The sequence below is a fragment of the Streptomyces sp. 4N509B genome (genome assembly GCF_052245655.1).
Lineage (GTDB): Bacteria > Actinomycetota > Actinomycetes > Streptomycetales > Streptomycetaceae > Streptomyces.
The window spans coordinates 1-56353 of the sequence record NZ_JBQQBZ010000021.1 but is presented as its reverse complement, the minus strand read 5'-3'; the positions used below and the strand labels follow the sequence as shown (position 1 = coordinate 56353).

Here is a 56353-nt window from a genome sequence, read left to right as displayed (position 1 = left end):
TCGCGCTTCGTCGCCATCCGATCCCTTCTGACCTGGGAGAACATCGAGAAAAAGCCAGGGAATTTCCTCACTCCCGACTATCGGGAGTAGTAATCGAGACCTTTGCGCGGCGAATTCCGTGCCTGTTAACAAGGTGCATCGAATTCGCCCCCGAGCACGAGGTCTCACCCTTCATGCCCATTCCCCCCGCGCTTGCCCGCGTTCGCACGCCGCGCTCGCGACGTCACGCGACCGCCGCGCTCGCCGCCGCGGGCGTCGCGGCCATCGCGCTGAGTGCCGCGCCCATCCAGGCGGACGCCCAGTCCTCCGCCGCCGCCACCGTCGGCGAGCCCACCAGCTTCCACGTGAAGGCCGCCGACCTTCCCGGCCAGCGGCAGCCCAACGGCGCCGTTCCCGGCCAGGGCTCCGGCGAGGAGCGGCCCGGTCTCGGCCCGGAGACCGGCGTCCCGGCGCCGGGCGACGGCACCGGCCGCGCGGGCGAGGACGGAGCAGGCGCTACCCGTGACGGCGCGCCGAAGCGCGAGAAGGCGGAGGAGCCGGGCGAGAAGGCCGCCCCCGAGGCCACGGCCGAGGAGCCCCCCGAGGAGCCGGCCGAGGAGTCCGCCCCCGCCGAGGAGCCGGAGCAGCCCGTCAGCCGGAGCGTCGCCGAGCAGCCGCGCGGGACGGCCGAGCAGCCCGCCGAGGCCGCCTACCCCGACACCCTCGACGGCTGGATCCGCGAGTCGCTGGACATCATGGCGGCGAACGGGATACCGGGCACCTACGACGGCCTGTACCGGAACATCATCCGCGAGTCCAGCGGCGACCCCAACGCGATCAACCTCTGGGACATCAACGCCCAGAACGGCACCCCGTCGATCGGCCTGCTCCAGGTCATCCAGCCGACGTTCGACGCCTACCACGTCGAGGGCACGCCGTACGACATCTACGACCCGGTGGCCAACATCGTCGCCGCCGCCAACTACGCGGCGGACCGCTACGGTTCGATCGACAACGTCGACGGCCCGTACTGATCTCCCTCTCGCCGCCCTGGCACCCTGGGACGGTGACCACCGCAGCACACGACCGTCCCCGCCCGCGCAATCCCATCGGCGGCCACGTCCCCGTCTCCGGGGGCCTGGCCGCCCGTGGCGTTCCGTACGCCAGGGAGCTGGGCGCGGAGGTGGTCCAGGTCTTCGTGGGCAATCCCCGCGGCTGGGCCGCGACGCCGGGTGACCCCCGTCAGGACGAGGCGTTCCGCGCCGCCTGCGCGACGGTGCCGCTCCCCGCCTACGTCCACGCCCCCTACCTGGTCAACCTCGCCTCGCACGACGCGGCCACGGCCGCGCGGTCGGTGGCGACGCTGCGGCACACGGTGCGCAGGGCCGGCGAGATCGGCGCGCTCGGCGTCGTCGTGCACACCGGCTCCGCCACCGGGGGACGGGACCGGCGGACCGCGCTGGACCAGGTCCGGCGGCTGCTGCTGCCACTGCTGGAGGAGCTTTCCGGCGCGGCGCCCCGCCTGCTGCTGGAGCCGACGGCCGGCCAGGGCGCCTCGCTCTGCTCCCGCGTCGAGGATCTCGGCCCCTACCTCGCGGCCCTCGACCACCACCCGAGGCTCGGCGTGTGCCTGGACACCTGCCACGTCTTCGCCGCCGGCCACGACCTCTCGGCACCCGGGGGGACCTGGTCCCTGCTCGACCAGCTGGAGCGGGTGGCGGGCCCGGGCCGGCTGGGGCTGGTCCACGTCAACGACTCGAAGGACGGCTGCGGGTCCCGACGGGACCGGCACGCCACCCTCGGCGAGGGCGCCATCGGCCTCGCCGGCTTCGCCGACCTCTTCGCCCACCCGGCGACGGCGGGGGTGCCGCTGGTGCTGGAGACGCCGGAGCGGGGCATGCGGTCGGACGTGGAGCGGCTGAGGAAGCTGCGGGAGGAGTGCGGCCTGCGGGAGGAGTGCGGCGCGGCGTCCCGCGACGACGCGGTGCGGGGGGCGTAGGGCTGCGGGCTCACAGCTCGGGGCCGTCGCCCGGCTCCTCCTGGTAGGAGTACCGCTGCTCGCGCCAGGGGTCGCCGATGTTGTGGTATCCGCGCTCCTCCCAGAAGCCGCGGCGGTCGGCGGTCATGTACTCCACGCCGCGCACCCACTTCGGGCCCTTCCAGGCGTACAGGTGGGGCACGACCAGCCGCAGCGGGAAGCCGTGTTCCGCGGTGAGCAGCTCGCCGTCGCGGTGGGTGGCGAACATCGCGCGGGCGTCGGCGAAGTCGGCGAGGCGGATGTTGGCGCTGTACCCGTACTCGGCCCAGACCATCACGTGGCTGACCTCGGGCGCGGGCGGCGCCAGGGCGAGGACGGTGCTGGTGCTCACGCCGCCCCACTCGGCGCCCAGGATGCTGAACTTGGTGACGCAGTGCAGGTCGGCCACGACCGTGGTGTATGGCAGCGCGACGAACTCCTCGTGGGTCCAGCGGTGCTTGTCGCCGTCGGCGGTCGCCCCGAAGACACGGAACTCCCAACGGTCGGCCCGGAACCTCGGCACGGGACCGTAGTGCGTGACGGGCCAGCCACGCTGGAGCCGCTGGCCCGGGGGGAGCCGGCCGGAGGGATCCTCCTGCACCTGACCCGTGCGGCTGTCCGGCTGACCCATGCCTCCATGGTGGCAGATGTCCTCGGCCGGCCCACACCGCCACCCTGACCCGCTCGGGACCAGAAATCTGGCTATATACCGTCGCAAGACTCACATTCCCTCCCTCTTTTGGTAAGCCTTCTCTTACTGGACGGGTCTGCGCGGCGGTGCCAGGATGCGCGGACAAGGCGAACCGGAAGGAGGGCGCCGCATGCAGGGCGATCCCGAGGTCATCGAGTTCCTGAACGAGCAGCTCACGGCGGAGCTGACCGCCATCAACCAGTACTTCCTGCACGCGAAGATGCAGGAGAACAACGGCTGGGCGAAGCTCGCGGCATACACCCGCGCCGAGTCCTTCGACGAGATGCGGCACGCGGAGGTCCTCACGGACCGGATCATCTTCCTCGAGGGCCTGCCCAACTACCAGCGGCTCTTCCACGTCCGCGTCGGACAGACCGTCACCGAGATGTTCCAGGCGGACCGGCAGATCGAGGTGGAGGCGATCGACCGGCTGCGGCGCGGGATCGAGGTGATGCGCGCGAAGGGGGACATCACCTCGGCCCGGATCTTCGAGTCGATCCTCGCGGACGAGGAGCACCACATCGACTACCTCGACACCCAGTTGGACCTGATCGACAAGCTGGGCGAGGCGCTCTACCTGGCCCAGCAGATCGAGCAGCCGAAGGAGGCGTGAGCCGCCCGGCCGCGGGGCGCTCCCGGGCGGGGCCCGCGGGCTAGGCCGTGCCCGCGAGCTAGGCGGGGCTCGCGGCCAGGGGTGAGAGCGCCGGCACCGCCGCCGGCCGGGCATCGGGCAGGACCGGCACCGGCGTCACCGCCGGGGCCTCGGGGCGGGCCACCGCCTCCGACGCGCCCGAGGCGGCCGGCGCACCCGAGACGGCCGACACGGCCGGCACGACCGCGCCCGCGGCGGCGGCCCGCCGTCGCGGGCAGGCCACCTCGCGGCCCAGCAGTCCCTGGATGCGGCGGACGCACGAGCCGCAGTCGGTGCCCGCGCCGCTCGCGCTGGCGAGCTGCCGCGGCGTGCACGCACCGGCGGCAGCGTGCTCACGCACCTGCTCCTCGGTGATGCCGAAGCACGAGCAGACGTACACCAGAACCCTCCGCCGGTAAGTAAGGTAAAGCTAACCTTACCTTGCCGGCGGAGGTGGCGACACCCCTGCCCCGCCCGTTCCCGCCCGCGGGTCAGGCCCGGTACATCTCGGCCACGAGGAAGGCCAGGTCCAGGGACTGGCTGCGGTTGAGGCGCGGGTCGCAGGCCGTCTCGTACCGCTGGTGCAGGTCGTCGACGAGAATCTCGTCCCCGCCGCCCACGCACTCGGTCACGTCGTCCCCCGTCAGCTCCACGTGGATGCCGCCGGGGTGGGTGCCCAGGCCCTTGTGGACCTCGAAGAAGCCCCTGACCTCGTCCAGCACGTCGTCGAAGCGCCGCGTCTTGTGTCCGGAGGCCGCCTCGAAGGTGTTGCCGTGCATCGGGTCGCTGACCCAGGCCACCTGGGCGCCCTCGGCCGTGACCCGCTCCACCAGCAGCGGCAGCCGGTCGCGGATCTTGTCCGCGCCCATCCGCGTGATGAACGTCAGCCGGCCCGGCTCCCGCTCGGGGTCGAGCCGGTCGATCAGCGCCAGCGCCTCGTCGGGCGTGGTGTTCGGGCCCAGCTTGACGCCGATGGGGTTGCGGATGGAGGAGGCGAACGCCACATGCGCGCCGTCCAGCTGCCGCGTCCGCTCGCCGATCCACACGAAGTGGCCCGAGACGTCGTACAGCGACCCGGTGCGGGAGTCGGTGCGGGTCAGCGCCCCCTCGTACTCCAGCAGCAGCGCCTCGTGGGAGGCGTAGAACTCCACGCTGTGGAACTCGGCCGGGTCCGCGCCGCACGCCTTCATGAAGTTCAGCGCGTTGTCGATCTCACGGGCCAGCGCCTCGTACCGCTGGCCGGCGGCGGAGGTGCGCACGAAGTCCTGGTTCCAGGCGTGCACCTGGTGCAGGTCGGCGTACCCGCCGGTGGTGAAGCCGCGCACCAGGTTCAACGTGGCGGCCGAGGAGTGGTACATCCGCCGCAGCCGGTCGGGGTCGGGAACCCGCGCCTCGGCGGTGAACTCGGCGCCGTTGACCGAGTCGCCCCGGTACGACGGCAGCGTCACGCCCTCCCGGGTCTCGGTCGGCTTCGAACGCGGCTTGGAGTACTGTCCCGCGATCCGGCCGATCTTCACCACGGGCACGGCCGCGGCGTACGTCAGGACCGCGCTCATCTGGAGCAGCGTCTTGAGCTTCGCCCGGATGTTCTCCGCGCTGACCTGGTCGAACGCCTCGGCGCAGTCCCCGCCCTGCAACAGGAAGGCCTCGCCCCGCGCGACGGCGGCCATCCGGTCGCGCAGCTGGTCGCACTCGCCGGCGAAGACCAGCGGGGGGTACGTCGCCAGCTCGGCGGTCACCGCCCGCAGCGCGGCCGCGTCCGGATAGTCCGGCTGCTGCGCCGCCGGCAGGTCCCGCCAGTCGGCGTGACCAGCGCGTCCGGCGCCCACGACGGGCGCGACGGGTGAGGGGGCGGTGGCTGCGGTGCTCTCAGCGTTGACGGTCACGCGCTCCAGATTACGGGGTCGCGTCCAGCCGGTTTCCGGGGTGGCCGAAACGTGAGACGCCTCCCGTCGTGTCCCGGGGGCGGCGGGGCCGGGGAAGGGTATAGTGCGCCGCGTGATCGCGCAGCAGTGCCGCATCCGGCACACCCGCCGCTGGTGGTGGACCGTCCTCGGGCGGCCCGCCGACTGCGCGTGACTCACTGACCACCGCGAAGGCCGCCCCGGACGAGGGGCGGCCCTGCCGTGTGTGCCGGGTCTCCCCTCCCCACGACTCCTCGAGGGAGACCGCGTTGCGCCACCACCCACAGTCCCAGGACGCCGTCCACCGGCTGTTCCACCGCCTCACCACGGGCGACACCCCGTTCGCCCTGATCCAGCGCCGCACCCCGGGTCACGACCCGGAGCTGGTGGAGGTGCTCGTCGGCCCGGTCACGACGCTCGACCGGCTCGCCGACATCCCGCTGGGCCCCGAGCCCGGCGGCCGGGCGCTCGCCCTCGTCCCCTTCCGCCAGCTCGCCGAGCGGGGCTTCGAGGTGACGGAGGACGGCACGCCGCTGACGGTGCTGCTGCCGGAGGAGGTCCACGAACTGCCGCTCGCGGACGTCCTGGCGGCCCTGCCCCGGCACGAGGTCTCCGTCTCCGACGGCCGCTTCGACATCGACGACGCGCGCTACGAGCAGATCGTCCGCGCCGTCGTCGAGGACGAGATCGGCGGCGGTCAGGGCGCCAACTTCGTGATCAAGCGGACCTTCACCGGCCGTGTGACGGGCCTCGGCGCCGGACACGGCACCGAGGGCGCCGACGTCCCTGCCGGCCCCGACAGCCCCGACAGCCCCGACAGCACGGGCACCGGCTTCGGCGCCGCCGACGCGCTCGCCCTCTACCGGCGGCTGCTGGCCGGGGAGCGCGGCGCGTACTGGACCTTCGTCGTCCACACCGGCACGCGCGCCCTCGTCGGCGCCAGCCCCGAGGTCCACGTGCGGATGAGCGGCGGCACCGTCGTCATGAACCCGATCAGCGGCACCTACCGCTACCCGCCGGAGGGGCCGAGCGTGGCGGGGCTGTTGGCCTTCCTCGACGACCGCAAGGAGACCGAGGAGCTGTCGATGGTCGTCGACGAGGAGCTGAAGATGATGTGCGCGGTCGGCGACCGGGGTGGCGTCGTCGTCGGTCCGCGTCTGCTGGAGATGGCGCACCTGGCCCACACCGAGTACGAGCTGCGGGGACGCAGCACGCTGGACGTGCGCGAGGTGCTGCGGCAGACGCTGTTCGCCGCCACCGTGACGGGCAGCCCGCTGGAGAACGCCTGCCGGGTCATCGCCCGGCACGAGCGCGGCGGCCGGGGGTACTACGCGGGGGCGCTCGCGCTGCTGGGCCGCGACGCGGGCGGGGCGCAGGTGATGGACTCGCCGATCCTCATCCGCACCGCCGACATCGACGTGCCGACCGGCCGGCTGCGGGTTCCCGTGGGGGCGACGCTGGTGCGCGGCTCCGAAGCGGGAGGCGAGGTCGCCGAGACGCACGCCAAGGCGGCGGCGGTGCTCACCGCGCTGGGCGTGCGGCCGGGGCGCGCCCCGGCTGCGCCCGCCGGGGGCGGGCAGACGGCGGCGCGGCTGGTCGACGACCCCCGCGTGCCGGCGGCGCTGGCCGCGCGCCGCGCCGACCTGGCCCCGTTCTGGCTGCGCCTCCAGGACGGGCCCGGCCTCGACGCGGCGCGGGACGCGGCCGGTGGCCCTCCGGTGCTGGTGATCGACGGCGAGGACACCTTCACCGCGATGCTCGCCCACCTGCTGCGCGCCTCGACCGGACGCGAGGTCGTGGTGGTGCGCTACGACGCGCCGGGCCTGCGCGAGCGGGCGCTGGGGCACGCCGGCCCGGTCGTGCTCGGCCCCGGCCCCGGCGACCCGGGCGACGCTGCCGACCCGAAGATGCGGACGTTGCGCGCCCTCGCCGCCGACCTGCTGGCGGGGGTGACGGGGCCGAGCGGACCGGACGGCGGCCCGGCCGGGCGGGCGACGGTCCAGCGGCGCGGCGGCCTGCTGGGGGTCTGTCTGGGACACGAGTTGCTCGCCGCCGAACTGGGGCTGCCGCTGGTCCGCAAGGAGGAGCCGTACCAGGGAGCCCAGGAGCGGGTCGACTTCTTCGGCCGCACCGAGACGGTCGGCTTCTACAGCTCCTACGTCGCCCACTGCGACGACGCGGCGGCCGCACGGCTGGCCCGGCGCGGCGTCGAGGTCAGCCGCGACGCGACGACCGGCGCCGTCCACGCGCTGCGCGGCCCCGGCTTCGCGGGCGTGCAGTTCCACCCCGAGTCGGTGCTCACCCTGGACGGCCCGCGCATCGTCGCCGAGCTGCTGATCCCCGACCCGACGCCCACCCCGTCGGCCTGAGGTCCTGACGGCGTGACGGCGTGACGGCCTGACGGACGGGACCGACGGGACCGGCCCGACCGGCGGGACCGGCCCGACCCGCGGGAACGAACGGCGGGTCGGGCCGGTCAGAGCTCGGCGTCGAGGCCGCTCTCGATGGCGTACCGCACCAGCTCCGCCCGGTTGTGGAGCTGGAGCTTGCCCAGGGTGTTCTGGACGTGGTTCTGGACGGTGCGGTGGGAGATGACCAGGCGCTCGGCGATCTGGCGGTACGTCAGGCCCTTGGCCACCAGGCGCAGCACCTCCGTCTCCCGCTCGGTGAGGCGCGGCACCGCGGGCCGACGCGGGTCGCGGGGCTCGGCGACCGCGGCCAGGCGGCGGTACTCCCCGAGGACCAGGCCCGCGAGCCCCGGGGTGAAGACGGGGTCGCCTGCGGCCGTGCGGCGCACGGCCTCGACGAGCTCCGCGGCGCTGGCGGACTTCACCAGATACCCGGTGGCGCCCGCCTTGACCGCCTCCAGCACGTCCTCCTGCTCGCCGCTCGCGGACAGGACGAGCACCCGGGGCCCGTCGCCTCCGCCGGCGAGCTGGCGGCAGACCTCCGCGCCCGGCAGCCCCGGCAGGTTGAGGTCGAGCACCAGCACGTCCGGCCGCACCGCCCTGGCGCGGGCGACGGCCCGCGGACCGTCCCCCGCGGTCGCGACGACCTCCAGGCCGGCCTCGCCGAGGTCACGGGCGACCGCGTCGCACCACATCGGGTGGTCGTCGACCACCATCACCGTCAGGCGTTCCTCACTCACCCGCGTCCTCCCTCCTTCGGCAGCCGCAGCTCGACCTCGGTGCCCTGGCCCGGCACGGAGACCCACGCGGCGCTGCCGCCCAGGGCCGCCAGTCTGCCCCGGATCGACTGGGCGACGCCGAGCCTCCCCTCGGCCTCCGCCTCGGCGAGCCGGCCCTCGGCGATGCCGGGACCGTCGTCGCGCACCGTGACGAGAACCTGCTCCGGCTCGTCCTCCAGCAGAATCCACGCCTGGGCGTCGGGGGCGTGGCGGCGGACGTTGTCCAGGGCGGCGGCGACGGCCGCGGCGAGTTCGCGTGCGGCGTGGTGGGGCAGCGGCACCGGGCCCGGTGGCCCGGCGTACGTCACCCGCTGCCGTCGCGTGAGCTCTCCGACGCCGGACGCGGTGGGCGCGCCGGCCCCGCTGGCCGTGCCGGGCGCCGTGGCCGTCCCGGCCGGCGCCGCCGCGACGACCGAGCCGCCGCGAGCCGCGAGCGCCAGCAACGCGCCCACGTCCCGCGCCCCGTCGGCCCCCGTCGGGGCCTCCCCCGGCGGTCCCTCGCCGGCCGCGCCCAGCCGCGACGGCGGCCCGCCGGCGACCAGGGCGCGCAGCGCGCGCTCCTGCTCCCCCGCCAGCCGTCCGAGCTCCGCGGCCTCGCCGCCGACGGCCGCGCCCCGGCGCTGCACCATGGCGAGCACCTGGAGCACGCTGTCGTGGATGTCGCGGGCGAGCCGCTCCCGCTCCCGGGTCGCGGCCTCGATGCGCAACGCCCGCGCCAGGGTGCGCTCGCTGGCCCGCGCGAGCTCGATGACGTAGCCGACGGCGATGCTGGCCACGCAGACGAGCAGCACGTTGTGGAGCGTGCTGCGCGAGAGGTGCCCGGCCTGCACCAGGTTGGCGGCGCCGACCACGCAGGAGGCGCAGGCCGCCCAGCGCCAGCCGCCCCTGAGCGCGACGGCCAGCACGGACCCGGCCATCCAGATCGACGGCAGGGTCGGGCTGATGGCGTCCCCGGGGTCGGTGAGCGGGCTGAGCAGGATCCCGACGACGCCGACCGCGAGGTCCACCGCGAGGAAGCGCGGCGTGCACCGCTCGGCGGAGGAGACGGCCCGCAGCGTCGCGAGGGTCCAGGCGACGAGGGCCGTGAGGTAGGCGACGGCAACCGGCCGGTGGTCGTAGGCGTGGTAGTTGACGACGAAGAGCGCGACGGCGTAGCCGGCGGTCAGTACGCGGTAGCCCCTGAGCGCGCGCCACATCGGCGCCTCCACGGAGGAGGACATCCGCGCCGGCTCCGCGCGCTCCCGGCGCGTGGCCGGCACCAGCCCGCCGCTCGTCCCCCCTGACATCCCCCTGCCCCCTCGGTCCTCGCTCCCTCACACCGCCGACGGCGGCTTCTCCCGCCCGCCCCGCCCGCCGGACCCGCCCGGGCGACGCGACCCGCCGCCGCCCTCCCGCGCGGCCTTCGCCTTCGCCTCAGCCTTCGCCTCGGCCTTCGCCGCGGCCGCCTGCTCGGCCATCGTCTGCTTGGCCGTGGAGGCGTAGACGTCCACGTACTCCTGGCCGGAGAGCTTCATGATGGCGTACATCACCTCGTCGGTGATCGAGCGCAGGACGAACCGGTCCCCCTCCATGCCCTGGTAGCGGGTGAAGTCCAGCGGTTCGCCGATCCTGATCCCCGGCCGCATCAGCTTCGGCACGACCTTGCCGGGCGGCTGGATCTTCTCCGTGTCGATCATGGCGACGGGCAGCACCGGCGCCCCGGTGGCCAGCGCGATCCTGGCGAGGCCCCCCGGCCGGCCGCGGTAGAGCCGCCCGTCGGGCGAGCGGGTGCCCTCCGGGTAGATGCCGAAGAGCTCGCCGCGCTCCAGCACGGCTATGCCGCTCCTGACGGCGGCCTCGCCCGCGCCCCTGCCGCCGGAGCGGTCCACGGGCAGCTGCCCGACGCCGCGGAAGAACGCCGCGGTCAGCCGCCCCTTGATCCCGGGTGAGGTGAAGTACTCGGCCTTCGCGATGAACGTGACGCGGCGGTCGAGCACCGCCGGCAGGAAGAACGAGTCGGAGAAGGACAGGTGGTTGCTCGCGAGGATCGCCGGCCCGGTGGCGGGCACGTGCTCCCGGCCCTCCACCCAGGGGCGGAAGGCCAGCTTCAGCCCCGCTCCCACGGAGACCTTCATCGCCGCGTACAGCAAACCGACCTCCCGCGTAGACCGTCCGTGCCCGACCCTAACCGGGAACCCGCTTCCCCGCGCCCCCCGGGCGCGCCCGACACACACCCCGGCTCGGAACGGAACCGGTGCCGCCGCTTCCGACCCGTCGCGCGGCCCCCGACCGGCGCGTCGCCGACCCGGGCGCGCGGGCTACCGGCCGGCGTCGCGGCCCACGTAGGGTGGTCACACCCGGGCATGTCATGCCCGCCGCGCCCGTCGAAGGGAGCCCGCCGTGCCTCCTGTCCCCGGCTCTCTCCCCGGTCCGCCGCCCGGCGCCGAGGCCGGCCTCACGGCCGGCTCCACGGTCGGCTCCGAGGCCGGGATCCACCCTGGACTGTTCCCCGGCGCCGAGCCGTTCCGCCACCGTGGCTCGACGACCGGCGTCCTGCTCTGCCACGGCTTCACCGGCTGCCCCCAGTCGCTGCGCCCCTGGGCCGAACACCTGGCGGGCCGGGGCCTGACGGTCTCGCTGCCGCTGCTGCCCGGCCACGGCACCCGGTGGCAGGACATGCGGCACACCGGCTGGCAGGACTGGTACGCCACGGCCGAGCGGGAGCTGCGGGAGCTGACCCGGGAGTGCGAGCGCGTCTTCGTCTGCGGCCTGTCCATGGGCGGCGCCCTCGCGCTGCGCCTGGCGGCCCGTCACGGCGACGACGTGACGGGCGTGGTGGTGGTCAACCCGGCGCTGACCTTCCCGCGCTGGCAGGGGCACGCCCTGCGCGTGCTGCGCCACGTCGTCCCCAGCACCAGGGGGCTGATCTCCGACATCGCGAAGCCCGGGCCACGCGAGGCCGGGTACTCGCGGGTCTCGCTCCACGGCGCCTGGGCCCTGCGCGAGCTGCTGGCCCGGGTCCGCGCCGAGCTGCCGCGCGTCACGCAGCCGTTGCTGGTGGCGCACAGCCGGGTGGACCACGTGGTGCCGCCGTCGGACTCGGCGCTGCTGCTGGGCTCGGTATCGTCGGAGGACGTGACCGAACGGCTGCTTGAGGAGAGCTACCACGTGGCGACCCTCGACCACGACGCCGAGCGTATCTTTCAGGAGACGGACGCCTTCATCACCCGGCTCACGGCCGGGACGACCTCCCCACCGGTGAGCCACCCGGCGACAAGGAAGACAGCTCGTGACGGAACGTGACGCGGACCGCGGCGAGGGCCGTGACCCGATCGACGAGGAGGCCGCGTGGGCCGAGATCGTCGCCGGATACGGTGAGGAGCCCGCCGATCCGCCGGGCGTCTGGCCGCGGGCCGACGAGACCGACCTCACCGACACCGTCGACCGGGGCGCGCCCGTCCAGCCCGCGCAGCCCGCACACGAGGCCGGCCACGCCGGCACGCGCGGCGGCGAGCCGGCCGCCGCGGCGGGCGACGGCGAGGAGACACGGCACGAGGCCCCCGCGCCGGAGGGCGGCCCCCGGGACTGGGAGGCCGCGGAGGACGAGGAGGACGACCACTTCGTCCCGCCGGAGCCGCCACCGCTGCCCGAGACCGACCTGACCACCAAGCTCGCCTGGGTGGCGGTGATCGGCGGGCCGCTGCTGCTGATCGGCGTCGTGCTGCTCCAGCGCGACATGACGTGGTGGCTGGCGACGCTGGGCATCGGCGGCTTCCTCGGCGGCTTCGCCACGCTCTTCTCCCGCATGCGGGACGAGGACGACGACGAGTGGCCCGACCCGGGCAGCGGCGCCGTCGTCTGACACGACGTCCTCTGGCGGAAGCACCGTGCCCGGCTGCGGCCCCCGCCCCGGCCCGACCACCACCTCGGCCTCGGGCACGGGGCCCGCTCACCGCGCGAGGCACCGGCGGGTGGATCCCCGTCGGATCACCCCACGCCGCCCGAGGCCGGGGGAAGCACCGCGAGGCGGCCGAGCGCCTCCCGCACCGCTCGGCAGCGGGACGGGGCTCCCGGACGAGCCCGCCACCGTGCGGCGAAGGGCTGCCCGACGGCGGGAGCCCGGTGCGTGACGAGCCGCGATCGGGGCGCCGCGCGGCCGCACACGCCGCGGCCACCTCCCGGACCTCTGGACGACGTCCGGTGAGCGGCGGGGGCCGCCCGGGACACGGAAGACACGCCCGGGCGCCGTCCAGAAGGCTGTCCCGCGGCCCCTGGCGGGTCAGGGAGTGGCGTCCCGGGGCTTCTCCCCCACGCCGCTCCGCGGCCGCGGGGGTGTGCCCCCAGCAAGGCGGAGGAGGGAGTCAGCCTTGCGGGCTGGCGACCGACGACAACGCACCATGCGGAGTCGCAGGGCGTCGCGAGCCCGCCAGGCATTGCGGGACCGCCTTCAGATCCGGAGCGTGGCGAGGACCGGCAGGTGGTCCGTGGCGCGGCCCAGGTCGGCGCGCCACCCGGCGGCGTCGACGCCCGGCGGGCCCGTGGGGACGCCGCAGCCGAGCACCTCGACCTCCGACGTGCACAGCACCACGTCGATGCGACGGTCGGCTGCGTGGGAGGGGAAGGTGAACCTCCCGCCCTCGGGCGCCGCCCGCCACGCGTCGGTGAGTCCCCCGGTCAACAGCCGCGCGGTGCGGCCCGAGGGGCGTTCGTTGAGGTCCCCGGCGACCACGGCCGCGGGGGCGCCGAGCGCGGCCAGGTGCCGCAGCAGCAGCCGGCCCTGGGCCTGACGCTCGTCGCTCCGCAGGCTCAGGTGGCAGCTGACCACGCCCAGCCGCGCCTCGCGCCGCCCGCCCACGCGGAGCACCGCCGTGGCCAGCCCCCGGCGGTGCAGGCCGGGGGTGAGCGGGAAGGTGACGTCCTCGGCCCGCTCCACCGTGAGGCGCGGGCTGGACATGATCATGGTGCCGCAGGACGGGGCGCCCCCCGTGACGTACGTCAGCCCCGTGGCGCGCCCCAGGCGGGCGGCGTGGGCGCGCCACCCGAAGAACCGCGGGGCCTCCTGGACGCACAGCACGTCGGGGGCGCAGGCGCGGATCACCCGGGCCAACGCCGCCCTGTCGTCGCGCAGCGACCGGACGTTGTAGCTCAGCAGTCGCAGCTCCGCCACGCCCCGCACCGTCCCGACCTAGAAGGCTGTCCCGCAGTCCCTGGCGGGCTCACGACGTCCTGCGACGTCCTCCCCCAGACCCCTTTCGGGGTCCGGGAGGTGCCCCCAGCCGCGCTGGCGTCGGTCGCCGGCCCCACAGGCCGGCTCCCTCCGCCTCGCGGTCGACGCCACAGGACACCACTCCCCGTGACGCCTCTCAGCCCTGGCGGGCGAGGTCGGCCGCGCCCACCAGGCCGGCGCGCCCGCCGAGCTGGGCGGCGACGACCTGGGCGTGCGGACGGTACCGGCTGCCGACCAGCCAGCGGCGGAACGACTTGCGGATCGGCTCCAGCACGAGGTCTCCCTCGTCGGAGACGCCGCCGCCGACTATGAACGCGGAGGGGTCGAAGAGCGAGGCGAGGTCGGCCAGGCCCGCCCCGGCCCAGCGGGCGAGCTCGCGGAAGGAGTCGATGGCGACCGGGTCGCCCTCGCGGGCGGCCTGGCTGACGTGGCGTCCCTCGATGCCCTCGGGCGTGCCGTCCCCGAGGCCGAGCAGCACGGCGGCCGCGTCGGGCGTGGCCGTGGCGCGCTGCCGGGCGTACCGGACCAGGGCGCGCCCCGAGGCGTACTGCTCCCAGCAGCCCTGGCTGCCGCAGCCGCACAGCAGGCCGTCGGGCACGACCCTGAGGTGGCCGAACTCGCCCGCCACGCCGAACCGGCCCCGGTGGAGGCGGCCGCCGATGATGATGCCGCCGCCGAGGCCGGTGCCGAGCGTGATGCAGACGACGTCGTCGTGGCCCGCGCCCGCGCCGAAGCGGTACTCGCCCCAGGCGGCGGCGTTGGCGTCGTTCTCGACGACGACGGAGAGGCTGACCCGCTGCTCGATCTTGTCCTTCAGGGCCTCGTGCCGCCAGTTGATGTTGGGGGCGAACAGGACGGTGGCCCGCTTGTCGTCCACGTACCCGGCGGCGCCGATGCCGACGGCCTCCGCGGAGGTGCCGCTGCCCACGGTGCGGATCGCGTCGGCTATGGCGTCCACGACGCCCTCGGGGTTCGACGGGGTCGGCACCTGGCAGGTGTCGAGGATCGCGCCTTCCTCATCGACCACCCCGGCTGCGATCTTGGTGCCGCCGATGTCGACGCCGATGGTCAGTCCCATGCTTCCCTCGTGTGTGTCCGTTGAGCCCCGCCGGCGACCACGTTACCCCGCGACGGGGTGCCGAGAGGTGTCAGTCCAGGTCGATGCGGTGTGGTCCCGCCGCGTCGGGCGGGCCGTCGTCCCCGTCCGCCGCGGGCGGCGGTCCGTCCGGCCCGTCCGGTGACGACGCGGTGGGCGTCTCGCGGCGGGGCTCGGGGGGCCTGGTCCAGTCCCTCTCGTGGCCCTCGACGGCCGAGCGGTAGGCGGCCAGGAGCTCCTGGCCGGCCCTGGCCAGATGGTTCAGGACGTCGGCGTTGCGCTCGATCACCGGCTCCAGCGCGGCCCTGGCCTGGTGGGCGAGCGGCGCGGCGCCGAGGCCGAGTCCCCCGCCGAGCCGTCCGAGGTGCTCGGTGACGGTGTCGGCGAGGCGGCGCAGCTCGCGGGCGGGGTCGAGCGGCTCGGGACCGTAACGCTCCCGGCGGCGGGCCTCCTCGGCCGCCAGGTCCTCCCCGCAGGCGGTGGCCCAGGCGTCGGGGTCGGCGGGCGACGGGTCGACGGCCTCGTCGGCGACGGAGGGGTCGCGAGGCTCCTGTGGGTGCTTCGCGGAATGCTCCTCGGCGGTCATCAGCCGGCCCTCCGTACGACGTGACGGTCCTCCTTGACGGTACCCGAAGGCCGCCGTCACCAGCAGACCCCCTGTCATCCCCCGTCGGGTGCCCGCTCTCCGGCACCGCCCCGGCGCCCGCCGTCGGCGGGCCACTGGGCGGGGTCGGGACGAAAGCGGACGGCCAGGGTGCCGTCCTCCTCCAGCGCCGCGCCCGCGACGGTGCACCGGCGCAGCGCCGAGGGCAGCGGCAGGACGCGACGGAACGGGCCCGTGGTGACGACGAGTTCGTCGCCGCGCCGGACGAGGCCGAGCTCGTCGCGGACCGAACCGGGCAGCGGCAGCCGCCAGACCAGCAGGCCGTCCTCGGTGAGCCGGTCGAGGAGGGCGGGCTCCTCGCGGTGCGCCGCGGCGGCCGGCGGCTCCGTCATGCCGGCGAGGTGGCGCAGCTGGGCGGGGCCGGCCTCTCGGCCGAGATGCGGCAGGCTGTGGACACGGTCGCGCGGCACACCCACGGCGTCGACGAACTCCCGCAGCGCCGTCCACTGCCGCTCCGCGAGCGTGCTGAGCCACGGGTCCAGGCCGGGCGTGGCGGGGATCATGCGGTTCGCGGTGACGGCCTCCAGCGGCAGGCCGTGCAGGGCCAGGCCGGCGCGCGCGGCGCGGGTGGTGGCCAGGGAGCGCCCGCTGCCGGGGTCGATCACCAGGCGGACCGCGGTGCCGGGCCCGGTCACGATCGCCCGCGCGGCGGCGAGTTCGGCGTCGAGGCGGCCGGCCGCGTCGAGGAGCCCGGCGCCGGGCAGCGGCACGCCGGCCAGCTGGGCGAGGATCGGGCGCAGCGCACGGGCGGCGAGCCGTTCCGGGGGCAGCAGGCGGCGCAGGTAGCGCCCGAGCTGCTCGGGCAGGGCGAGGATCCGCAGTGCCTCGGCCACGGGGGCCACGTCGACGACGAGCAGTTCCCAGCGGCCGGCGGCGTGCGCGGCACGCAGCGTCTGGTGGAGCGCGAGGGCGTGGGAGCCGGGCAGCTCGGTCAGCTCGTCGTCGTCGAGGGGTGCCGCGCCGAGGGCGTCGAGGGCGGGGGTCACGTGGCTCTGGAGGCCGAGGAGCCGCTCGCGGAAGACCCGGCCCGCGTCGATCCGGGCGACGTCGACCGGTCCCCACCGCGCGGGCTCCTCGGGCCACGCGGGTGGCGGCTCGCCGAGCAGTGTCGCGAGCCGGGCCGGCGGCTCCGCGCTGAGCAGCAGCGTCGTCTGTCCCTGCCGGGCCGCGGCGAGCGCGGTCGCGGCGGCGACGGTGGTGGCGCCGTCCCCGCCCGGTCCCGTCACGAGGAGGACGCGGGGGCCGGGCGCGGGGGCGCGTCCCTCCTCGGGTGCCGCCTCCGCCGCGGCGGCCACCGCCGCCCCGCCCGCGGGGTCCACGCCCCCGGGGCCCGCCTCGTCTCCCGTCACGTCGGCCGTCGTCACGCCGTCCGCGGTCGCGCCGTCCGTGGCCCTGCCGTCCGCTGTCACGTCACCTGCCGTCCGGTCGCCGGTCGCCGTCTCGCTCGCCGTCACGTCGCTCCCCTCACGTCGCCGGGCGTCAGCTCACGGGTGGCCGTTCTCCACGCGCTTCTTCAGCCCGTCCAGGGCCCGTTCGATGATGACCTTCTCTGCCTTGCGCTTGATGGTGCCGAGCATGGGGATCTTCACGTCGACGGTGAGCTGGTAGGTCACCTCGGTGTGCCTGCCGTCGGCCACCGGGTCCAGACGGTAGGTCCCGTCGAGGGCGCGCAGCATCTTCGACCTCACCAGGGACCAGCTGACCTCGCGGTCGCCCGACCACGCGTAGGCCAGGACGTGCTCGTCCCTGATGGCGCCGGCGTCGAGGAGCAGCCGCACCTGCTCGGCGCGGCCGGCGTCGTCGGCGGAGAGCACCTCGGCCTCCTTGACCTCCCCCGTCCACTCCGGGTAGCGGCCGAAGTCGGCGATCACCGCCATCACCTCGGCCGGCGGGGCTTCGATCGTGATGCTCGACCTGGTGTGTTCGGCCATGGCGGTGGCTCCTTGGAATGTCGTACGAGGCGTGGACACCGGTCCGTCCGCGGGAAGGCTACCGCGCCGCGGCCCACCGGGGTCAGGACTACAGCAGCTCGCGCAGCCGGTCTGCCAGATGGTCCCAGCGCCAGCGTTCCTCCACCCAGGCCCGGCCGCGCTCCCCCATCCTGCGGCGCAGTTCGGCGTCGGCCAGCAGGGCGACGAGCCGCTCGGCGGTCTCGGCCGGCGCGCTCGCCGCGCCGGCGCCCACCACCCAGCCGGTCTCCCCCTCCAGCACGGCGTCGGGCGCCCCGCCGGAGTCGCCGCCGATGACGGGCAGCCCCGTGGCGGACGCCTCCAGGTACACGATGCCCAGGCCCTCCACGTCGAGACCGCCGCGCCGGGTGCGGCAGGGCATGGCGAAGACGTCGCCGGCGCCGTAGTGGGCCGGCAGCTCCTCCCAGGGCACCTCGCCGGTGAACCGGACCGCCGCCGCCACGCCCGTGGTGACGGCCAGCTTCTCCAGGTCCGCGCGGTACGGGCCGCCACCGACGATCAGCAGCACGGCGTCGGGGTGGGCGGCCAGCACCCGCGGCATGGCGCGGATCAGGGTGTCCTGTCCCTTGCGCGGCACCAGGCGGGAGACGCACACCACGACCGGGCGCTCGGCCAGTCCGAGCGCCGCCCGCACGGCCGCGCCGCCGGAGTCGGGGTGGAAGGTCTTCTCGTCGACGCCGGGGGTCAGCTGCGTCATGCGCGCGGCGGCGGCCGGGGTGAGCGCCCGCGCGATCCGCTCGCGGTGGTACTCGCCGAGGTAGGTCAGGGTGTCGGTGTGCTCGCCGATGCGCCGCAGCAGCTGACGGCTCGCGGGCAGCCGGGCCCAGCCCGACTCGTGGCCGTGGGTGGTGGCCACCAGCCGCTCGGCGCCGGCGGCCCGCAGCGCGGGGGCGAGCAGCCCGAGGGGGGCCGCGGCGCCGAACCAGACGGCGGTGCAGCCGTGTTCCCGCAGCAGCGCGGTGGCGCGCCGGCTGACCCGGGGGGTGGGCAGCAGCATGGTGGCGCGGTCGCGGACCACGGGGAAGGGCTGCTCGGCGTCGAACCGCGCGGTGGCCTCCCGCCCCTCGGCGTCCCGCTTCCACGTCGAGGCGTACACCACGACCCGTCGCGGGTCGAGCCGCAGCGCCATGCTGTGGAGGAACGCCTGGATGCCTCCCGGCCGCGGCGGGAAGTCGTTGGTCACGATCAACGTCTTACGCATCGCCACGACCTTACCCAGCCGCCGGACCCCCGCCTCACGCCGGCCACCGGACGGGCCCGGCCGGTGCGCCGGGACGCCGCTCCCCGACTCACCAGGGAACCGGGGAACGAGCGGGACGGACGTCAGGAACGGACGTCAGGGACGGACGACGGAGGAGACCGGCATGATGCCGACGGGGTCGTAGCGCACCGAGGCGCCCGGGTGCGGGGAGTGGATCATCTGGCCGTCGCCGACGTAGATGCCGACGTGGCTGGCGTCGGAGCGGAAGGCGACGATGTCGCCCGGCAGGGCCTGGGAGAGCGGGACGGGCCGGCCCGCGGTGGCCTGCCCCTGGGAGGTGCGGGGCAGGGCGACGCCGGCCTGGGCGTAGGCCCACTGCACGAGGCCGGAGCAGTCGAACGCGTCGGGCCCCGCCTGTCCCCAGGCGTAGGGTCGGCCGACGGCCGAGGTCGCGGCGGCCACGGCCGTGGCGGCGCGCGAGGAGGGCGCGCCGGCCGCTCCGCCGCCGAGCGACACGGTGGCGGCGCCCGTGGCGCGGGCCGCCGCGCGTTCGCGTTCCTCGCGTTCCTGGGCGGAGAGCGTGGCGAAGTGGCTCCTGGCCGCCTCCAGCCGGCGCTGGGCGGTGGTCTTGGCCCGGGTGAGCCGCTGCCGTTCCTCCGTCAGCTCCCGCAGCGCCCGCCGCGCCTCCTGGCGGCGCTGTTCCAGGCCGCGTTGGACGGCGCGCAGCTCGCGGAGGGCGCCCGTCTGCCGGTCGCCGACGCGGTCGAGGGTCGCCGCCCGGTCGAGGTAGCCGTCGGGGTCGGCGGTCAGCAGCAGGGCCAGGGAGGGGTCGATGCCGCCGCTGCGGTACTGGGCGGCGGCCGCGGAACCGAGGGCGCGGCGCTGCTCGTTGAGGGCCTGCTGGCCACGGGCGACGCGGTCCTGCCGGCGTTCGAGCTCCTCCTCGAGGCCCTCCACCCGCTCGGAGGCGCCGTTGTACGCCTCCACGGCCCGCTCGGCCTCGACGAGCAGCCGCTCCACCTCGGCCGCCGCCTCGGCGCTGGTGCCGGGGGTGGCGTCGGCGGCCTGCGAGGACGCCTCGGCGGGCCCGCCCGGCTCGGCGAGCACCGGCACGGCCGTGGCCGCGACGGCGGCCGTGGCGACGGTGACGGACAGGGCCGTGACCCGGACGGCCCGCGCGCGGTCCGCGCGGGCTTCGGGTGAACGCGGACGTCGGTGACAGGCCACGCTGCGGGCACGCTCCCTTCGGTGGGTCCGTGACGGAACCGGGAGCAGAATCTAGCCGCGTGGTGGCGCGACGCCCGGGAGGCTGGGCGCGGCTCACAGGGTGACAGCGGGACGCCCTCGCAGGTCACACGGGACGCGCGGCCAGTGCGCGACTCCCCGGAATCACCCGGATGGCCGAACGTCGGACACCGCCGGGTGGCGCGTGCCCGCGGGATCCGCGAGGGCTCGGCGGAGGGCCGGAGGAATCCGAGGAGTCCGAGGAGACCGGACGGGTCGGGAAGGTTCCGGACGGATCCGGAGGGGTCCGCGGGGTCTCAGCCGACGCGGACGCCCCACGCGAAGGGCATCACGTCGAGGGAGCTGTACTCGACCACGCCGCCGGGCCGCGGGGCGTGGATCATCTGCCCGTTGCCCACGTAGATGCCGACGTGGCTCAGCTCGCTGTAGAAGAAGACCAGGTCGCCGGGGGCGAGGTCGTTGATGCCCACCTGGGTGCCGGCGTAGGCCTGGGACTGGGAGGTGCGCGGCAGCGAGACGCCGGCCTGGGCGTAGGCCCAGGAGGTCAGGCCGGAACAGTCGAATCCGCCGGGGCTGGAGCCGCCCCAGACGTACGGGGTGCCGAGCGCGGTCTCCGCGGCGGCCACCGCCGCGGCGCCGTAGGAGGAGGCGCCCTCCAGGGAGGCGCCCGCCGCGGCCTCGGCCGCGTCGGAGGCCTCCTCGGCGGCGGCGGCGTCGAGCGCGGCCTGCTCCTCCTCGGTGAGCTGGTTGAGCAGCTCCTGCGCCTCGGCGAGCCGGCCCTGGATCTCGTCCTTGCGCTCGCGCAGCTCCTCGCGCAGCTCCTCCAGGTCCTCCAGCTTCTCGGCGGCCTCCTCACGCTGCTGCTCGAGGGTGCGCTGCTGGCTCTCTATCTGGCGCAGCGTCTCGGCCTGCACGCCGCTGACCTGGTCGAGGGTGGAGGCGCGGTCCAGGTACCCCTCGGGGTCGGAGGAGAGGAAGAGCTGAACGGACGGGTCGAGGCCACCGTTGCGGTACTGGGCGGAGGCGATGGAGCCGAGGCTGCCGACGAGGTCGTTGAGCTCGCCCTGGCCGCGGGCGGCGGCGTCCTGGAGGTCGGCGATCTCCTCCTCCAGCTCCTCCTCCTGCTCCTTCGCGCCGTTGTACTCCTCGGTGGCTTCCTCCGCCTCGTGGTGGAGCTCGTCGACCCGCTCCTGGACCTCTTCCATCGTTGGGTTCGGGTCCGCCTGGGCACCCTGGGAGGTGACGGCCACGGTGGCGGCGGCGGTGGCGCCGAAGAGGGTGAGACGGGCGCGGCTTGGCTGCTTGGGACGACGGTGGGACGCCACGGGGGCGAGCTCCTTCTTCCTCAGCCGCCTGCCGGGTGTGGGGCGCTTCGCGTCCCGGCTCCGCGTCTCGGCCGCGGATTCGGCGGTCCTCCACGGCCACCCCCGGTGGGTGATCGACCGCGTGAAGGTTCGAGCCCAGACCCTAGCGACACGCCGTCCATGGGATCAAACCCCAGCGGGCATTTTTTACCACAACAGCAATCACGACGTCCCGAGTACGGGGCTATGTCGCTTTTCTGAGCGAGGACTTCGGGCGCCTCCGGACACCGGCCCGCGCCTCTTCGCGGCCGTCGCACGGCGCTCCGTCGGGTCCCGGCTCCGGGAGACGGTCGACCGTCAGGTGCGGGAGAGCCGCCGCAGCAGGAGCGTGGAGGAGACGGGGCGGGCACCGGCCCTGGCCACGCCGTCGGCGACCTCGCGGTCGGCGGAGACCACCACGACCGGCCGGCCCGGCGGCTCGGCCCGCACCAGGCGGCGGATCAGCTCGTCGGCGGTCTGGCCCGGCCGGCTGAAGAGCACCCGCACGCCGCGGGGCGGGGTGAGCAGCACCGGCGCGGCCAGCTCCGCGCCGTCGAACACGCAGGTCATCTCGGCGCCGGTCTGGGCGGCGAGCACCGCGAGCCCTCCCAGCAGCCGCAGCCGCTGCTTCTCCAGCGGCATCGTGGGATACCCGGTCTTCGTCACGTTGTACCCGTCGACGACCAAGTGGGACTGGGGCAACGCGAGGAGCTGGTCGAGGAGGGCGGGGTCGTCCTCGGCGAGCGCGCGCCGCGCCACGTCCTGCGGGCTCATCCCGCCGGGCTCGACGGCCTCGACCGTCTCGGCGGGTCTGAGCTCCACGGGCGGCAGGGCCAGCTCGCGCCGCAGGCCCTGCGCCGCCTCGTGCACCGTGTCCAGCAGCAGCCGCACGCGCATGTCCGCGATGCCGCGCCCCTCCCGCACCGACTTCCGGCTCGCCTCCAGCGCGGCCTCCGCCTCCGCCAGGCGGCCGCGCAGCCGCCGCGCCTCGCTCTCCAACTGCGTGCGCGCGGTGGCCGACTCCGACCGCAGCTCGTCGAGCTCCGCGCGGAGCCTGCGCAGCGCGGCCTCGCCGCGCCGCACGTCGCTCTGGGCGGCGCGCAGCTTGCGGCGCACGGCGTCGGACTCCTTGCGCGCCGCCTCCAACTCCGTGCGCAGCCGGTCGCCCTCCACGCGCACCTGGGTGCGCAGCTCGGTCAGCTCCTCCCGCATCCGGGAGAGTTCGCGTTCGCGCTCCTGCTCCTCGTGCTCGGCCTGGGCCCGTTGCGCCTCCTCGCCGGCCGCGGCGACGAGCTTGGACCAGCCGACGGGCCGCAGCACGAACGCGACGGCGGCCACGTCCACCGGATCGGCGGCGGGCGGCGGGCTGCCCTGCGACACGGCGTCGGCGAGCTCGGACTCGGCCTCGCGCAGTCTGGCCGCGACCCGCTGGCGGAAGACCCGGTCGTTCTCCAGCAGGGCGGCCATGGTGCTGCCGCCGTACCGCACGCGGTGGGCCGGGGTGAAGCGCGCGTACTGCCGCAACGGGGCGGGCAGCTCGGTGATCTTCAGGCCGGCGAAGGCGTCGCTGGCCAGCGCGATGACCCGGTGTCTGACCCGCTCGGGCAGCGGGCGGTCGAGGATCTCCTCCTCGGGCTCCGGCTGCCCGGCCGTCGCGCCGTCATCCCTGGCATCCGTCACCGCGGCACACCGTCCGTCAGCCCGGCAGACCGGGCGGGCCCCCCAGCCCGGCCGGTCCGGCCTGTTCCAGTGCGGGAAAACCCATGGTCTCGCACTCCGTTTCCGTTCACGTTGCGTGCTCGTGCTCCGCGAAAGCGGTGAACACGCCTCCAGTGTCACCCTACGGCCTGGTGGCCGTCTCGTGTGCTGCGGCGCAGGTCCCGCGAGGATCCGGGGACCCGAGGCCCTAGGGTGGCCTTGCGTACCACCAGGCGAGACGCGGGAAGAGGCTCAGAGTGATCACGTCGATCGTGCTGATCAGGACCAGTGTGGACCGTGTTCCGGAGGTAGCGGAGCAGATCGCGTCCCTGGAGGGCGTCAGCGAGGTGTACTCCGTGACCGGGCCGCACGACCTCATCGCCGTGGTCCGGGTGCGGCGGCACGAGGAGTTGGCGGAGGTGATCCCCGGGCGCATCAGCAAGGTGCCCGGGGTCGCCTCCACCGAGACCCACGTCGCGTTCCGGGCCTACTCGCAACACGACCTGGAGGCCGCGTTCGCCCTCGGGCTCGACGAGTAGGCCGGGCCTTCCGCGGTCACGCGTGGGTCACGCGTGGGTGGCCGCGACCCACCGTTCGAGGGTGGCGGCCGCCGCGCCGGAGTCGATCGACTCGGCGGCCCTGACGATGCCGGCCGCGATCTGCTCGGTCAGCGGCACGTCGCGCGGCTCCAGCGCCGCGAGGGCCGCGGCCGCGTTGAGGAGGACCGCGTCCCGCACGGGGCCGGGCTCACCCTCCAGCACGCGGCGGGCGACGTCGGCGTTGTGGGCGGCGTCGGCGCCGCGCAGCGCCGACACCTCGGCCAGCGGCAGGCCGACGGAGCGCGGGTCGAAGGCGTGCTCGACCACCTCGCCCCCGCGGACCACCCACACCGTGGAGGTGGCGGTGGTGGTGAGCTCGTCGAGCCCGTCGTCGCCGCGGAAGACCAGCGCCGAGGTGCCGCGCTCGGCGAGCACGCCGGCCATGATCGGCGCCATCCTCCGGTCCGCGACCCCCGTGGCCTGGGCCTGCACGCGGGCCGGGTTGGTCAGCGGGCCCAGGAAGTTGAAGGGGGTCGGGACGCCGAGCTCCTTGCGGGCGACGGCCACGTGCCGCATGGAGGGGTGGAACTTCACGGCGAAGCAGAAGCTGATGCCGGCCTCCACCGCGACCTCGGCGACGCGCTCGGGCGTGAGGTCGAGGTTGACGCCGAGCTTCTCCAGCACGTCGGAGGCGCCGGAGGCGCTCGACGCCGCGCGGTTGCCGTGCTTGACGACCCGGGCGCCGGTGCCGGCCACGACGATCGACGCCATCGTGGAGATGTTGACCGTCCTGGCCCGGTCGCCGCCGGTGCCGACGATGTCGACGGTGGGCCCCGGCACCTCGATCAGGTTGGCGTGCTGGTACATGGCGCGCACCAGGCCGGTGATCTCCTCGACGGTCTCGCCCTTGGCGCGCAGCGCGACGGCGAAGCCGGCGATCTGCACGTCCGTGGCCTCGCCGGCCATGATCTGGTCCATCGCCCAGGTGGCCTCGTCGGCGGTGAGGTTCTCTCCGGCGAGCAGCGTGCTCAGCACGTCGGGCCACGTGTGGGGACTCATCGTGATCACTCCTGGCGTGGTCATGCGGCATACGGATGGTCGAGCCGTCGCCCCGAAGCATAGGGCAGTCAACGACGGACGCCGGCGCCCGCTGTGCGGGGGCCGGCGTCCGTCGTCGTTCGGTGAGGCTAGTGGTGTCCGTCGCCGCTGGTGACGGCGCGGTACTCCTCGACGGTCGCCTTCGGGATCTGGGCCTGGTCGCCGAAGTACCCACGGCTGACCCTGGCACGGGCCCGCTCCACCGGGTTGATCCGCCGCCGCACGCCGTTGCCGTCGGTCTCCGGACCGATCTCCGCCGGCGCCGGCTGGTCGTGGGCGACCAGGGTGTAGAGCTGGTCGCGCGACAGGGGCTCGTGCACCTCGACGAACTCGCCGTGCGGCAGCCGCTTGATGATGCCGGTCTCCCGCCCGTGCAGCACCTTCTCCCGGTCCCTGCGCTGGAGGCCGAGGCAGACGCGCCGGGCGACGACGAACACCAGCGGCGGCAGCACGAAGAAGGCGATGCGGCAGAACCAGGTGATCGCGTTGATCGAGAGGTTGAAGTGGGTGGCCCACAGGTCGTTGCCACCGGCCATCATCGCGACGCCGAAGGCGGAGATCCAGGCGGCGCCGAAGGCCGTGCGGGTGGGCACGTTCCGCGGGCGCTGCGCGATGTTGTGCTCGCGGTTGTCCTTGGTCACCCACGCCTCGAAGAAGGGGTAGAGACCGATGGCCAACAGCAGCGCCGGGAAGACGCCCAGCGGCACCAGCAGACCGAAGTTCAGCGTGTACCCGCCGGGGATCACCCACTCCCAGCCGGGCATCATCCGCACCAGACCCTCGGAGAAGCCGAGATACCAGTCCGGTTGGACGTTGGTGGAGATGTGGTCGGGGCGGTACGGGCCGAGCACCCAGACCGGGTTGATCGTCACCGTCGCGGCGATCAGTGTGATCACGCCGAAGACCACGAAGAAGAAGCCACCGGCCTTGGCGATGTACACCGGGAGGAACGGCATGCCCACCACGTTGGTGTTGTCCCGCCCGGGGCCCGCGTAGTGGGTGTGCTTGTGGTAGACGATCAGGACCAGGTGGGCGACCACCAGGCCGAGCATGATCCCCGGCAACACCAGCACGTGGATGATGAAGAACCTCGGGATGATGTCGTTGCCCGGGAACTCCCCGCCGAAGAGGAACATCTGGATGTAGCTGCCGATGACCGGGGTGGCGAGGATGGCGCCCTCGGCGAAGCGGATGCCGATGCCGGAGAGCAGGTCGTCGGGCAGCGAGTACCCGGTCAGACCGGTGAAGATCGCCAGCACCAGCAGCAGGAAGCCGAAGAGCCAGTTGATCTCGCGCGGCTTGCGGAACGCCCCGGTGAAGAACACCCGGAACATGTGGACGAACAGGCCGACGACGAAGATCAGCGCCGCCCAGTGGTGGATCTGCCGCACGAGCAGACCACCGCGCACGTCGAAGCTGATGTCGAGGGTCGAGGCGTACGCCTCGGACATCAGCACGCCCTGCATCGGCGCGTAGGAGCCGTGGTACTCGATCTCGGCCATGCTCGGCACGAAGAAGAGCGTCAGGTACACGCCGGTGAGGATCAGGATGATGAAGCTGTAGAGCGCGATCTCCCCGAGCAGGAACGACCAGTGGTCGGGGAAGATCTTGCGCATGTTGGCCTTGGCGAGGCTGTAGAGACCGACCCTGCCGTCGGCCCAGTCGGCGATGCGCTCGCCGGCCGGCGCCTTCCCCCGGCTGCGCCGGGGGGCTTCGTCCCGTGTGGTGCTCATCCGCGCTCCCAGAAACTCGGGCCGGGGGGAACATCGAAGTCGCCGAGTGCTTCGAGGTACCCCTCATCGTTGACCGTGATACGCAGCTGCGGCAAGGGGTGGCCGGCAGGTCCGAAGAGGACCCGCGCCCCGTCGGCGAGGTCGAACGTCGACTGGTGGCAGGGGCAGAGCGCGTGGTGGGTCTGCTGCTCGTAGAGCGTGGCCGGACAGCCGATGTGGGTGCAGATCTTCGAGAAGCACAGGATGCCCTCGTACCCCCACTCGGCGGAGCGCTGGTCCCTGATGTCCTCCGGCTCCAGCCGGACCAGCATCACGGCGGCCTTGGCGATCTCCTCGGGGAAGTCGTGGTCGTGCTCGTCCAGCCCCTCGGGCCGGGCCTGCGTGAGGGAGCCGACCGTGATGTCCTCCGGCCGCAGCGGCTGCCCGGTGGCGTCGTTGACGATCAGCGTGCCCGCCCGCCACATGGTGTGGCGCAGCTTGTCCTCCGGCAGCGGCCCGAGGTCACGCAGCAGCACCAGGCCCGACAGGGGAACGAGGCCGAGCGCGCCGTAGAGGCTGCGGCGCACCAGGGAGCGGCGGCCGAACTGCGACTCGCGCGCGCCCTGCTTGAACTCCTCGATGACCCTCGCCTTGACCGGCTCGGGCGCGGAGATCGGGTGCCGCTCCTCGGAGACCTCCTCGTCGGACATCAGCGTCCGCGCCCAGTGGATGGCGCCGATGCCGATGCACAGCAGCGCGACGGCCAGCGTCAGGCCGAGCGCGAAGTGCAGCCCGCTGACGTGGCCGACGGGCCAGACGTAGACGATCTCCTCGATCGGGATCGCGACGTAGGAGGCGATGAAGCCGACCGTGGCCAGCATCGAGGTGGTGAACAGCAGCGCCACGGTGCGCTCGGAGCGCCTGGCCGCCCGCTCGTCGATGTCCTGGCGGCGGGGCTGGTGCGGCGGCAGGCCCGGGTCGGCGAACGGGTCGTCGTCCGGTACGGCCACCGCGCCGTGCGAGCCGTTCCGCTCGGCCGGCGCGTGCGCGGACGCGGCGCCACCGTGCTCGGGGGTGTCAGCCTTCGCTGGCTGCTTGTGCTCTTCGTGGTCTTCGTGGCTACTCATGACTTCTTGGCCTTCGCGGTCCGGGCGCCGATCCACACGGCCGCGGCGATGAGGAATCCGATACCGATGGTCCAGGCGAAGAGGCCTTCGCTGACAGGACCGATGCCACCGAGGGCGAACCCACCGGGGCTCGGCGCCTCGGAGGTGTTGACCGACTCGAGCCAGGCGATGATGTCCCGCTTCTCCTGGTCGCCCAGCGTGGCCTGGGGGAAGGAGGGCATGTTCGACGGGCCGGTCGCCATGGCCTCGTAGATGTACCGGGGGTCGACGTCGCGCAGGTTCGGCGCTTCCTTGCCGTGGGTCAGCGCGCCGCCCTGCCCGGTGAAGTTGTGGCACTGCGAGCAGTTGCTGCGGAAGAGCACGCCGCCGCGGGCCGCGTCACCCTCGGACGGGTCGTAGGCCGACTCGTCCGGCACCGCGGGGCCGGGGCCGAGGGAGGCGACGTACGCGGCGAGCTGGTCGATCTCCGCCTGGCTGTAGATGTTCGGCTTCTTCTCCGCCTGCGGACCGGGCTGCTGCAACGGCATGCGGCCGGTGCCGACCTGGAAGTCCACGGCCGCGGCGCCGACGCCCACCAGGCTGGGCCCGTCGCTGGAGCCCTGGCCACCAGTGCCGTGGCAGCTGGCGCAGCCGAGGTCATAGAGCTTCTTGCCCTCCTCGATGGCGAGGGACTGGGCCGAGGTGTCGGCCTGCGCCTCTTCCGCGGGGGCGAGCGTGGCGTACAGCCACCCGGTGGCCGCCAACGCGAGGAGGAGAACGACGAACGCCGCCAGTGGATGGCGTCGTCGTGCGGAGAGCTTTTTCACGGTTACCCCGGTGAGGTCTGCTGCGTGGTGGGCGGGTACGGACGATGCGGCTACGGTCGACTGTGCTCGGGGGTGGGCCTACTGGATCAGGTAGATCGTGATGAACAGCCCGATCCAGACGACGTCGACGAAGTGCCAGTAGTACGACACGACGATCGCCGACGTGGCCTGCTCGTGGGTGAAGCGACGGGCGGCGTAGGTCCTGCCCAGCACGAGCAGGAAGGCGATCAGCCCGCCGAGCACGTGCAAGCCGTGGAAGCCGGTGGTCAGGTAGAACGCCGAGCCGTACGGGCCGGAGGAGAGCGTGATCCCCTCGTGGGCGACGAGCTCGACGTACTCCGTGACCTGTCCGCCGATGAAGATCGCGCCCATGACGAAGGTGACCACGAACCAGCCGCGCAGCCGCTTCACGTCACCGCGCTCGGCCGCGAACACGCCGAGCTGGCAGGTGAGTGAGGAGAGCACCAGGATCGTGGTGTTGGTGGCCGAGAACGGCAGGTTCAGCGAGTCCGCGTTCTCCTGCCAGTACTCGGTGCCCATCACCGAGCGGAGCGTGAAGTACATCGCGAAGAGGGCCGCGAAGAACATCAGCTCGGAACTGAGCCAGATAACCGTCCCGACGCTGGTGACGTTCGGCCGGTTCACGGAGGGAACCGGTGGGGGAGCGTGCCCGGTGTCTACTGCTGTTGCTGTCGCCACGCCCGTCATTATGTCGTTCCCCTCCCGGGCGCCTGCCCCGGGGGGTGCCGTTCGGTGTGTTCGGCACCCGAGGAGTAGCATCCGGCGTGTCCGCCCCGGCTCCAGGGAGGTAACGATGCAGCGCACCGCGACGGTGCTGGTCTACAGCGACGACGTCAACACCCGCGAGCAGGTGCGGCTCGCGGCCGGGCGGCGCCCGGCCCCCGACGCCCCCCTGGTGGAGTACGTGGAGTGCGCGACGCTGCCCGCCGTGCTCTCCGAGCTGGAGGCCGGCGGCATCGACGTCTGCGTGCTGGACGGCGAGGCCGTGCCGGCCGGCGGCATGGGGGTCTGCCGCCAGATCAAGGACGAGATCTTCGACTGCCCGCCGGTGCTGCTGCTGATCGGCCGGCCGCAGGACGCCTGGCTGGCGACCTGGAGCCGGGCCGAGGCGGCGATCCCGCACCCGGTGGACCCCTCCGCCCTGGCCGCCGCGCTCGCCTCGCTGCTGCGCGAGCGGCTGCCCTCGGTGGCGTAGCGCCGGCGGGCGTGGGGCGTGTCCCGCGCCCGCCGGGGCGCCGCCCGTTCGGGTGCCGGCCGGTCGGGCGACCGGGGTGGGAAGGGCCCGTCCCGCCGTCAGATGCGGGGCTTGAGGCGGCTGGTCAGGGGCGTGGTGAGCTGTTCGCCGCTGGCGTCGGCGCCGCCGGCGTCAGGGGCGTCCCCGTCGTTCTCGCGGTCGGTGCCACGGTCGTTCTGCTGGCGCTGCGTGCCGTCGCCGGTGTCGTCCGTGGCGCCGGCGAGCGCGCTGCCCGCGAGCCACTCCTCCCAGCTCAGGTTCCAGTCGCCGAAGCCGTTGCCGAACGGCGCCATGTCCTCGCCGAAGCCGTTGACGTGCTCGACGATGTCGCCGGGCTTGACGAGGTTGAAGAACCACTCGGCGTTCTCGGTGCTGAGGCCGGTGCAGCCGTGGCTGACGTTGTCCACGCCCTGCGAGCCGACCGACCACGGGGCGCCGTGGACGTACTCGCCGCTCCAGGTGAGCCGGGCCGCCCAGTAGACGTCGAGGTCGTAGGACTCGGCACTGCCGGCGGGGATGCCGATGCTGGTGCCGTTCATCCGCACGTACTCCTCGCGGGCGAGGATGACCTTCTTGCCGTTGCGCGTGGCGAAGCCCTCCTTGCCCGTGGTGATGGGCACGGTGCGCAGCTCCTCGCCGTTCTGGTAGACGGTCATGTGGTGGGTGCTGATGTCGGCGACGGCCTCGATGCGGTCGCCGGTGGCGAGCTCCAGTGGCCCGGCGTCGGAGCCGCGCAGCCCGTCGCCGAGGGCGACGCCGGCGAGCTCCGCGTGGACGGTGATGCTGGCGCCGGCGGGCCAGTACTCGCGGGGCCGGTAGTGGAGGGTGCGGTCGTCGACCCAGTGCCAGGCGCCCTCGACGGCCGGCGTGGAGCGGACGACGAGGGAGCCCTCGACCAGGGCCCTCTCCCGCTGTCCGCTGACGGGCTTGCTGAGCTCGGCGGTGATCGGCTGGCCGACGCCGTAGGTGCCCGCCTCGGGGCCGAGGCTGACGGCGAGGCGCTCGGCGTCGGAGCGTCCGGTGCGGAAGGTGTGGGTGCCGCGGCCGGGGTCGCCGCTGTCGTCCTCCGTGGCGACCCTGACCGTGTAGCGGGACTCGGCGGCCAGGAGTGAGGTGCTGCGCCAGGCGCGGCCGTCGGCCGTGAGCTCTCCCGGCACGGGCCGGCCGGCGGCGTCGGTGGCGACCACGTCGGTGATGCGGGTCCCCGGGTCGGTGGCGGTGATCTTCAGGGGCAGGTCCGGGTCGCCCGCCGCACCGAACGAGAGCTGCTCGGTGGCGTCGTACGGGCTGCCGGTCAGGGACGAGCCGCCACCGCCCGAGCAGGCGGTGAGGCCGGTCGCCAGGGTGGCGAACAGGAGGGCGCCGCAACCAATGGCTATTCGGGGCGCTTCGGATATATGGCGCGAGAGGCGCGTTCTGGTCCTCATGGCCACACCGTACGGAGCGTGACCGCAAAGGGCGCGACGGGTGCTGCAAACGGGTCAGTCCCGGGGCGTGACGCCCCGGGACTGACCCGTTGTCGGTACCCGCTCGGCCGCCGGCCGGGCGTGGCTCACTGGTTCTGGTTCTCGCCGCGGTAGTACTCGAAGACCCAGAAGTACAGGCCGACCAGGACCAGCGGGAAGGTGAAGTACAGGAACCACCAGCCGAAGACCGGGGCCATGAAGGCGCACAGGCCACCCGCGGCCAGCAGGATCGGCGCCCAGCTGTGCGGGCTGAAGAAGCCCACCTCGCCGGCGTCGTCCGCGACGTCCGCCTCCTTGTCGTCCTGGGCCCCGGTGTCCACGCGGCGGGCGGTGAAGACCAGGTAGAAGCCGATCATGGCCGCCAGGCCGAAGGACAGGAACAGTGCCGTGGTGCCGACCGGCTCCTTGGACCACACGCCGTAGACGATGGCGCTGCCCAGCATGAAGACGGCGATCCAGCTGAAGAGATGACCCTGAATCCTCACTTGCCGGCTCCCTTGCCCACGGCGACGGCCTCACGGCCCTGCTCCAACTGGTCGAGCGCCGCCACCTCGGGGTGGTGAAGGTCGAAGGCGGGCGACTCGGAACGGATCCTCGGCAGCGTCAGGAAGTTGTGCCGGGGCGGCGGGCAGGCGGTCGCCCACTCCAGGGAGCGGCCGTAGCCCCACGGGTCGTCGACCTGGACCTTCTCGCCGTACTTCCACGTCTTCCAGACGTTGTAGAGGAACGGCAGCAGCGACATGCCCAGCAGGAAGGAGCTGATCGTCGAGACCGTGTTCAGCGCGGTGAAGCCGTCGGCCGCGAGGTAGTCGGCGTAGCGCCGGGGCATGCCCTCGGCACCGAGCCAGTGCTGCACCAGGAAGGTGCCGTGGAAGCCGACGAAGAGCGTCCAGAAGGTGATCTTGCCGAGCCGCTCGTCGAGCATCTTCCCCGTGAACTTCGGCCACCAGAAGTGGAAGCCCGCGAACATCGCGAAGACCACGGTGCCGAAGACCACGTAGTGGAAGTGGGCCACCACGAAGTACGAGTCGGAGATGGCGAAGTCCAGCGGCGGGGAGGCCAGGATGACGCCGGTCAGACCGCCGAAGAGGAACGTGACGAGGAAGCCGATCGACCACAGCATCGGCGTCTCGAAGCTGAGCGAGCCCTTCCACATGGTGCCGATCCAGTTGAAGAACTTCACACCGGTCGGGACCGCGATCAGGAAGGTCATGAAGGAGAAGAACGGCAGCAGCACCGCGCCCGTGACGTACATGTGGTGCGCCCAGACCGTCACCGACAGGCCGGCGATCAGGATCGTCGCGGCGACGAGGCCGATGTACCCGAAGATCGGCTTCCGGGAGAAGACCGGGATGACCTCGGAGACGATGCCGAAGAACGGCAGCGCGATGATGTACACCTCGGGATGGCCGAAGAACCAGAAGAGGTGTTGCCACAGGATGGCTCCGCCGTTTGCGGAGTCGAAGATGTGGGCGCCGAAGGTCCGGTCCGCCTGGAGGGCGAAGAGGGCGGCGGCGAGCACCGGGAAGGCGAGCAGCACCAGCACGCTGGTCAGCAGCACGTTCCAGGTGAAGATCGGCATCCGGAACATCGTCATGCCCGGGGCGCGCATGCAGATGATCGTGGTGATGAAGTTGACCGCGCCGAGGATCGTGCCGAAGCCGGAGAAGGCCAGGCCCATGATCCACATGTCGGCGCCGACGCCGGGCGAGTGCACCGCGTCCGACAGCGGCGTGTACGCGAACCAGCCGAAGCTCGCCGCGCCCTGCGGGGTGAGGAAGCCGGCCGTGGCCAGCAGACCGCCGAAGAGGTAGAGCCAGTACGCGAAGGCGTTCAGCCGGGGGAAGGCGACGTCGGGGGCGCCGATCTGCAGCGGCATGATCCAGTTCGTGAAGCCGGCGAAGAGCGGCGTCGCGAACAGCAGCAGCATGATCGTGCCGTGCATGGTGAACAGCTGGTTGAACTGCTCGTTGGAGACCACCTGGCTGCCGGGGCGCGCCAGCTCCGCCCGCATCACCAGCGCCATCAGGCCGCCGAGGATGAAGAAGAGGAACGACGTCACCAGGTACAGCGAGCCGATCGTCTTGTGGTCCGTGGTGGACAGCCACGAGACGACGACGCTGCCAGGGCTGCGCCGGCGTACGGGGGGCGACGCGGGCGACGCCGCCGCTCCGGCGGTCTGGTTCGGGTCGAGGATGGTCACGGCTGCCCCTCGTTGGTCTCGGCGTTCCGGGCTTCCTCCTCCTGCGGGATGCCCGCGGGGAGGTATCCGGTCTGGCCCTGCTCCGCCAGGTCCTGGAGGTAGCGGTCGTACTCCTCCGGCGAGACGACCTCCACGTTGAAGAGCATGCGGGCGTGGTCGGTGCCGCACAGCTCCGCGCACTTGCCCATGTACGTGCCCTCGTCGGTGGGCGTCACCTCGAAGACGTTGGTGTGGCCCGGGATGACGTCCTGCTTCATCAGGAACGGCAGTACCCAGAAGGAGTGGATGACGTCCCGGGAGGTGAGGACGAACTGCACCGTCTCACCCTCGGGGAGCACCAGCGTGGGCCCGGGGTTCCCGGTGTACTCGTTCCGGTCGGCGGGGGTGCCGACCTCGTAGACGCCGTCCGCGTTCTCCGGGAAGCGCTCCACGATCCGGTCGGGGATGTAGTCCGTCAGCTCGGGGGCGGTGCGCGCGTCGTTGTCGGAGGCGCCGACGGGCTCGATGTAGTTGAACGCCCAGCTCCACTGGAAACCGACCACGTTGATGATGTGGTCCGGCTCCTCCGAGGTCTCCATCAGCTCCGTCTGGTCCCGGGCCGTGAAGTAGAAGAGGACCGAGACCACGATCAGGGGCACGATGGTGTACAGCGCCTCGATCGGCAGGTTGTACCGGTTCTGGGGCGGGACCTCCACCTTGGTCCTGGAGCGACGGTGGAAGAACACGCTCCACAGGATCAGGCCCCACACCAGCACGCCGGTGGCGAGCGCGGCGGCCCACGAGCCCTGCCACAGGGACAGGATGCGAGGGGCCTCCTCCGTCACCGGGGTCGGCAAGCCCAGGCGGGGAAAGTCCTCGGATGTACAACCGGTCGCGGTTGCCAGGAGCACGCCCGCGATCAGCGCCTGCGGCAGGATCCGCCGCACGGTGCGCCGCGACGAGCGGCCGGAGCCGTTGGGACTCACGTAACGCCTTCCCGAGTGTCTCGCCCGTGGTGGCCGCGGTCCCGCACCCGCGGGGACGGCCCTGGCACGAGCAGGGGTGTCGTTGAATGATGCGGACCAAACCCTACTCGACCCCCCTTGCCGCCACGCGGGGAGGGTGCCCAACGTGCCGCCACACGGTGGCGCCGTCAACGGGACGGCACAGCGTCTAGCGTGGGTCACGTGCCCTCCTTCGACGCCGCGTCCTCTCTTCCGCTTCACCCGGTCGCCCGACAGGCCCTCCTCGCCGCGTACGAGGACGGCTGGGCCGACCCCGCCCGCCCGCACCGCGACGGGCGGCGCGCCCGGCTGCTGCTCGACGCCGCCCGCGAGACCGCGGCCGAGGCGGTCGGCTGCCGCCCCGACGAGCTGACGTTCACGACCTCGGGCACCCGCGCGCTGCACACCGGCATCGCGGGGGCGTTGGCCGGCCGCGCCCGCGTGGGGCGGCACCTGCTGGTCTCCGCGGTGGAGCACTCGGCCGTGCTGCACGCGGCCGACGCCCACCGCGCGGCGGGCGGCACGGCCGGCGAGATCGGCGTGGACCGGGGCGGCCGGGTCGCGCCGGAGGCGGTGGCGGCCGCGCTGCGCGAGGCGCCGGGTCCGGTGGCTCTGGTCTGCGTGCAGTCGGCCAACCACGAGGTGGGGACCCTTCAGCCGATCGCCGAGATCGCACGGGAGTGCCGGGAGGCGGGCGTGCCGCTGCTGGTGGACGCCGCCCAGTCGCTGGCCTGGGGGGCGGTTCCCGACGGCTGGTCGCTGCTGACCGGCAGCGCCCACAAGTGGGGCGGGCCGGCCGGGGTCGGCCTGCTGGTGGTCCGCAAGGGGACGCGGTTCGCCGCTCCCCCGCCCGCCGACGAACGGGAGTTCGGGCGGGCACCGGGCTTCGAGAACATTCCGGCGTTCGTGGCCGCCGCCGCCTCGCTGCGCGCCGTGCGGCAGGAGCTCGCGGCGGCGGGGGACGGCGGCGGGGAGGCGGCGCGGCTGTCGGCGCTGGTGACGCGGGTGCGCCGGGAGGTGCCGGCACGGGTGCCCGACGTGGAGGTCGTGGGCGACGCGCGGCACCGGCTGCCGCACGTCGTCACCTTCTCCTGCCTGTACGCGGACGGCGAGGCCCTGCTGTTCGCGCTGGACCGGGAGGGGTTCGCCGTCTCCTCGGGGTCCTCCTGCACCTCCAGCACCCTGACTCCCAGTCACGTGCTCAGGGCCATGGGGGTGCTGTCCTCGGGGAACGTCCGCGTGTCGCTGCCGCCGGGGACGGCCGAGGAGGACGTGGAGCGCTTCCTCGACGTGCTGCCCGGCGTGGTGGCCGCGGTCCGCGCGCAGCTGGACCCGCCGACGGGCGGCGGCGGGGGGTCGGCCGCGCGCGCGGGGGCGGCCGACGCCGACGCGGCCGACACGCGCGGCGGGGAGGCCGGCGAGGAACTGGTCGTGGACGCGCTCGGCAGGCGCTGCCCGGTCCCGGTGATCGAGCTGGCGAAGGCGATCGGCCGGGTGCCGCCGGGCGCGGTGGTGACCGTGCTGGCCGACGACGAGGCGGCGCGGCTGGACGTTCCCGCCTGGTGCACGATGCGCGGTCAGGAGTACCTGGGCGCGTCGGAGCGGGAACGGGGCACCGCGTACCGGGTGCGCCGCCTCGCGTAGCCGTCGGCGGCGGACGTCAACGACGGTCAGAGGAGGTGCGCGCGCACCTCGTCCGCCGCGTCCGTGCCGTACGCCTTGGTGAAGCGGTCCATGAACGAGCCGCGCCGCAGCGTGTACTCCTGCGTGCCGACGGTCTCGATGACGAGCGTCGCCAGCATGCAGCCCACCTGGGCGGCGCGCTCCAGCGAGGCGCCCCAGGCCAGGCCGGCGAGGAAGCCGGCGCGGAAGGCGTCGCCGACGCCGGTCGGGTCGGCCTTGCTGTCCTCCTGCGGGCAGGCGACCTCCACGGTCGGCCGCCCCGCCCGCTCGATCCGCACGCCACGCGGGCCGAGCGTCGTCACCCGGGTGCCGACCCGCTGGAGCAGTTCCTCGGCGGACCAGCCGGTCTTCGACTCGACCAGGGCCTTCTCGTACTCGTTGTGGAAGAGGTAGGCGGCGCCGTCGGTCAGGTAGCGGATCTCCTCGCCGTCCATGCGGGCGAGCTGCTGGGAGAAGTCGGCGGCGAAGGGAATCTCCCGGGTGCGGCACTCCTCGGTGTGCCGCATCATCGCCTCGGGGTCGTCGGCACCGATGTGCACCAGGTCGAGACCGCCGACGCGGTCGGCGACGTGCTTGAGCTCGATGAGTCGTGCCTCGCTCATGGCGCCCGTGTAGAAGGAGCCGATCTGGTTGTGGTCCGCGTCGGTCGTGCAGACGAAGCGCGCGGTGTGCAGGACCTCGGAGATGCGCACCGACGCGGTGTCCACGCCGTGCCGGTCCAGCCAGTCGCGGTACTCCTCGAAGTCCGCCCCCGCCGCGCCGACCAGGATCGGCGAGGCGCCCAGCTGCCCCATGCCGTAGCAGATGTTGGCGCCCACGCCGCCGCGCCGCACCTCCAGGCCGTCCACGAGGAAGGAGAGCGAGATGGTGTGGAGCTGGTCGCCGACGAGCTGGTCGGCGAAGCGTCCGGGGAAGGTCATGAGGTGGTCGTGAGCGATGGAACCTGAGACGGCGATGCGCACGGAGGTCTGCTCCCTTGGCAAGAGTCTGGGGGCTCATCAGGCTATCCAACGGGAACCCGTGGCGGGTGGGCTCCGTCGAAGGACCGTGGGCCGACGATGTTCCCACGGGAAGCGAGGCTGAAGGAGCGTGACTGTGGCCGACGAGAAGACCGACAGCACGGAGGACGGGCGGCCGTCCCGCCGGCGGTGGCAGGTGGTCGCGGTCGTCGCGGCGGTCGCCGTCATCACGGGCGGGATCTACGGGGCGGGGGCGTTGGAGGGGGACGGCTCCGGCGACGCGTCCGACGTCGCCGACGACGGGTCGGGGGGTGACGCGGCGCCGCTCGTGCTGGACGACCGGCCGCTGGCGCAGGGCGCGGACCGGGCGGAGGGCCTGGTCCTGGAGTCGGGGCTCGCGGCGCCGCTGCGCCCGGCGGGCGAGCTGCCCGACGGGGGTGGCAGCGCCGTCGACTACGGCTTCGAGGGGGGCGCGGCGCGGGAGGACGTCGCCGAGCTGGCCGCGCTGCTCGGGCTCCACAGCTCCGTCTCCCAGGCCGACGGCTGGTGGACGGTCGGCGAGGGCCCCGACGGGCCGGTGCTCTCGGTCCAGCGGGAGGCGCCGGGTTACTGGGCCTACACCGACCCGGCGACCGCCGGGGAGGTGAGCGCGCTCCCCGCCCTGCCGGCCGATCCCGGAGACACGAGCGTGGACTCCGGCTCCGGCTCCAGCTCCGGCTCCGGCTCCGGCTCCGCGTTGTCCGAGTCGGAGGGCGAGGTCGCTCCGCCCCCCTCGCGGGAGGAGGCGCTCGAGGCGGCCGAGCCCCTGCTGGCGGAGCTGGGCCTGAGCGACGCGCTGGTGGACGCCTCCCGGTCCAGCGGGTCGCAGCGGAGCGTGCTGGCCCTGCCGCGGGTCGACGGGCTGCTGGTGCACGGCCTCCAGACGGAGGTGGTCGTCGGCCACGACGGCGAGGTGACGGCGGCCTGGGGGGCGCGTCAGCCGGAGGTCGCCCCCGGCGCCGAGCGCGAGATCGTCGACGCCGGGCAGGCCCTCACGGACCACAACGACCGCGTCGAGAGCGCGGAGATGCTGCGGCTGCCGCAGTGCCAGACGGGCAGGGGCGCCGCGTCGGGCGCGGAGACCGTGCCGGGCGCGGACGCCGAGCCGGAGATGCCGTGCGCCGAGGTGGCGAAGCCGGAGCCGGTGCGGGTGACGGCCGAGCTGGGGCTGGCGCTGCACCACTCCGACGGCGAGCCGTTGCTGGTGCCGTCCTGGCTGTTCCTGGCCGCGGACGGGGAGGACGGGACGCCGGTCGCCAGCCACCCGGCGGTGCCCTTCGAGTACCGGCCGGGATCGGACGCCGGCTCGGCGTCCGGGGCCGGGTCGGGGCCCGCGTCCGGGGCCGGGTCCGGCGCGGCGTCTGGCTCCGGCTCGGGCGGTGGCGACGACGGCCACGGTGACGACGGCCGGCAGGACGACGGCGGTGGCGTGGTGGGCGCGGAGCCGGCGGAGCCGGAGGCGGGGGCGGGCTCCGACGTCAGCGAGACCGGCCTCGCGGTCGAGTCCTACGAGGCGAGCGGTCGCACCCTGACGGTCACCTTCTGGGGCGGCGTCTGCGGCGACCACGTGGCGACGGCGGAGGAGTCGGACGAGCGGGTCGTCGTCCGCGTCGAGGCGACCTCCCCCGACCCCGACACCCAGTGCATCGCCCTCGCCGAGCAGATGACGACGGAGGTGGAGCTCGCGGAGCCGGTCGGGGACCGGAGCGTGGTCGACGGGCGGGGCGAGCCGATCACGGTGCGCTGACGCTCACGGCGCGCCGACGAGCGGAGCGCTCCGACGAGCGCACGACGGGCCGCCCGCCGACCCTCACGAAGGGTGGCGGGCGGCCCGTCGGTCCGTCCTGGCGCCGCGCCCCGGCGGGCGGGCCGGAGTCCCCGGCGCCGGGACCTCAGCTGAAGGAGTCGCCGCAGGCGCAGGAGTTGCTGGCGTTGGGGTTGTCGATCGTGAAGCCCTGCTTCTCGATGGTGTCCACGAAGTCGATGTTGGCGCCGCCGAGGTACGGAGCGCTCATCCGGTCGGTGACCACCTTGACTCCGTCGAAGTCCTTCACGACGTCGCCGTCGAGCGAGCGCTCGTCGAAGAAGAGCTGGTACCGCAGGCCGGAGCAGCCACCGGGCTGGACGGCCACCCGGAGCGACAGGTCGTCGCGCCCCTCCTGCTCGAGCAGGCTCTTGATCTTCGACACGGCCGCGTCGGAAAGGATGATGCCGTCGCTCACAGCGGTCTGTTCCGATACGGACATCTGCTACTCCCGGGTTGTACGGATGAACTCTGCCGAGTGCTGCAACGGACAGCCTCCCCGGTTCATTCCGGTTCGGGCCCATCCCGTCATCGTATTCATGCTCGCACACCCGCCGGACGCGTCACAGTGACGCAGTCCTCATCACCCATCATCGTCAAACTGACACGAAGGGGGTTATGATCCATTACGTCAGTTCGACGAAAAGTCGCGGACGGCGCCGCCGCCAGCACAACCAGAAAGGGTGTGTGCAGATGACCACCGCCCGGTCCCTCGACGTGGAGCCCACTCCCCTCGCCCTCCTCCTGCTCGGCCGTGGCTCCGACCCGGCCAGCGAGCGCGGCGTGGACTGCCCCGGTGACCTGCCCGCCCCCTCCGACCCCGACCTGGTGGCCCGCGCGGCCGCCGCCAGGGCCCGCCTCGGCGAGCGCGTCTTCGTGCTCGGCCACCACTACCAGCGCGACGAGGTCATACAGTTCGCCGACGTCACCGGCGACTCCTTCAAGCTCGCCCGCGACGCCGCCGCCCGCCCCGACGCCGAGTACATCGTCTTCTGCGGCGTCCACTTCATGGCCGAGTCCGCCGACATCCTCACCTCCGACGCGCAGCGGGTGATCCTGCCCGACCTGGCCGCCGGCTGTTCGATGGCCGACATGGCCAGCGCCGAGCAGGTCGCCGAGGCGTGGGACGTGCTGACCGAGGCGGGCGTCGCCGACGTCACCGTGCCCGTCACCTACATGAACTCCTCCGCCGACATCAAGGCGTTCACCGGCCGGCACGGCGGCACCGTCTGCACCTCCTCCAACGCCCGCCGCGCCCTGGAGTGGGCCCTGGCGCAGGGCGACGGCGAGCGGAGCAAGGTGCTGTTCCTGCCCGACCAGCACCTCGGGCGGAACACCGCCGTGCTGGAGATGGGCATGTCGCTGGACGACTGCGTCGTGTACAACCCCCACCGGCCGAACGGCGGGCTCACCGAGCGACAGCTGCGCGAGGCCCGGATCATCCTGTGGCGCGGCCACTGCTCGGTCCACGGCCGCTTCTCCCTGGACTCCGTCACCGAGGTGCGCGAGCGCATCCCCGGCGTCAACGTGCTGGTCCACCCCGAGTGCCGCCACGAGGTGGTCGCCGCCGCCGACCACGTCGGCTCCACGGAGAGGATCATCGCCACGCTCGACGCCGCGCCCGCCGGCAGCACCTGGGCCGTGGGCACCGAGCTGAACCTCGTGCGGCGGCTGGCCAACCGGTACGCGAGCCAGGGCAAGGAGATCGTCTTCCTCGACCGCACCGTCTGCTTCTGCTCCACCATGAACCGCATCGACCTCCCGCACCTGGTCTGGGCGCTGGAGTCGCTGGCCGAGGGCCGGGTGATCAACCAGATCCAGGTGGACGCCGAGACCGAGCACTACGCCCGGCTCGCCCTGGAGCAGATGCTCGCCCTCCCCTGAGCCGTCCGCCCCGGCCTCCCCGGGGCCGCACGGACCCCTGTCGTCGGCCGGGCCCGCCGGGCGACGATGGAGCCATGATGCTGCGCCGGCTCCGTGACACCCGGGCGGACGCCCAGGCCACGCAGGACGTGGCCGCCGCCGCGTGGGGCGAGGGTGAGTGGGACGCGCCGCGGACCGTGAGGTTCCTGCGGCGGGTCCGCCACCTCGCCGAGACCGATCCCCACGGCTGCTGGCTCGCCGAGGACGACGACTCCGGCCGGCCGCTCGGCGTCGCGCTCGCCAGCCGGCGCGAGGGCCTGCTGGGCCTGTCGCTGCTCGCGGTGACGCCCGAGGCGCAGGGCAAGGGCGTCGGCACGGAGCTGATGCGGCGCGTCATGGCGTACGGGCGCGGCACGCTGCGCGGCATGGTCTGCGCCACCCGCCATCCCGCGGCCGCCCGCCTGTACCGGGCGGCCGGCTTCAGCCTCCACCCGTCGATGCGCATGACGGGCCCGGTCGACGCCTCCGGCCTCGGCCTGCCCGACGGCCCCGCCGTCGAGGGCGGGCCGTCGCAGCGGTCCCTGATGGACTCGGTGGACCGGCGGCTGCGGGGCGGCGCGCACGGCCCGGACCACGAGGAGCTGCTGCGGCACTGCCGCGTGGTGGTCGCCGACGACCTCGCGGGCAGCGGGTACGCGTACGTCGACGAGCGGGGCCGCGTGGAGCTGCTGGCCGCCACCTCCCGGCGGATCGCCGCGCGGCTGCTGACCTCCGTCCTGTTGAGCCTTTCCCCGGGGGTGACCGCGACCCTGCGGCACCTGACGGCGGAGCAGGAGTGGGCGCTGGACGTGGGCTTCGCCGCGGGCCTCGCGCTGGAGCCGGACGGCTACGTCTGCGTGCGCGGCATGCGCCCGCCCAGCCCGTACCTGCCCTCCCCCGCCTTCCTCTGAGGCGGCCCGCCGAGGCGTCCTTCCCCGGGCCGCCGCCGGGCGGGCTACGCGCCGCCGCCGCGCGGGCGGACCAGTCCCGTCTCGTAGGCGATGACCACCAGCTGGGCGCGGTCGCGGGCGGCGAGCTTCGCGAGCAGCCGGTTGACGTGGGTCTTCACGGTCAGGGGGCTGACAGCCAGGCGCTGCGCGATCTCGTCGTTCGACAGCCCGCCGGCCACCTCGACGAGCACCTCGCGCTCCCGCGCGGTCAGCACCGCCAGGGCGGCCGCGCCGGACGGCTGCGGCTCCGCGCCGGCGCCGTGGGCGAGGAAGCGGGCGATCAGGCCACGCGTCGCGGCCGGGGACAGCAGGGCCTCGCCGGCCGCCACCAGCCGGACGGCGCTCAGCAGCTCGCCCGGCTCCGCGCCCTTGCCGAGGAATCCCGAGGCCCCGGCGCGCAGCGCCTCCACCACGTAGTCGTCGGTCTCGAAGGTGGTCAGGATCAGCACGCGGACGTCGGCGAGGGCCGGGTCGGCGCTGATGGCGCGGGTGGCGGCCAGGCCGTCGGTGCCGGGCATCCGGATGTCCATCAGCACGACGTCGGCGCCCTGTTCGCGGACGACGCGCAGCGCCTCCTCGCCGTCGGACGCCTCGCCCGTGACGCTCATGTCGGGCTCGGAGTCCACCAGCACCCGGAACGCGCTGCGCAGCAGGGCCTGGTCGTCGGCGAGAACCACGCGTATCACGCGCGACGGCCCTCCACCGCGGTGCCGCGGCAGCCGACTCCCGCGCGGGCGCCGCCCCTGACCGCGCCGGCCACGCCCACGGCGGCGGGCTGCTCCTGCCGCGGCGGCCGCAGGGGCAGCCTGACGCGGACCCGGAACCCTCCGCCGTCGAGCGGACCGGCCTCGCAGCTGCCGCTCAGAGCGGCGGCGCGCTCGCGCATGCCGACCAGTCCGTGGCCGGACCCACCGGCCGCCGGGTCGGCGGCCGCGCCCGTGCCGGCGTCCGGGCCGGAGCCGATGCGGGTGCCGTTGGCGAGGGCGGCGGTGCCGTTGGCCCCCGCGCCGCCCGCGGTGCCCGCGGTGCCCGCGCCGCCCGTGCCACCCGCGACGCCGTGGGGGTGCCCCGCGCGGCGGCCGTCGCCGTTGTCCAGGACGGTGATGTCCAGGGCCTCCGCGCCCTCGTCGCCGGAGCAGACGATGCGGACCAGGGCCGACGCGTCGTGCCCGGCGTGCTTGTGCACGTTGGTCAGCGCCTCCTGGACGACGCGGTACGCCGCCAGGTCGACCGCCGAGGGCAGCGGGCGGTCGTCGACCCGCTCGTCCACCGTGACCGACATGCCGGTCCTCACGAATCCGTCGACGAGGTCGCCCAACACCGCGAGCCCGCGCGCCGGCTCGGTGGGAGCGACCGGCTCGTCCTGCTGCCGCAGCAGCCCGACCGTGGTCTGTAGCTCGCCGAGCGCCCGGCGGCTGGCCTGCCGGATGTGGGCCAGCGCCTCCTTGGCCTGGTCCGGCCGGCTGTCCATGACGTGCGAGGCGACGCCTGCCTGGACGTTGACCAGCGCGATGTGGTGGGCGACGACGTCGTGCAGCTCGCGCGCGATGCGCATCCGCTCCTCGGTGACCCGGCGGCGGGCCTCCTCCTCCCGGGTGCGCTCGGCCCGCTCCGCCCGCTCGCGGATCGCGTCGACCATGGCGCGGCGGCTACGGACCGCCTCGCCGGCCACCGCGGCGAGCGCGAGCCAGGCGAAGGCGCCCACCGTCTCCTGCGAGTACCAGGGCTGCTGGCCCAGCAGCAGCACGGCGGGGGCGACCACGGCGATGCTGCAGAGGCCGACGCGCCAGGTGGTGGGGCGGTCGGTGCGGCTGGCGACGGTGAAGAGCGCCACCACCACGGGCATCAGGATCGAGGCGTGGCGCTCGGCGAGCTGGTGGCTCTCGGCGCCCAGGGTGAGCTCGACGACGCTCACCGCCAGCGTCGTGCCCAGGACCTGGGTGGGGATGCGGCGGCGCAGCACCAGCGCGGCGCAGGCCAGCGCCCCCAGCAGCACGCTGTGGGCGGGCAGGTCCCGCTCCCACAGGCCGGTGCCGTCCATGGGGTCCTTGGAGATGGTGCCCGCGGCGCAGAGGTAGGCGGCGTACGCGCTGACGGCGATCAGCGCGTCCAGGGCCAGCGGGTGCGTCCGCAGCCACTGGCGGAGGCGGGCGGCGTGCTCGACGAGGGTCACGGCGGCGGGGCTCAGTCGCTCGTGGACCGGCCGCCGCCCCCGGCCTCGCCGGACGCGTCGGGCAGGCCGGGGATCAGGCCGTTCTCGGTCAGCATCGCGCGGACCTCCTCGATGGAGGCGTCGGGGGACGGCAGGATCAGCTCAGAGGGTTCGAGGGCTTCGTCGGGCAGCGGCGTGCCCACGGAGCTGACGGCCTCCAGCAGGGCCTGGAGGGTGCGGCGGAAGCCGGTCTCGTCGCCGGACTCCAGCTCCGCCATCAGCTCGTCGTCGAGCCTGTCGAGCAGGGGGAAGTGGCTGTCGTCCAGCCTCACCTGCCCCTCGCCCAGGATTCGTACGATCACGCCGGCCTCCCACACGCAACGCCGCTCACTGTCCGCGACCGACCCGCTCCGGCCGGCGCCAGTGTCTGTCTACCACCGCGCGCCCGCCGCCACGCGCCGCCACTCGTGGGCGGCCACGGCGGGCGTCGGATGGCGTCACTGCTTGTCGAACCGGGGGGACTCCTGGCGCTGGCCCTCCTCCTGGCCCGTGCCGGAGGCCGTGCCGGTGCCGCCCTCGATCGCCTGGCGGCTGCCGGAGCCGCCGCCGGTCAGCTCGGCCTTCATCCGCTCCAGCTCCAGCTCCACGTCGGCGTTCCCCGAGATCCGGTCCAGCTCGGCCGTCAGGTCGTCCTTGGAGGTGCCGGTCGGGTCGTCGAGGGCGCCGGAGGCCAGCAGCTCGTCGATGGCGCCGGACCTGGCCTGGAGCTGTGCCGTCTTGTCCTCGGCGCGCTGGATGGCGAGGCCGACGTCGCCCATCTCCTCGGAGATGCCGGAGAACGCCTCGCCGATGCGGGTCTGGGCCTGGGCCGCGGTGTACGTGGCCTTGATGGTCTCCTTCTTCGTGCGGAAGGCGTCCACCTTGGCCTGAAGTCGCTGCGAGGCGAGGGTGAGCTTGTTCTCCTCCGTCTGGAGCGTCTCGTGCTGCTGCTGGAGGTCGCTGATCTGCTGCTGGAGGGCCGCACGCCGGGTGAGCGCCTCGCGGGCCAGGTCCTCGCGGCCGAGCGCCAGCGCCTTCCTGCCCTGGTCCTCCAGCTTGGAGGACTGGTTGTTGAGCTGGTTCATCTGAAGCTCGAGGCGCTTACGGGAGGTCGCCACGTCGGCCACGCCGCGCCGCACCTTCTGCAGCAGCTCCAGCTGCTTCTGGTACGAGTAGTCCAGCGTCTCGCGCGGGTCCTCGGCCCGGTCCAGGGCCTTGTTGGCCTTCGCGCGGAAGATCATCCCCATCCGCTTCATGATGCCGCTCATGGGCCTCGCGCGCCCCCTTCATGGACGGACTCGGACTTCCAGGGCCGTGTTCCCTGCGTTCCCTGCTGTTTCCCCTAGCCTACGGGGCCTCTATCTATTAGGGCACTGCTCGCGGCCGAATGCGCTCCTCCTGCAGGACGATCGCGGCCCTGAGACGTCCAGCCTGGGGTGGAGGCCGGAGGTGTCGCACACCGTCACGGTCCGTCGCCGGACGTGGCGCGCCGTTGCACGATCGTTTTCGCCCCGCGCGGGGCGGACGGTGTCCGAGCCCGTAGGCTGGAAGACGTGTTCCGTAGCCGTTCCAAAGAAGACCAGGCCCCCGCCGCGACGCAGGTCGAGCCGGAGGTCAGCGAGCGTGACCCCCAGGCGCCGAAGGGCCGCCCCACGCCGAAGCGCAAGGAGTCGGAGGCGCTGCGGCGTGCCGTGGCCAAGCCGCCGGCCAACCGCAAGGAGGCCGCGAAGCGGGCCAGGGAGACCCGGCGTGTCGCGCTGGCCAAGCAGCGGGAGGCGCTGCTGTCCGGGGACGAGCGTCACCTGCCCGTCCGGGACCGGGGAGAGGTGCGCCGCTTCACGCGCGACTTCGTGGACGGCAAGTGGCACATGGCGGAGTTCTTCCTGCCGGTGGCCGTCGCCATCCTGGTGCTGAGCATGCTGCCGTCGCTCGCGGCACGGAACCTCGCGCTGCTGCTGTGGCTCTTCGTCATCGTGATGATCGTCTTCGACTCGGTGCTCACGGCGCGCCGGCTGAAGAAGACGCTGCGGGCCCGTTTCCCCGGCGAGAGCCTGAAGGGTGCCACGGCCTACGCCCTGATGCGCACCCTCCAGATGCGCCGGATGCGGCTACCGCGCCCGCAGATCAAGCGGGGCGAGCCGCCCCGCTGACCCCCCGACCGTCACGGAGGCCGGCCGTACGCGTTCAGCCGCGTGCGGCCGGCCTTCGTGTGCCGCCGGTCCCCTCCGGCCTCGTGCCGTCCGCTCCGGGCCCGTCCGTCCCGTAGGGGTGTCCCCGACGGCCCCGCCCCTGCCGGACGCGCGCCGCCGGGCGGCTGACGCGCGCGACGGCGCTGCTCGCCCGGCGCGTCGCGGTCTCACCCGTTACAGTGCCGTGCCGGTGCGTGCCACAGGCGGGGACAGACGGGACAATTCCGGCATGACTCCCCGCACCGCCCGTGCCACCCTGCTCGCCGTGGCCTGTGCGGCCGCCTCGCTGGCCGGGTGCACCGGCCAGGCCGCCCCCGGTTCCGCCGTGCTCTCCCGGCAGGCGTCGGCGGCGCCCGAGCCGACGGTCTCCGGCGAGCTCCAGGACGCCTACCAGCGCGTGGTGGCGGACGTGCTGCCGTCGGTCGTGGAGATCGCGGCCGGCGACGCCCTGGGCTCCGGGGTGATCTACGACGAGGAGGGCCACGTCGTCACCAACGCCCACGTCGTCGGCGAGGCCGACGAGTTCGAGGTCACGCTCGCCACCGGGAAGAAGCCGCTCCCGGCCACGCTCGTCGACGCCTACCCCGAGCAGGACCTCGCGGTGATCCGCCTGACCGAGCTCCCGGGGCAGCTGCGTCCCGCCACGTTCGGCGACTCCGGGGCCGTGGAGGTGGGGCAGATCGTGCTCGCCATGGGCAATCCGCTGGGCCTGTCCTCCAGCGTGACGCAGGGCATCGTCTCGGCGGTGGGTCGCTCCGTCAGCGAGGGGGAGGGCGAGGCGACCCTCGGCAACATGGTGCAGACCTCGGCCGACATCAACCCCGGCAACAGCGGCGGCGCGCTGGTCAACCTCTCCAGCCAGATCATCGGCATCCCGACCCTCGCCGCGCGCAACCCCCAGATGGGCGGCGGGCAGGCCCCCGGTATCGGCTTCGCCATCCCGGCCTCCACCGTGACCTTCATCGCCGACCAGATGATCGACCGAGGCCGGGTGACCGACTCCGGGCGCGCCCAGCTCGGCGTCACGGTGCGCACCGTGCTCGGCGACGGCTTCGAGCCGGTCGGCGCCGCCATCGCCGAGGTCACCGACGGCGGGCCCGCCGCGCGGGCGGGGATGCTGCCCGGGGACGTGATCACGGCGGTGGGCGGCGAGCCGGTCACCGACGTCGTCTCGCTGGCCGAGACACTCGCCGGGATGCGGCCCGGTCAGCGGACGGAGGTCACCTACCTGCGCGACGACGCGGGCGACACCGTCCGCGTCACGCTCGGCGAGGCGTCGGCGTCCGGGTCGTGAGGGCCGCGCGCCGGTCCGCCGCCGGGGCCGGCCGGCCCGCGTCGCCGGTCGTTCGCCGTCGCCGGGCTACTCCTGGGCCGCGTGCAGGCTCATGGGGCCGTACACCTTGACGCCGTCCTCCAGCAGGCTGACCTGGTCCACGCCCTCGCTCAGCAACTCCTGCCAGCTCTCCCCGATCCATGACTCCGCGTCGCCCTGGGTGCCGAAGTCGCCAGGGGCCAGGGACGGCTCGGTCGTCGAGCCGTCCGCCTTCTCGAACTGCCACTCCCAGGCCATGTCCGCCTCCCACCTGCCGCTGGACCAGTGTCCGCAGCCTAGATCACCGAGGGCCGCTTTCGCCCGTGGTCGACGCCGCCTCCTCTCGCGCGTTGCTCGCGCGTTGCTCGGGCCGGCCTCCGCTCCGCCGAGCGCGTTTCCGTCGTTCCCCCGCGTTCCCCGCATTCCGCCTCCTCCCTCGCGGTCCGCGTGGGCCCGGCCCGTCCCGCGTTGTCCGTCCGCCGGGGCGGCGGGAGAGGATCGGGCCGTGGACGTCACCCTGCTCGGCACCGGCGGTCGCCTCGGGCTGCCCCGGCCCGGTTGCCCCTGCGCGGCGTGTGCCCGCGCGCTCGGACCCGACGCCCGCACCCCGACGGCGGTGCTGGTGGACGGCGCGCTGCTGCTCGACCCCACGCCGGGCACGACGCTGTCGGCCGCCCGGGCCGGCCGCTCGGTGCGCGGGGTGCGCCTGGTTCTGACGAGCCGTCCGCACGACGGCCCGGCTCCGCACGACGGCCCGCCCGCGGCGCCGCCGGAGCCGCTGCCCACGCCCACCCGGGTGCCCGAGGGCCGGGAGCTCACGTCGCCGACGGGACACCGGGTGCGCGCCGTCGCGGTGGACCGCCCCGGCACGGGCCACGCGGTGACCGGCCCCCGCGGCGAACGGCTGCTCCACCTGCCGCCCGGCGCCGCCCCCGCGTCCGTCCCCGGGCCGGCGGCCCGGCCGTTCGACGCCGTGCTGATGGACGTGGTCGGGCGGCCGGACGCGCTGGCCGCGCTGCGGGCCACGGGCGCGGTCGCCCCCACCACCGAGGTCCTGGCCGTCCACCTCGACCACGACGCGCCACCGGGCGCGGAGCTCCACCGCCGCCTGGCGGCGGCCGGCGCGCGGGCGGAGCCGGACGGGGCCACGGTGGCCGTCGGCGGCCACCGGGCGGCGCCGGGACCGCCGCGCCGCACCCTGCTGCTGGGCGGCGCCCGTTCGGGCAAGTCGGAGGAGGCGGAGCGGCGCCTGGCCACCTTCCCCGACGTCGTCTACGTTGCCACCGCCGGGCCGGGACCCGGAGCGGGCACGGGGGCGGGCGCGGACCCCGAGTGGGAGGAGCGGATCGCCGCCCACCGCGCGCGCCGGCCGGCCGGCTGGTTGACGACGGAGACCCGCGAGCTGGTGCCGCTGCTGGCGCGGGACGACGGCCCGCCGCTGCTGGTCGACTGCCTGACCCTGTGGCTGACCCACGCCATGGACGCCGCCGGCTGCTTCGAGGGCGACCACGGGGCGCCGGACGCGTCGGCACGGCTGCGGGAGCGGACCGGGGCCCTGGTCGCGGCGGTCCGCGCGACGCGCAGGACCGTGGTGATCGTCAGCAACGAGGTGGGCTCGGGCGTCGTGCCCGCCACCCCCGCGGGCCGCCGGTTCCGCGACGAGCTGGGCCGGCTGAACGCCGAGGTGGCGGCGGAGTGCGAGCAGGTCCTGCTGTTCGTCGCCGGCGCCGCCGTCCCGCTGCGGGGCCGACCGAGGCGGGACGGCGGCCCCCGAGGCGGCGGACGTGACTGCAGGGGGCGGGATCGGGGGCGGGCGGTACGCTCATGCCCATGAGCGACGGCGCCCTGAATCTCAACGACTTCGGCGACCTCATCGAGCGCCCGAGCAGCCTGGTCCGGCGGCAGGCCACGGAGCGGCGCAAGCGCGTCGCCGTGCCGCCGCGCGCGCTCGGCCGGTTCGACGAGCTCGGCTCGTGGCTGTCCACCGCGCAGGCGCGGGTGCCCGTGACGCCGATCAGGCAGCCCCGCGCGGTGCTGTTCGCCGGCGACCACGGCGTCGCGGCGCTCGGCGTCTCCGCCCGCCCCGCCGGCGGCGCCGTCGAGCTGGTGCGCGCGACGCTGGAGGGCGTCAGCCCGACCGCCGTCCTCGCCCGCCACGCCGGGATCCCGCTGCGCGTCGTGGACCTCTCCCTGGCCTGTCCGCGGGAGGAGCTTCCCGAGGAGGTCACCCGGCACCGGGTGCGCGACGGTTCGGGCCGGCTCGACGTCGAGGACACCCTCACCCCCGAGGAGACGGAGCGGGCGTTCCGCGCCGGCATGGCCGTCGCCGACGAGGAGGCCGACTCCGGCAGCGACCTGCTGGTGCTGGGCGACGTCTCCGTCGGTGGCACCACGGCGGCCGGCGTGCTGATCGCCGCCCTGTGCGGCACCGACGCCTCCGTGGTCACCGGCCGCGGCGGCGAGCGCGTCGACGACCTGACGTGGATGCGCAAGTGCGCCGCCATCCGGGACGGGCTGCGCCGGGCCCGCCCCCACCTCGGCGACCAGCTGCGGCTCCTGGGCGCGGTGGGCGGCGCCGACCTCACGGCGATGACCGGCTTCCTCCTCCAGTGCGCGGTGCGCCGCACCCCTGTCATCCTCGACGGCGTCGTCTCGGCCGCCTGCGCGTTGGTGGCGCAGCGCGTCGCGTTCCGCTCTCCCGACTGGTGGCTGGCCGGGCAGGCCAGCGGCGAGCCGGGACAGGCCAAGGCGTTGGACCGGATGTCGCTGGAACCGCTGCTGGACCACGGCGTCACCGCCGGGGAGGGGACGGGCGCGCTGCTCGCGCTGCCGCTGGTCCTCGCCGCCGCGGCGCTCGCCGCCGAGCTGCCGGCGCGCCCGGAGGAGTCCGAGGACGCGCAGCAGGCGCAGGAGCCGTCAGGGGCCGGCCAGGCCGACCCCGTTGAGTCGCTGTCCGACGAGGAGACCCCGGCCATCGCCGAGGCCACCTGAGGTCGAGTCACGAGGACCGCCGATGACGACGCCACCGCCGCCGGAGACACCGGAGACGCCGGACGCCACGCCCCCGCCCGGGCAGGCGTCCGCGGCTCCCCCGCCGTCGCCGCCACCACCGCCGGGGCCGCCCCCGCCCCGGCAGCCGCCGGCCACCTCGCCGGGCCCCGGGATGGTGGAGGGTCTGCGTTTCGCCTTCGGCTTCCTCACCGTGCTGCCGGTCGGCCGGGTCCGCTGGGACCGGGCGACCGCCCGGCTGGGCATGCTGTGCGCGCCGCTGGTCGGCCTCGTCCTCGGCCTCACGGCCGCCGGCCTGTCCTGGCTGCTGCTGGAGCTGGAGGCCGGCTGGCTGCTGACGGCCGTCGTCACGGTCGCCACCTGGGCCGCGCTCAGCCGCGGCCTGCACCTCGACGGCCTGGCCGACACGGCCGACGGCCTGGGCAGCGGTCGGCCCGCCGCCGAGGCCCTGGCCGTCATGAGGCGACCCGACATCGGGCCGTTCGGCGTGGCCACCCTCGTCCTGGTGCTGCTGACCCAGGTCGCCGCGGTGTACGAGCTCCACCACCACGGTCAGGGCCCCGCCCTGGCGGCGGTGGTGATCGCCTGTCTGACCGGGCGTACCGCCCTGAGCTGGGCCTGCCGCGACGGCATGCCGCCGGCCAGGACCGAGGGTCTCGGCAGGACGGTCGCGCGCGGCCTGACGGTCGGCCAGGTGCTGGCCCTGGCGGGCGGTGCCTGCCTCACCGCGTTCGTCCTGGGCGCGATCTCCGGCTCGCCGCCGGTGGCCGGCGCCGCGGTGGCGGGCGCGTGCGCGGTGGTCCTCGGACTCGGCGCGGCCGAGGCGTTGCTGCGTCACTGTCGCCGCCGGTTCGGCGGGATCACCGGTGACGTGCTGGGCGCGGCGGCCGAGACGGCGACCACCGTGGCGCTGCTCGTCCTCGCCGTGACCGCCTGACCCCGCCTCAGCCCGTAGGCCCCTCACTCCCATCCGACCCATCCGTCCCACCAGCCCCATCCCGTTCGACCACCCGACCGCCCCCACCCGCCGAGGCGTGACCTCGTGACCAGCCCCACCGGGGCTTTCAGCCAAGGCGTAGGCTTCTGACACCCCACATGGGCACTGAGAGCGACGTCCTCCGTGCTCTGCGCCCTGCGGACATCCTTCGAAAGGATCAAGGATCACCGTGACTTCCCTGACCCTCAGTACCTCCACCGCCGCTCAGGTCGACGCGGACGCCGTGGTCGTCGGCGTCGTCAAGGACGGGTCGGGACCGGCCCTGGCCTCCGGCGTGCCCGCCGCCACCGAGGTGGACGCGGCCTTCGGCGGCCGTCTCGCCGCGGCGCTCGCCACCGTCGGCGCCAAGGGCGGCGAGGACGAGATCACCAAGCTGCCCGTGCCCGAGGTCCCGGACGGGCCGCGTGCCCCGCTCGTCGTGGCGGTGGGCCTCGGAGCCGCGCCGGAGGCCGGCGACGGCTTCGACCCGGAGACGCTGCGGCGGGCGGCCGGCGCGGCGGCCCGGGCGCTGTCCGGAACCGAGCACGCCGTGTTCGCCCTGCCGGTCGACGACGAGGGCGGGCTGGCCGCGGTCGCCGAGGGCGCGCTGCTCGGCGCGTACGCGTTCACTGCCTTCCGCGGCGCGCGGGAGGCGGACGCGGCGCCGGACAGCGGCGCCCCCCTGGCACGGATCACGCTGCTCGACGCGGCGGCCGAGGAGGGCGGGCGGCAGGCCGCCGCCCGACGGGCCGGCGTGCTGGCCGACGAGGTGGCCCGCGCCCGCGATCTGGTCAACACCCCGCCGAACTCCCTCGCCCCCGCGGACTTCGCCGCCGCCGTGCAGACGGCCGCCGAGGAGCACGGCCTGAAGGCCGAGGTGCTCGACGAGCAGGCGCTGGCGGACGGCGGATACGGCGGCATCCTCGGCGTCGGCCGCGGCTCGGCCACCCCGCCCCGTCTGGTGCGTGTCTCCCACACCCACGAGGCGGCCACCGCGACGCTGGCCCTGGTCGGCAAGGGCATCACCTACGACTCCGGCGGCATCTCGCTGAAGCCGGTGGGCGCCAACGAGACGATGAAGTGCGACATGAGCGGCGCCGCCGCCGTCTTCGCCACCGTCGTCGCCGCCGCGCGGCTGGACCTGCCGGTCAACGTCACCGGCTGGCTGGCCCTGGCCGAGAACATGCCCTCCGGCTCGGCGACCCGCCCCGGTGACGTGCTGCGCATGTACAGCGGGAAGACGGTCGAGGTGCGCAACACCGACGCCGAGGGTCGGCTGGTGCTCGCCGACGCCCTGACCCGCGCCATGGAGGAGTCCCCCGACGCGCTGGTCGACGTCGCGACGCTGACCGGCGCGATGACGATCGCGCTGGGCGACCGCACCTTCGGCGTGCTCGGCGACGACGAGGACTTCCGCGACCTGGTGCACGAGACCGCGCGCCGGGCGGGCGAGCAGTCCTGGCCCATGCCGATGCCGCGGGAGCTGCTGGAGGGCATGAAGTCCCCCGTGGCGGACATCGCCAACGTGGGCGGCAGGCGGGGCGGCGGCCTGACCGCCGCGCTGTTCCTCAAGGAGTTCGTGCCCGCCGGCACCCGCTGGGCGCACCTGGACATCGCGGGCCCGGCGTTCCACGAGGGCTCCCCGTACGGCTACACGCCGAAGGGCGGCACCGGCTCCGCCGTACGGACGCTGCTGCTGCTGGCGGAGCGGGCCGCCGCGGGAGAGCTGGCCTAGGGATCGTCGTCCGGCTCCTCGCGGCCCCGCGGAGATCCCGACGCCCCAGGCCCCGGCAGGACCGTCGCGGGGCCGGCCCCTCGACCCGGGGCCGGCCTCGGGTCGGCCTCGGGTTCTCCTCGGCCCGCTCCCCCGGTTCGCCCCCGGATCGGGCCCGGATCAGGCCCGGAACAGGCCCGCGTCCTGGGGCGATCCCCGACGGACGCCGTCGCCGGGGTTCGGCCCCGGCTCTCGAACCGGGTCGGCAGGTGCGAAGATGTCTTCCAGGCAGGACAGGGCCCACAACCCCATCCTTGGAGGAACGTGACGTGGCGAACGACGCCAGCACCGTTTTCGACCTGGTGATTCTCGGCGGCGGCAGCGGTGGCTACGCCGCGGCCCTGCGCGCCTCGCAGCTGGGCCTGGACGTGGCCTTGGTCGAGAAGAACAAGCTGGGCGGCACCTGTCTGCACAACGGCTGCATCCCCACCAAGGCCCTGCTGCACGCGGGCGAGATCGCCGACGCGGCCCGTGAGGGGTCGGAGTTCGGTGTGCGGAGCACCTTCGACGGCATCGACATGTCGGGCGTGCACAAGTACAAGGACGGCGTGATCTCCGGCCTCTACAAGGGCCTGACGGGCCTGGTCGCCTCCCGGGGGATCACCTACGTGGAGGGCGAGGGGCGGCTGTCCTCCCCCACCTCCGTCGACGTGGCCGGCCAGCGGTACACCGGCCGCCACGTCGTCCTGGCGACCGGCTCCGTGCCCCGCTCGCTGCCGGGCCTGACCATCGACGGCGACCGGATCATCTCCTCCGACCACGCCCTGACCCTCGACCGGGTGCCGAAGTCGGCGATCGTGCTGGGGGGCGGCGTCATCGGCGTCGAGTTCGCCTCGGCATGGCGTTCCTTCGGTGCCGAGGTGACCATCGTCGAGGGCCTGCCGCACCTCGTCCCCGCCGAGGACGAGGACAGCTCCCGGCTGCTGGAGCGTGCCTTCCGCAGGCGCGGCATAGCCTTCTCGCTCGGCTCGTTCCTCAGGACCGCCGAGTACACCGACGACGGCGTCCGGGTGACGTTGGAGAACGGCAAGACCTTCGAGGCGGAGCTGCTGCTCGTCGCCATCGGCCGGGGTCCGGTCTCCGAGGGCCTGGGGTACGAGGAGGCCGGCGTCGCGACGGAGCGCGGCTTCGTGGTGGTCGACGAGTACTGCCGGACCAACGTGCCGACGGTCTCGGCCGTCGGGGACCTCATCCCGACCCTCCAGCTCGCGCACGTCGGGTTCGCCGAGGGCATCCTGGTGGCGGAGCGGCTGGCGGGTCTGAACCCGGCGCCCATCGACTACGACGGCGTGCCCCGCGTCACGTACTGCCACCCGGAGGTCGCCTCCGTGGGTGTCACGGAGGCGCGGGCGAAGGAGCTGTACGGGGCCGACCAGGTGGTCACCCTCCGGTACAACCTCGGCGGCAACGGCAAGAGCAAGATCCTGAAGACCACCGGCGAGATCAAGCTGGTGAGGATCCGCGACGGCGCGGTCGTCGGCGTCCACATGGTCGGGGACCGGCTCGGTGAGCAGGTCGGCGAGGCCCAGTTGATCTACAACTGGGAGGCGCTGCCCTCGGAGGTGGCCCAGCTCATCCACGCCCACCCGACGCAGAACGAGGCGCTGGGTGAGGCCCATCTCGCCCTCGCCGGCAAGCCGCTGCACTCCCACGACTGACGACACCTGGCCGCGTTACCACCATTTTTCGTAAGGAGCACCAGAAACCATGGCGGTTTCCGTAACCCTTCCGGCGCTCGGCGAGAGCGTGACCGAGGGCACCGTCACCCGTTGGCTCAAGGCCGAGGGGGAGGTCGTGGAGGCCGACGAGCCACTGCTCGAGGTCTCCACCGACAAGGTCGACACCGAGATCCCCGCCCCGGCGTCCGGTGTGCTGACCGCGATCAGGGTCGCCGAGGACGAGACGGTCGAGGTCGGCGCGGAGCTGGCGGTCATCGAGGAGGGCGGCCAGGCGGCGGCCGCCCCGGCGGCGCCCGCCGCACAGCCCGCGCCCGCACCCGAGCCGGAGCCCGCCGCGCAGCCCGCGCCCGAGCCGGCTCCTCAGCCGGCCGCCGCCGCGCCGGCGCCCGCTCCGGCTCCCGAGCCCGCCGCCGCACCGTCGGGTGGCGCGAGCGGCACCGACGTCGTGCTGCCGGCGCTCGGCGAGTCCGTCACCGAGGGCACCGTCACGCGGTGGCTGAAGGCCGTCGGCGAGGAGGTCGAGGCGGACGAACCGCTGCTGGAGGTCTCCACCGACAAGGTCGACACCGAGATCCCCGCCCCGGTGGCGGGCACCCTGCTGGAGATCACGGTCGGCGAGGACGAGACAGCCGAGGTGGGCGGCAAGCTCGGCGTGATCGGTGCCGCGGGCGCCGCTCCCGCCCCCGCGCCCGCACCGGCCCCGGCCGCCGAGGCACCCGCTCCCGCGCCGGCTCCGGCCCCCGCACCGGCTCCGGCCGCCGCGGCGGCACCCGCTCCGACGCCAGCTCCGGCCCCGGCCCCGGCCCCGGCGCCCGCACCGGCTCCGGCCGCCGCCGCTCCGGCTCCGGCTCCGGCCACGGACGGTGCCTACGTCACGCCGCTCGTGCGTCGCCTGGCCGGTGAGCACGGCGTGGACCTGTCCACCGTCCGCGGCTCCGGCGTCGGCGGTCGCATCCGCAAGCAGGACGTGCTGGCGGCGGCCGAGGCCGCCAAGGCCACCGCGGCGGCGCCCGCCGCGGCGCCCGCGCCCGCCGCCGCGGCACCGGCCGCCGCCCAGCCCTCGCCGCTGCGTGGCCAGACCGTGAAGATGAGCCGCATCCGCCGGCTCACCGGCGAGGCCATGATGAAGGCGCTGCACAGCCAGGCGCAGCTGTCCACGGTCGTGGAGGTCGACCTCACCCGCGTCATGCGGCTGCGGGCGCGCGCGAAGGAGGCGTTCCTCGCGCGCGAGGGCGTGAAGCTCTCCCCGATGCCGTTCATCGTCAAGGCCGCCGCCGAGGCGCTGAAGGTCCACCCGTCCATCAACGCCAAGATCAACGACGACGGCACCGTCACCTACCACGACGTCGAGAACATCGGCATCGCGGTGGACTCCGAGAAGGGCCTGCTCGTCCCGGTCATCAAGGGTGCGGGCGACCTGAGCCTGGCGGGCATCGCGAAGAAGACCGCGGAGCTCGCGGGCAAGGTCCGCGGCGGCGGCCTGACCCCGGACGACATGTCGGGCGGCACGTTCACGATCAGCAACACGGGCTCGCGCGGCGCGCTGTTCGACACGATCATCGTGAACTACCCGCAGGTCGCCGAGCTCGGCATCGGTGCCACGGTGCGCCGTCCCGTCGTGGTCAACCACCCGGAGCTGGGTGAGACGATCGCCATCCGGGACATGCTGTACCTCACCCTCTCCTACGACCACCAGCTGGTCGACGGCGCCGACGCCGCCCGGTACCTCACGGAGATCAAGACCCGTCTGGAGGCGGGCGAGTTCGAGGGCGAGCTCGGCCTGTAACCAGCCCGACCGCGGACCGCAGCGACCCGCGCCCCGCCCGGCCGCCGCGCCGGGAGGGGAGAGGCAATGTGCCATGGTC

51 protein-coding genes are annotated in these 56353 nt (G+C 74.3%); 20 read left to right on the top strand and 31 right to left on the bottom strand.

Going from position 1 to position 56353, the window contains the following annotated elements; all coding sequences use genetic code 11:
- The first annotated feature begins 173 nt into the window (after nt 1-173).
- Nucleotides 174-1013: a transglycosylase SLT domain-containing protein gene (locus ACTWP5_RS19575; protein ID WP_443222315.1), complete on the top strand. Its 840-nt coding sequence runs from the start codon at nt 174-176 to the stop codon at nt 1011-1013.
- A gap of 32 nt (nt 1014-1045) precedes the next feature.
- Nucleotides 1046-1978 (top strand): deoxyribonuclease IV, encoded by a 933-nt coding sequence (locus ACTWP5_RS19570; protein ID WP_443222314.1) that lies wholly within the window; start codon nt 1046-1048, stop codon nt 1976-1978.
- A 10-nt stretch (nt 1979-1988) separates the two neighbouring features.
- On the opposite strand, the gene ACTWP5_RS19565 is transcribed toward ACTWP5_RS19570, so the two are convergent.
- Complete coding sequence (locus tag ACTWP5_RS19565) at nt 1989-2627, bottom strand: sulfite oxidase-like oxidoreductase (RefSeq protein WP_443222313.1); 639 nt, start codon at nt 2625-2627, stop codon at nt 1989-1991.
- 190 nt (nt 2628-2817) lie between these two features.
- Here ACTWP5_RS19565 and bfr point away from each other — a divergent pair, with 190 nt between their 5' ends.
- A complete protein-coding gene (bfr, locus tag ACTWP5_RS19560; RefSeq protein WP_443222312.1) occupies nt 2818-3300 on the top strand; it encodes a bacterioferritin in 483 nt (160 codons plus the stop codon).
- A 58-nt stretch (nt 3301-3358) separates the two neighbouring features.
- On the opposite strand, the gene ACTWP5_RS19555 is transcribed toward bfr, so the two are convergent.
- Together ACTWP5_RS19555 and ACTWP5_RS19550 are read right to left on the bottom strand one after the other, a co-directional pair.
- The gene (locus ACTWP5_RS19555) at nt 3359-3718 is read right to left on the bottom strand and encodes a (2Fe-2S)-binding protein (RefSeq protein ID WP_443222311.1); all 360 of its coding nucleotides are present in this window, start codon (nt 3716-3718) and stop codon (nt 3359-3361) included.
- Between the two features lie 91 nt (nt 3719-3809).
- Nucleotides 3810-5204, bottom strand: coding sequence for a class II 3-deoxy-7-phosphoheptulonate synthase (locus ACTWP5_RS19550; protein ID WP_443222310.1), 1395 nt, complete (start codon nt 5202-5204; stop codon nt 3810-3812).
- 287 nt (nt 5205-5491) lie between these two features.
- On the opposite strand from ACTWP5_RS19550, the gene ACTWP5_RS19545 reads away from it, so the two are divergent.
- On the top strand, nt 5492-7591 hold the full coding sequence (locus ACTWP5_RS19545) for an anthranilate synthase family protein (protein ID WP_443222309.1): 2100 nt from the start codon (nt 5492-5494) through the stop codon (nt 7589-7591).
- 107 nt (nt 7592-7698) lie between these two features.
- Here the strand turns inward: ACTWP5_RS19545 and ACTWP5_RS19540 are convergent, their stop codons facing one another.
- Genes ACTWP5_RS19540 through ACTWP5_RS19530 form a run of 3 tightly spaced genes read right to left on the bottom strand, consistent with a single transcriptional unit; the run spans nt 7699 to nt 10538 of the window.
- Nucleotides 7699-8346, bottom strand: a complete 648-nt coding sequence (locus ACTWP5_RS19540) for a response regulator (protein WP_443222368.1) — start codon at nt 8344-8346, stop codon at nt 7699-7701.
- Nucleotides 8347-8366: 20 nt separating this feature from the next.
- Nucleotides 8367-9695, bottom strand: a complete 1329-nt coding sequence (gene macS, locus ACTWP5_RS19535) for a MacS family sensor histidine kinase (RefSeq protein ID WP_443222308.1) — start codon at nt 9693-9695, stop codon at nt 8367-8369.
- 27 nt (nt 9696-9722) lie between these two features.
- On the bottom strand, nt 9723-10538 hold the full coding sequence (locus ACTWP5_RS19530; protein WP_443222307.1) for a lysophospholipid acyltransferase family protein: 816 nt from the start codon (nt 10536-10538) through the stop codon (nt 9723-9725).
- A 340-nt stretch (nt 10539-10878) separates the two neighbouring features.
- Here ACTWP5_RS19530 and ACTWP5_RS19525 point away from each other — a divergent pair, with 340 nt between their 5' ends.
- The gene (locus tag ACTWP5_RS19525; protein WP_443222367.1) at nt 10879-11691 is read left to right on the top strand and encodes an alpha/beta hydrolase; all 813 of its coding nucleotides are present in this window, start codon (nt 10879-10881) and stop codon (nt 11689-11691) included.
- On the top strand, nt 11678-12250 hold the full coding sequence (locus tag ACTWP5_RS19520; RefSeq protein WP_443222306.1) for a hypothetical protein: 573 nt from the start codon (nt 11678-11680) through the stop codon (nt 12248-12250). The genes ACTWP5_RS19525 and ACTWP5_RS19520 overlap by 14 nt, the downstream gene beginning before the upstream one ends.
- A 585-nt stretch (nt 12251-12835) precedes the next feature.
- Here ACTWP5_RS19520 and ACTWP5_RS19515 read toward each other — a convergent pair.
- The 9 genes from ACTWP5_RS19515 to ACTWP5_RS19475 all read right to left on the bottom strand — a co-directional run bounded on the left by ACTWP5_RS19515 (nt 12836) and on the right by ACTWP5_RS19475 (nt 22814).
- The gene (locus ACTWP5_RS19515; RefSeq protein ID WP_443222305.1) at nt 12836-13564 is read right to left on the bottom strand and encodes an endonuclease/exonuclease/phosphatase family protein; all 729 of its coding nucleotides are present in this window, start codon (nt 13562-13564) and stop codon (nt 12836-12838) included.
- Between the two features lie 187 nt (nt 13565-13751).
- A complete protein-coding gene (locus ACTWP5_RS19510) occupies nt 13752-14693 on the bottom strand; it encodes an ROK family glucokinase (RefSeq protein WP_443222304.1) in 942 nt (313 codons plus the stop codon).
- 70 nt (nt 14694-14763) lie between these two features.
- Nucleotides 14764-15297, bottom strand: coding sequence for a DUF5304 family protein (locus tag ACTWP5_RS19505; protein WP_443222303.1), 534 nt, complete (start codon nt 15295-15297; stop codon nt 14764-14766).
- 74 nt (nt 15298-15371) lie between these two features.
- Nucleotides 15372-16829, bottom strand: coding sequence for an ArsA family ATPase (locus tag ACTWP5_RS19500; protein WP_443222302.1), 1458 nt, complete (start codon nt 16827-16829; stop codon nt 15372-15374).
- A 30-nt stretch (nt 16830-16859) separates the two neighbouring features.
- A complete protein-coding gene (locus ACTWP5_RS19495; RefSeq protein WP_443222301.1) occupies nt 16860-17306 on the bottom strand; it encodes an SRPBCC family protein in 447 nt (148 codons plus the stop codon).
- 88 nt (nt 17307-17394) lie between these two features.
- The gene (locus ACTWP5_RS19490; protein ID WP_443222300.1) at nt 17395-18546 is read right to left on the bottom strand and encodes a glycosyltransferase family 4 protein; all 1152 of its coding nucleotides are present in this window, start codon (nt 18544-18546) and stop codon (nt 17395-17397) included.
- A 135-nt stretch (nt 18547-18681) separates the two neighbouring features.
- Nucleotides 18682-19773 carry an NlpC/P60 family protein gene (locus ACTWP5_RS19485; RefSeq protein WP_443222299.1) on the bottom strand — a complete coding sequence of 364 codons (1092 nt, stop codon included), beginning with the start codon at nt 19771-19773 and terminating at the stop codon, nt 18682-18684.
- Nucleotides 19774-20087: 314 nt separating this feature from the next.
- Nucleotides 20088-21116 (bottom strand): NlpC/P60 family protein, encoded by a 1029-nt coding sequence (locus tag ACTWP5_RS19480; RefSeq protein ID WP_443222298.1) that lies wholly within the window; start codon nt 21114-21116, stop codon nt 20088-20090.
- Nucleotides 21117-21452: 336 nt separating this feature from the next.
- Nucleotides 21453-22814, bottom strand: coding sequence for an NYN domain-containing protein (locus tag ACTWP5_RS19475; protein ID WP_443222297.1), 1362 nt, complete (start codon nt 22812-22814; stop codon nt 21453-21455).
- Between the two features lie 275 nt (nt 22815-23089).
- On the opposite strand from ACTWP5_RS19475, the gene ACTWP5_RS19470 reads away from it, so the two are divergent.
- Complete coding sequence (locus ACTWP5_RS19470) at nt 23090-23371, top strand: Lrp/AsnC family transcriptional regulator (RefSeq protein WP_443222296.1); 282 nt, start codon at nt 23090-23092, stop codon at nt 23369-23371.
- Nucleotides 23372-23398: 27 nt separating this feature from the next.
- Here the strand turns inward: ACTWP5_RS19470 and trpD are convergent, their stop codons facing one another.
- The 5 genes from trpD to ctaE all read right to left on the bottom strand — a co-directional run bounded on the left by trpD (nt 23399) and on the right by ctaE (nt 28822).
- Nucleotides 23399-24430 carry an anthranilate phosphoribosyltransferase gene (gene trpD / locus ACTWP5_RS19465; protein ID WP_443222295.1) on the bottom strand — a complete coding sequence of 344 codons (1032 nt, stop codon included), beginning with the start codon at nt 24428-24430 and terminating at the stop codon, nt 23399-23401.
- Nucleotides 24431-24558: 128 nt separating this feature from the next.
- Nucleotides 24559-26202, bottom strand: a complete 1644-nt coding sequence (gene qcrB / locus ACTWP5_RS19460) for a cytochrome bc1 complex cytochrome b subunit (RefSeq protein ID WP_443222294.1) — start codon at nt 26200-26202, stop codon at nt 24559-24561.
- Complete coding sequence (gene qcrA / locus ACTWP5_RS19455) at nt 26199-27308, bottom strand: cytochrome bc1 complex Rieske iron-sulfur subunit (RefSeq protein ID WP_443222293.1); 1110 nt, start codon at nt 27306-27308, stop codon at nt 26199-26201. Before qcrA ends, qcrB begins: the two co-directional genes overlap by 4 nt.
- Nucleotides 27305-28114 (bottom strand): cytochrome bc1 complex diheme cytochrome c subunit, encoded by an 810-nt coding sequence (gene qcrC / locus ACTWP5_RS19450; RefSeq protein WP_443222292.1) that lies wholly within the window; start codon nt 28112-28114, stop codon nt 27305-27307. The genes qcrA and qcrC overlap by 4 nt, the downstream gene beginning before the upstream one ends.
- Nucleotides 28115-28192: 78 nt before the next feature.
- The gene (gene ctaE / locus ACTWP5_RS19445) at nt 28193-28822 is read right to left on the bottom strand and encodes an aa3-type cytochrome oxidase subunit III (protein WP_443222291.1); all 630 of its coding nucleotides are present in this window, start codon (nt 28820-28822) and stop codon (nt 28193-28195) included.
- A 106-nt stretch (nt 28823-28928) separates the two neighbouring features.
- On the opposite strand from ctaE, the gene ACTWP5_RS19440 reads away from it, so the two are divergent.
- Nucleotides 28929-29330 (top strand): hypothetical protein, encoded by a 402-nt coding sequence (locus tag ACTWP5_RS19440; RefSeq protein WP_443222290.1) that lies wholly within the window; start codon nt 28929-28931, stop codon nt 29328-29330.
- Nucleotides 29331-29428: 98 nt separating this feature from the next.
- Here ACTWP5_RS19440 and ACTWP5_RS19435 read toward each other — a convergent pair whose 3' ends face one another.
- The 4 genes from ACTWP5_RS19435 to ctaC form a co-directional block, all read right to left on the bottom strand.
- On the bottom strand, nt 29429-30796 hold the full coding sequence (locus ACTWP5_RS19435) for an Ig-like domain-containing protein (RefSeq protein WP_443222289.1): 1368 nt from the start codon (nt 30794-30796) through the stop codon (nt 29429-29431).
- A gap of 125 nt (nt 30797-30921) precedes the next feature.
- A complete protein-coding gene (locus ACTWP5_RS19430) occupies nt 30922-31320 on the bottom strand; it encodes a cytochrome c oxidase subunit 4 (protein WP_443222288.1) in 399 nt (132 codons plus the stop codon).
- The gene (ctaD, locus tag ACTWP5_RS19425; RefSeq protein ID WP_443222287.1) at nt 31317-33038 is read right to left on the bottom strand and encodes an aa3-type cytochrome oxidase subunit I; all 1722 of its coding nucleotides are present in this window, start codon (nt 33036-33038) and stop codon (nt 31317-31319) included. The genes ACTWP5_RS19430 and ctaD overlap by 4 nt, the downstream gene beginning before the upstream one ends.
- Complete coding sequence (ctaC, locus tag ACTWP5_RS19420) at nt 33035-34003, bottom strand: aa3-type cytochrome oxidase subunit II (RefSeq protein WP_443222286.1); 969 nt, start codon at nt 34001-34003, stop codon at nt 33035-33037. The genes ctaD and ctaC overlap by 4 nt, the downstream gene beginning before the upstream one ends.
- A 201-nt stretch (nt 34004-34204) precedes the next feature.
- On the opposite strand from ctaC, the gene ACTWP5_RS19415 reads away from it, so the two are divergent.
- On the top strand, nt 34205-35665 hold the full coding sequence (locus ACTWP5_RS19415) for a cysteine desulfurase/sulfurtransferase TusA family protein (RefSeq protein WP_443222285.1): 1461 nt from the start codon (nt 34205-34207) through the stop codon (nt 35663-35665).
- 26 nt (nt 35666-35691) lie between these two features.
- Here the strand turns inward: ACTWP5_RS19415 and ACTWP5_RS19410 are convergent, their stop codons facing one another.
- Nucleotides 35692-36666 (bottom strand): carbohydrate kinase family protein, encoded by a 975-nt coding sequence (locus ACTWP5_RS19410; protein ID WP_443222284.1) that lies wholly within the window; start codon nt 36664-36666, stop codon nt 35692-35694.
- 133 nt (nt 36667-36799) lie between these two features.
- Here ACTWP5_RS19410 and ACTWP5_RS19405 point away from each other — a divergent pair, with 133 nt between their 5' ends.
- Complete coding sequence (locus tag ACTWP5_RS19405; RefSeq protein ID WP_443222283.1) at nt 36800-38449, top strand: hypothetical protein; 1650 nt, start codon at nt 36800-36802, stop codon at nt 38447-38449.
- 145 nt (nt 38450-38594) lie between these two features.
- On the opposite strand, the gene ACTWP5_RS19400 is transcribed toward ACTWP5_RS19405, so the two are convergent.
- On the bottom strand, nt 38595-38948 hold the full coding sequence (locus ACTWP5_RS19400; RefSeq protein ID WP_443222282.1) for a HesB/IscA family protein: 354 nt from the start codon (nt 38946-38948) through the stop codon (nt 38595-38597).
- A gap of 251 nt (nt 38949-39199) precedes the next feature.
- Here ACTWP5_RS19400 and nadA point away from each other — a divergent pair, with 251 nt between their 5' ends.
- Nucleotides 39200-40390 carry a quinolinate synthase NadA gene (gene nadA, locus ACTWP5_RS19395; protein WP_443222281.1) on the top strand — a complete coding sequence of 397 codons (1191 nt, stop codon included), beginning with the start codon at nt 39200-39202 and terminating at the stop codon, nt 40388-40390.
- A gap of 74 nt (nt 40391-40464) precedes the next feature.
- Nucleotides 40465-41319, top strand: a complete 855-nt coding sequence (locus tag ACTWP5_RS19390) for a GNAT family N-acetyltransferase (protein ID WP_443222280.1) — start codon at nt 40465-40467, stop codon at nt 41317-41319.
- Between the two features lie 44 nt (nt 41320-41363).
- Here the strand turns inward: ACTWP5_RS19390 and ACTWP5_RS19385 are convergent, their stop codons facing one another.
- The 4 genes from ACTWP5_RS19385 to ACTWP5_RS19370 form a co-directional block, all read right to left on the bottom strand.
- Nucleotides 41364-42044: a response regulator gene (locus tag ACTWP5_RS19385; protein ID WP_443222279.1), complete on the bottom strand. Its 681-nt coding sequence runs from the start codon at nt 42042-42044 to the stop codon at nt 41364-41366.
- Complete coding sequence (locus tag ACTWP5_RS19380) at nt 42041-43531, bottom strand: sensor histidine kinase (protein WP_443222278.1); 1491 nt, start codon at nt 43529-43531, stop codon at nt 42041-42043. The genes ACTWP5_RS19385 and ACTWP5_RS19380 overlap by 4 nt, the downstream gene beginning before the upstream one ends.
- An 11-nt stretch (nt 43532-43542) precedes the next feature.
- Complete coding sequence (gene pspAA, locus ACTWP5_RS19375; RefSeq protein ID WP_443222277.1) at nt 43543-43872, bottom strand: PspA-associated protein PspAA; 330 nt, start codon at nt 43870-43872, stop codon at nt 43543-43545.
- A 135-nt stretch (nt 43873-44007) separates the two neighbouring features.
- Nucleotides 44008-44817 (bottom strand): PspA/IM30 family protein, encoded by an 810-nt coding sequence (locus ACTWP5_RS19370; RefSeq protein ID WP_443222276.1) that lies wholly within the window; start codon nt 44815-44817, stop codon nt 44008-44010.
- A 285-nt stretch (nt 44818-45102) separates the two neighbouring features.
- On the opposite strand from ACTWP5_RS19370, the gene ACTWP5_RS19365 reads away from it, so the two are divergent.
- Both ACTWP5_RS19365 and ACTWP5_RS19360 read left to right on the top strand, forming a co-directional pair.
- Nucleotides 45103-45699, top strand: a complete 597-nt coding sequence (locus ACTWP5_RS19365; protein WP_443222275.1) for a DUF3043 domain-containing protein — start codon at nt 45103-45105, stop codon at nt 45697-45699.
- A 268-nt stretch (nt 45700-45967) separates the two neighbouring features.
- Nucleotides 45968-47032 (top strand): S1C family serine protease, encoded by a 1065-nt coding sequence (locus tag ACTWP5_RS19360; RefSeq protein WP_443222274.1) that lies wholly within the window; start codon nt 45968-45970, stop codon nt 47030-47032.
- 66 nt (nt 47033-47098) lie between these two features.
- Here the strand turns inward: ACTWP5_RS19360 and ACTWP5_RS19355 are convergent, their stop codons facing one another.
- Entirely contained in the window at nt 47099-47308 is a 210-nt protein-coding gene (locus tag ACTWP5_RS19355) for a hypothetical protein (RefSeq protein ID WP_443222273.1), read from the bottom strand.
- Nucleotides 47309-47555: 247 nt separating this feature from the next.
- On the opposite strand from ACTWP5_RS19355, the gene ACTWP5_RS19350 reads away from it, so the two are divergent.
- The 6 genes from ACTWP5_RS19350 to sucB all read left to right on the top strand — a co-directional run bounded on the left by ACTWP5_RS19350 (nt 47556) and on the right by sucB (nt 56274).
- Nucleotides 47556-48884 (top strand): bifunctional adenosylcobinamide kinase/adenosylcobinamide-phosphate guanylyltransferase, encoded by a 1329-nt coding sequence (locus ACTWP5_RS19350; RefSeq protein ID WP_443222272.1) that lies wholly within the window; start codon nt 47556-47558, stop codon nt 48882-48884.
- The gene (locus ACTWP5_RS19345) at nt 48881-50041 is read left to right on the top strand and encodes a nicotinate-nucleotide--dimethylbenzimidazole phosphoribosyltransferase (RefSeq protein ID WP_443222271.1); all 1161 of its coding nucleotides are present in this window, start codon (nt 48881-48883) and stop codon (nt 50039-50041) included. The genes ACTWP5_RS19350 and ACTWP5_RS19345 overlap by 4 nt, the downstream gene beginning before the upstream one ends.
- Before the next feature lie 22 nt (nt 50042-50063).
- A complete protein-coding gene (locus tag ACTWP5_RS19340; protein WP_443222270.1) occupies nt 50064-50996 on the top strand; it encodes an adenosylcobinamide-GDP ribazoletransferase in 933 nt (310 codons plus the stop codon).
- Nucleotides 50997-51225: 229 nt separating this feature from the next.
- Nucleotides 51226-52770 carry a leucyl aminopeptidase gene (locus ACTWP5_RS19335; protein WP_443222269.1) on the top strand — a complete coding sequence of 515 codons (1545 nt, stop codon included), beginning with the start codon at nt 51226-51228 and terminating at the stop codon, nt 52768-52770.
- Nucleotides 52771-53078: 308 nt separating this feature from the next.
- A complete protein-coding gene (gene lpdA, locus ACTWP5_RS19330; protein ID WP_443222268.1) occupies nt 53079-54467 on the top strand; it encodes a dihydrolipoyl dehydrogenase in 1389 nt (462 codons plus the stop codon).
- Nucleotides 54468-54516: 49 nt separating this feature from the next.
- Entirely contained in the window at nt 54517-56274 is a 1758-nt protein-coding gene (sucB, locus tag ACTWP5_RS19325; protein WP_443222267.1) for a 2-oxoglutarate dehydrogenase, E2 component, dihydrolipoamide succinyltransferase, read from the top strand.
- Nucleotides 56275-56353 lie beyond the last annotated feature (79 nt).

What these genes read in the sequence shown, in the direction of transcription:
- ACTWP5_RS19440 (WP_443222290.1), top strand. Translation starts at nt 28,929, where the DNA reads ATGCAGCGCACCGCGACGGTGCTGGTCTACAGCGACGACGTCAACACC.
- ACTWP5_RS19490 (WP_443222300.1), bottom strand. Translation starts at nt 18,546, where the DNA reads ATGCGTAAGACGTTGATCGTGACCAACGACTTCCCGCCGCGGCCGGGA.
- ACTWP5_RS19345 (WP_443222271.1), top strand. Translation starts at nt 48,881, where the DNA reads ATGAGCGACGGCGCCCTGAATCTCAACGACTTCGGCGACCTCATCGAG.
- trpD (WP_443222295.1), bottom strand. Translation starts at nt 24,430, where the DNA reads ATGAGTCCCCACACGTGGCCCGACGTGCTGAGCACGCTGCTCGCCGGA.
- ACTWP5_RS19355 (WP_443222273.1), bottom strand. Translation starts at nt 47,308, where the DNA reads ATGGCCTGGGAGTGGCAGTTCGAGAAGGCGGACGGCTCGACGACCGAG.
- ACTWP5_RS19565 (WP_443222313.1), bottom strand. Translation starts at nt 2,627, where the DNA reads ATGGGTCAGCCGGACAGCCGCACGGGTCAGGTGCAGGAGGATCCCTCC.
- bfr (WP_443222312.1), top strand. Translation starts at nt 2,818, where the DNA reads ATGCAGGGCGATCCCGAGGTCATCGAGTTCCTGAACGAGCAGCTCACG.
- ACTWP5_RS19370 (WP_443222276.1), bottom strand. Translation starts at nt 44,817, where the DNA reads ATGAGCGGCATCATGAAGCGGATGGGGATGATCTTCCGCGCGAAGGCC.
- ACTWP5_RS19360 (WP_443222274.1), top strand. Translation starts at nt 45,968, where the DNA reads ATGACTCCCCGCACCGCCCGTGCCACCCTGCTCGCCGTGGCCTGTGCG.
- ACTWP5_RS19540 (WP_443222368.1), bottom strand. Translation starts at nt 8,346, where the DNA reads ATGGTGGTCGACGACCACCCGATGTGGTGCGACGCGGTCGCCCGTGAC.
- macS (WP_443222308.1), bottom strand. Translation starts at nt 9,695, where the DNA reads ATGTCAGGGGGGACGAGCGGCGGGCTGGTGCCGGCCACGCGCCGGGAG.
- qcrB (WP_443222294.1), bottom strand. Translation starts at nt 26,202, where the DNA reads ATGAGCACCACACGGGACGAAGCCCCCCGGCGCAGCCGGGGGAAGGCG.
- ACTWP5_RS19340 (WP_443222270.1), top strand. Translation starts at nt 50,064, where the DNA reads ATGACGACGCCACCGCCGCCGGAGACACCGGAGACGCCGGACGCCACG.
- ACTWP5_RS19510 (WP_443222304.1), bottom strand. Translation starts at nt 14,693, where the DNA reads ATGGGACTGACCATCGGCGTCGACATCGGCGGCACCAAGATCGCAGCC.
- qcrA (WP_443222293.1), bottom strand. Translation starts at nt 27,308, where the DNA reads ATGAGTAGCCACGAAGACCACGAAGAGCACAAGCAGCCAGCGAAGGCT.
- nadA (WP_443222281.1), top strand. Translation starts at nt 39,200, where the DNA reads ATGACCACCGCCCGGTCCCTCGACGTGGAGCCCACTCCCCTCGCCCTC.
- ACTWP5_RS19575 (WP_443222315.1), top strand. Translation starts at nt 174, where the DNA reads ATGCCCATTCCCCCCGCGCTTGCCCGCGTTCGCACGCCGCGCTCGCGA.
- ACTWP5_RS19400 (WP_443222282.1), bottom strand. Translation starts at nt 38,948, where the DNA reads ATGTCCGTATCGGAACAGACCGCTGTGAGCGACGGCATCATCCTTTCC.
- ctaE (WP_443222291.1), bottom strand. Translation starts at nt 28,822, where the DNA reads ATGACGGGCGTGGCGACAGCAACAGCAGTAGACACCGGGCACGCTCCC.
- sucB (WP_443222267.1), top strand. Translation starts at nt 54,517, where the DNA reads ATGGCGGTTTCCGTAACCCTTCCGGCGCTCGGCGAGAGCGTGACCGAG.
- ACTWP5_RS19435 (WP_443222289.1), bottom strand. Translation starts at nt 30,796, where the DNA reads ATGAGGACCAGAACGCGCCTCTCGCGCCATATATCCGAAGCGCCCCGA.
- ACTWP5_RS19495 (WP_443222301.1), bottom strand. Translation starts at nt 17,306, where the DNA reads ATGGCCGAACACACCAGGTCGAGCATCACGATCGAAGCCCCGCCGGCC.
- ACTWP5_RS19505 (WP_443222303.1), bottom strand. Translation starts at nt 15,297, where the DNA reads ATGACCGCCGAGGAGCATTCCGCGAAGCACCCACAGGAGCCTCGCGAC.
- ACTWP5_RS19390 (WP_443222280.1), top strand. Translation starts at nt 40,465, where the DNA reads ATGATGCTGCGCCGGCTCCGTGACACCCGGGCGGACGCCCAGGCCACG.